Origin of the sequence: Crossiella sp. S99.2 (assembly GCF_023094165.1) — a bacterium.
Classification (GTDB): Bacteria; Actinomycetota; Actinomycetes; order Mycobacteriales; family Pseudonocardiaceae; genus Crossiella.
The window spans coordinates 1-57671 of sequence record NZ_JALMDK010000011.1; the positions used below are offsets into that span (position 1 = coordinate 1).

A 57671-nucleotide genomic window follows, 5' to 3' on the forward strand; every position below is an offset into this window, starting at 1 on the left:
ATGCACACCCTGCTCACCAAGCATCGCTAGCCCACCACGATGCAACCACCACTAGAAACCGCCCAACGGCCAACACGCCGGGAGAAGGACCTCTCCCCGGCGTGTTGGCCGTTGTGGGCGGTGTGTTGGCCGGTGTGGGAGTGGGGGGCGGGGTGGGAGTGGGGTTAGTTGGGGGACTTTAGGCCTGCGCCGGAGAGGGCGAGGGTGAGGTTTGGGGTGGTCAGATGGGGGGTTGCGGTGGTCCAGGAGGGGGTGGTGGGGGCGGTTGCGGTGCGGGCGGCGGTGATGGCGGCCCAGCAGACCGCCGAGGTGGGTTCGACGTAGAAGCCGGCGGCGGCCAGCTCGGCGCGGGCCTTGAGGACCTGGTCGTCGGTGACGCCCAGGATGGTGCCGCCGGTGTCGGCTACCGCGGCCAGGATGGCTTCGCCGCGGGCGGGTTCGGCGATGGCGATGCCCTCGGCCTTGGTGGGGATCGGGGTGATGGTGGCGGGGCCGGGGGTGCCCGCGTCGGCCGCGGTGGCCAGGGGGGCGCAGTTGGCGGATTGGACGCCGATGATGGTGGGGAGCTTGGGGATCAGACCCTGGGCGAGGAGTTCGCGGAAGCCGAGGTAGGCGCCCAGCAGCAGGGTGCCGTGGCCTACCGGGAGGACGACGGTGTCCGGCATTCCTTGTTCCCACAGCTCGAAGGCGAAGGTCTTGGTGCCGTGCAGGAAGTACGGGTGGAACATGTGGCTCGCGTAGCTGGCGTCGGGGGCCTCGGCGGCGAGTTTGGCGGCGCGGGCGGCGTCCTCGCGGTTTCCCTCGATCAGGTGGACATTGGCGCCGTGCGCGCGCATCTGGCCGAGTTTGCCGGGTGAGGTGCTGGCGGGCACGTAGATCTCGCACGGGATGCCGATGCGGGCGGCGTAGGCCGACAACGCGGTGCCCGCGTTGCCGCTGCTGTCGGCGATCAGGCGGCGGACGCCGAGCAGGTGGGCCAGGGTGGCGAGCATGACCGCGCCGCGGTCCTTGAAGGACAGGGTTGGGGACAGGTATTCGAGTTTCACCCGGGCGTCGGGCAGGCCGACGGCGGGGACCACCGGGGTCATGCCCTCGCCCAGGCTCACCTCGGCCAGCTCCGGTACCGGCAGGGACTCGGCATAGCGCCACAGCGTGGCTGGGCGGGTGGCCAGCTCGGCCCGGCTGGGCAGCTTGGCGCCGAAGTCGGCGACGTCCAGGACACCGCCGCACGGGCAGAGCCAGACCAGGCTGTCCACCGGGAACTCGGTGGCACAGCGGGAACAGCGCAGCGGCGGCAACTGGTGGGCCACGGTTTCTCCTCCACACGACTTGATTGGACTGATCGTCTAGAAAACTTGGACAGATTGTCAAGTCCGGTCTAGGCTGAGGTGGTGAGCGACACGATGGACCGCGCCGCCGACGACCTGTTCGACTCGGTGCGACCGCTGGTCGACGGCCTGGCCGCCACCTTCGGCCCCACCGCCGAGATCGTCCTGCACGACTACCGCAGGCCCGAGGCGAGCGTGGTCGCGATCAGCGGCTCGGTGACCGAACGGCACGTCGGTGGCGCGATGAGTGCGATCGGGCTCGGACTGCTCGCCGCGGGCGCCGACGCCGAAGACCGGCTCAACTACCTGACCCGCACCCCGGACGGCCGCCTGCTGCGCTCCTCCACCATGCTGCTTCGCTTGCGCGGCAAGGTGATCGGCGCGTTGTGCGTGAACCTGGACGTCACCGCGCTGCGTCAGGCCGCCGACACCCTCGCCGGGCTCGCCGGACCGCTGGAACCCGCGCCGGTCACCGTGTTCTCCGACGATGTGGACCAGGTGGTGGACGCGGTGATCGCCGAGGAGGGCGGCTGCGACCGCACCGACCGGGCCGACCGCCGCCGGATCATCGCCGCGCTGGACCGGCGCGGGGTGTTCGCGGTGCAGCGCTCGGCCGCCAGGGTCGCCGAGCACCTGGGGGTCTCCCGGGCCACGCTGTACAACGACCTGACCAAGATCCGGGCCCGATGACGTTGCCGCGCAACCGATCCACGTTCCCGGCGCGGTACCGGACCGCCGGGGGTGATTACGCCGAAGGGCGCACCGCGTGCCCGGCGATCGGGCTACCCTGGCAAGATCTGGCCACGGCCTGACCGGTGTGCCAGCCGGCCGGGACGAACACCGATCGGGGAGGCTGCCAGTGACCTGGGAAGACCGTGTGCTGGGCTGCATGCTGGGCGGCGCCATCGGCGATGCGCTGGGCGCGGACGTGGAATTCGAGTCGATCAGCTCGATCCGGCGGCGGCACGGCGCGGACGGTCTGACCGACCTGGTCGCCGCCTACGGCAAGGTCGGCGCGATCACCGACGACACCCAGATGACCCTGTTCACCCTGGAGGGCATGGTCCGGGCGCACGTGCACCAGCGCCAGCACGGGGCCACCGATCCGGTGCCGTTCCTGCTCTCGGCCTACCAGCGCTGGCTGCACACCCAGGGCTACCCGTGGGCCGACGCCCTGGGCGCACTCGCCGAGGCGCATCCGCAACCGGACGGCTGGCTGATCCGCGAGCCCGACCTGTTCGACCGCCGCGCCCCCGGCAAGACCTGCATCCGCGCGCTGGAGGACATCGGCCGCGGCCAGGCGCCGGGCTCGTTCACCAACAAAATCAACAACTCCAAGGGCTGCGGCGGCGTGATGCGCGCGGCCCCGGTTGCCTTGTGGGGCAACGATCCGGCCGAGGTGTTCCGGATCGCCGCGGCCGGCGCCGCGCTCACCCACACCCATCCCAGCGGCTACCTGTCCGCGGGCTGCCTGGCGGTGATGGTGTGGGCGCTCTTCCACGGCGCGCACATCAACGTGGCCGTGGACAAGGCCGAGCAGATCCTGCGCACCTATGACCAGCACGAGGAAACCCTGGAAGCGATCGAGGGCGCGGTGCGGCTGGGCGGGCCGATCGACTCGACCACGCCGGAGCGGATCGAACGCGAGCTGGGCGGCGGCTGGGTCGGCGAGGAGGCCCTGGCGATCGGGCTGTACGCGTTCCTGCACGGCGGCGGCGAGTTCCGGGAGACCATGCGGGTGGCGGTCAACCACACCGGGGACAGCGATTCCACCGGCGCGATCGCCGGGAACCTGTTCGGCGCGGCGCACGGGATGTCCGCGCTGCCCAAGGACTGGCTGGACAAACTGGAACTCCGCGCGGCGACCGAGCTGTTGAGCCGGGACGCCGTCGCGGAGTTCAGCGCGAACCCGCCCACCTCGAGCGGGTTCCTGCACTGCTATCCCACCTGGTGACTCAGCCGGCCACGAGCACCGCGGCCAGGGCCAGCACCGAGGGCACCACCTGGACGTAGAGGATCTTCTTGCTGGCCGTGGCCGCGCCGTAGACCCCGGCGACGAACACGCACACCAGGAAGAAGATCTTCGCCTGGTAGCCGACCGGGTCGGCCGCGATCAGCGACCAGATCAGGCCGGCGGCCAGGAATCCGTTGTACAGCCCCTGGTTCGCGCCCAGGGTCTTGGTCGCCTCGGCGAACTCGGGGGTGAGCCCGAACGCCTTCTGGCCCCGTGGGGTGGTCCACAGGAACATCTCCAGCACCAGGATGTACACGTGGATCAGCGCGACCAACCCGACCAGGATCCCCGCCACGACACCCATCAGACTTGCTCCTTCATCATTCCACTGTGGACAGCCATTGTGCGCTTGGCCCGGGGGTACGTCATCCCGAGTAGACGTCTTCGATGTAACGGTCCCGCGCGATGAGGTCGGCCAGCCAGGCTTCGGCGGCGTTCTGGTCGCCGCCGGTGTGCTTGCGGTGCAGGTCGAGGAAGGCGGCGCGCACGCCGGGGGCCATCCGGGCGCCGTCGCCGCAGACGTAGACCGCGGCGCCGCTGTCCAGAAGCTGCCACACCTGCTCGCCCTCGGCGGCGATGCGGTGCTGCACGAACTGCACGTCCGCCACCGGCGCCTGGGAGAACGCGGGCCGCATCGAGACCACCCCGGCCTGTTCGGCCGCCTCCAGCTCCGCGCGGTGCAGGTAGTCGACCTCCGGGTGGTCGCAGCCGAAGTAGCACAGCGCCGGGCCGGTGTTGCCGACGGCGAGGCGGTCGGCGATGGCGCCGCGGAAGGGCGCCAGGCCGGTGCCCGCGCTGATCATGATCACCGGGCGGTCGGCGGCCGGGTCGAGCCGGAACGCCTCCCGGCAGGGCTGCACCTTGGCCAGCACGGTGTCGCCGGGACGCAGCCCGGTCAGGTAGGCCGAGCCGATGCCGCGGAAGGTGCCGTCGGCGCACCGGGACGGCGCTGCCAGCAGGGACACCATCAGGTCGACCGCGCCCGGCTGGCTCGCGGCCGAGGAGGAGATCGAGTAGTGCCTGGGACGCAGCGGCGGCAGTAGTTCCAGGGCCACGTCGAGAGTCAGCCGGCAGGCCGGGTTGACTTCGAGGAGGTCCAGCACGCTGCGGCCATCCGGTTGCGCGGCAAGGGCTTCCAGGGCCGTGCGCTCGGGCGGGCACGGGTTGTTCGCGGCCAGGGTGGTGAGCTGGGCTGGGGTGGCCGGGTCCTGCAACTCGACGAAGTGGGTGAGCAGGGCGCGGGCGGTGACCGGGCGGTCGATGCCCAGCGCGCCGCGGCCGGGGCGGCGGTCGGCGATTTCGAGGACGTCGTCCAGGTCCAGCCGCAGCAGCCGGGCGGCGCGCTCGACCTGGGCCGGATCGTTGGCGGGCAACACGGTGAGGTGGTCGGCGGTGCGGTAGGTGACGCCCTCGGGCAGCGCGATCCGCAGGAACCGCTTGGACCGGCCCAGCGGGTGGTCCAGCTCGGCCAGGTCGGCGGTGTCGAGGACGGTCATCGGCAGCACCTCGTGCCGGGCGTCGCGGGCCGCGGTGACCGGGCCGGACAGCGTGCGCACCGCGTATCTCGGGCCCTCGCTGATGTCCACTGTGGACACCGCGTCCGGGTCGCCGTACTCGGCCAGCAGCGCGGTCCAGAGCTGCTCGCTCCAGTCGGTGACCGCGCCGGCCAGGTCGCCGGAGGCGTCGGCCTCGCCGCGGTCGAGCAGCCGGGTGGCGCCGAGTTCGGTGAGCCGGGCGTCCAAGGCGGTGGGCACGTGCAGGTAGGTGGCGGCCCAGTTGCGGTCGCCGACGCCGAGCAGCGCGTACCGGACGCCGTCCAGGGAACCGGGTTCGGCTTCGTTGAGCCAGTTCCAGAACTCGGTCGCGTCGTCGGTCGGGCGCCCGTTGTAGGATGCCGCCACGATCACCACTGGGGAGCCGGTCGGCAACGACCGAGTGGCGACGTCCAACGGGTCAACGGAAACGTCGCAGCCGCGCTGCTCCCCTGCCTCGGCGATTTCCTTGGCCAGGGTGCGGCAGGTGCCCAGGTTGGAACCGTGCAACACGGTCAACTTGGTGCCCTGCCGCATCCGGCCCGCCGTCTTCGCGGTGGCGTGCGCGGTCTCGACGACCGCGGGCTGACGCCGGTCCGCGCTGGTGCGCCGGGCCAGGCCCAGGTGCAGGCCCTCGGGCTTGAGGGTCAGCGTTTCCTTGACCTTGAGCTGGTAGTTGTCCTGATCCAGGAAGCGGAAGCGGTGGATCAGCAGGCCCAGCAACAGGGTGGCCTCGTGCAGGGCGAACTGGCGGCCGATGCAGGCCCGCTCGCCGGTGCCGAAGGGCTTGAACGCGTGCACCGGGCGGTCCCGCTCGCGTTCGGGGCTGAAGCGCTCCGGGTCGAAGGACTCCACGTTGTCGCCCCACACCGGATCCCGGTGCAGCATCGGGGTCAGCACCAGCATCGCCTCGCCCTTGGCCACCGGGTACTTGCCGCCGATCTCGGTGTCCCGCAATGCCTGGCGGGCGAAGATGGCCGCGGTCGGCCACAGCCGCAGCGTCTCGTTGAGGATCTGCCGGACGTAGCGCAGCTTGCCGATGTCCTCGAAACTCGGGTCCGGGTCCTCGACATCGCCCCAGAGCGCGTCCACCTCGGCCTGGGCGCGGGCCAGCACGGCCGGGTTCTTGGTCAGGAAGTGCAGCGCGAAGGACAGCGTGCCAGAGGTGGTCTCGTGCCCGGCGATCAGGAAGGTGACCACCTGGTTGCGGATGTTGACCTCGTCCAGAGTCTCCCCCGACTTCGGGTGCGGGGCGTTGAGCATCAGGCCCAGCAGGTCGTCGGTGCTGGTGTCCCCGCTGGCGATGCGCTCCTTGATCACCTCGTCCACCACGCCGTTGAGGAAGGCCACGTCCGCGGCGAACTGCTCGTTGCCCTTGCGGTAGAGGAAGTCCAGGCCCGGGATGTGCCGGTTCTTGGCCTGGGCGAAGGCCAGGCCGCGGACCAGGGCGGTGATGAACGGGTGCGTGGCTTCACTTTCGAAGGAGCCGAAGTCGTAGCCGAAACCGGCCAGGCCGATGGTGTCCAGGGTCAGCTTGGTCATGTCCCCTGAAATGTCCACAGTGGACTTTCCGGCGTGCTGATCCCAGGAGTTGATCAGCTTGCGGGCCACGGTGAGCATGGTCGGGTGGTAGGTGCGCATCGAGGACATGGCGAAGGCGGGCAGCAGGATGTCGTGCGCCTTGGCCCAGTTGGGCTCGTCGTTGAAGGCGGTGAACAGGCCGTCGCCGGTGAGGCCGCGGATGGTCACCAGGGAGTTGCCCACGTGCTTGGCGAAACGGTCCTCATCGGCGAGTTCGGCGACCAGGTCGGCGCCGGAGACGAAGACGACCTCGGTGTCGAAGAACTTGCGGGTGAAGATCGGGCCCAGCGCCCTGGCGTCGTCCATCGCGCTCTGCACCAGGCGGTCCGACGGCGCGCCGAGCACATCGCCGATCACCGGCAGTCGGTTGGCCGGGTGCGGCAGTTCGACCCGGTCGGTTGTGTGTGCGATGCCCATCTCGAATCCCCGATTTCGCTGTGCGCGCTTGTCCTGTCGAGATCAACAGTGCCAGCGCTGATCCACAGCCTCCGACCATCGCACTACACAATCTTGTAGTCCTCGGCTAGGTTTCCTCCTTGTGCGCGAACCACTGTCCCGGATCGGTCTGGCCGAACTGCTGGCCGCCTCGGGCGCGCTGGCCTCGCTGCGCGACCGGACCGGCCGGTTCACCTGGGCCTCGCCGAGTTACCGCGAGCTGATCGGGGCCGGCGAGGCCGAGATCGCGGGCAGCACCCTGGCCGACTGGCTGGGTCCGGAACTGGCCGCGCCGGTGGACGCCGAGGACGCGCGGGTGTGGCGAACCGGACAGCCGGTGCGCTGGCGGCCGAGCGATCCGGTGCCGACCGCGCTGCCGGGACGCTCGGGCAGACAGGTGTGGCTGGCCGGGCACAAACTGCTGCTGCGCCCGGTGGACGGGGAACCGTTGCTGGGCATGGTCGCCGTCGACGTCGGGGACTGGCTGGCCGACCGGGCCGCGCTGGCCGCGGCCGAGCAGCGGCTGGCCCAGTTCGTCGCGCACGTGCCGGTGCTGGCCATGATCACCGACGCGCAGCACCGTTATGTCTGGTTCGGTGACGCCGGGCACCGGCTGCTCGACCGACCGGTCGGCGAGGTGGTCGGGCGGACCGTGCCGGAGGTGCTGCCGCCGGATCTGGCCGAGCAGTCGGTGGAGCAGAACGCGGCGGTGCTGCTGTCCGGGGCGGCCCGGCAGGTGCGGCTGCGCACCGAGCAGGACGGGCGGGAGATCGAGTGGTCCGGGTACCGGTTCCCGCTGCCGCAGCCGCAGGGCCCGCCGCACGTGGGCACCATCCTGTTCGACGTCACCGAGTTCCGCACCGCGCAGCGGGACGCGGCGTTGTGGCGCAACCGGTTCCTGGCGCTGCTGGACCGGATCTCGGTGCCCGCCGCGGTCTGCCTGCCCGACGGCACGCTGAGCATGCTCAACCCGGAGTTCGCCGCCCTGCTGGGCAGCAGTCCCGGCCGGTTGCACGGCACCGTGCTGACCACCCTGATGCAGGCCAGGGACCAGGAGAAACACGATCGGCTGATGCGGGAGTTCGCCTCCGGCGCGCGCGGCCGGCGACGGCTGGCGGTGCGCTGGAAGCCGCGCCGCGGCAGCACCGAACGCACCGGGGAGCTGACCATCCAGCTGGTCAAGGACGTGGAGACCGGGTTGCTGCTGACCCTGGCCGCCGATCCGGAACAGCCGCCGCCCGCGGACACTCCGCCGGAAATCAGTTCCCGGGAGGCGGAGATCATCACTAAGGTCGCCGCCGGGGACACCACCGCGGCCATCGCCGCCGCGCTCGGCCTGACCCCGGACGGGGTGACCTATCACGTCACCCGGCTCTGTCAGCGGTTCGAGGCGGCCAACCGCACCGCGCTGGTGGCCAGGGCATATGCGACCGGGGTGCTGGACGCCTCGGTGTGGCCACCCGCACTGCGGGGGAACGGAGTGGCGAGTGCGTGAGGAACTGCTCGACGACAGCGGCCGGCTGGTCGCTGTCTACGACCGCCGCACCCGGATGGAGCGGCCCTACGCGGCCGAACTGAAGCCGGTGGACATCGAGCCGGCTGCGCTGGTCAAGCTGCTCTTCGCCGAGCGCGCGGGCTGGGTGTTCAGCTCCACCCCGGACATCTGCCACCCGGCCAAGGCCGAGGGCGGCACGATCGTCCGGCACGGGCACGGCTACAGCTACGACCTGCGCACCCAGCCGGTCGACCCGGGCTGGGCGGCCGGGCCGTTGCCTGCCGGACTGCGGTTCAGCGAGTTCACCGCGACCCTGGACGAGATCTACCCCGCCTACCAGCTGGCCTTCCCACCGGGCCACGTCGATCACGTGATGGACGCCGAGACCGAACGGCGGGACTTCGCCCGGCTGCTGGCCGGGGAGGTCCTCGGGCCGGTGCTGCCGTGCAGCAGCCTGGTGTGGGACGGCGAGACGGTGGTCGGGGTCATCGTGGTCAACGACCGCGAGGGCGAACCGCCGATGTTCGGACCGTGGATCTCCCAGGTCTACCGGGACCCCGATCCGCGCTACCGCGGGCTGGGCATGGTGCTGCTGCGGCGGGCCCTTGCCCTGGGCGCGCGGGCCGGGTTGCCGGCGATCGGACTGGCGGTCACGGACGGGAATCCGGCGCGGTCGGTGTACGAAAAGGCGGGCTTCCGGCATACCGACGAGTCCATGACGGTGCTCATCCCGGATTAGGTCGTGTTTGGTGGGTATTGGTCGATGAGCGTCGGAGTCCAGATTGTTCCTGGTCGTGTCGACGTGGTGGCCTCGTACCGGTGTTGTACGTGGCCGCCGCGGCGGCGCGGCTAGGGGCGATCTGGGCCCGGCGATCGCGACCAAGGTCCACCAAACACGACCTCACCCTCTAGACTGGCCGGGTTGGCGTCGAGACCGGGAGGTGGACTGTGCGCGAGCACCGGGTCCAGCCTGGTTCGGCGCTGCTCCGGCTGATCCAGGCCGTGCTGCTCACCGCACTGCTGGTGCTGGTGGCCGCGCCGGTGGCCACGGCCGCGCCGATCACGTTGGCGGACAACGAGGTCGCGGTGTCCACCCATCTCGGCGGGTCCTCTTCGGACCATCGGGACACCCGGCTCAACCACGCCGACCGGGTGGCCATCGCCAACCCGCACGCGCACCAGCACTTCGCCGAACTGCCCGCCGGACTGCCGGTGGCCGCGCCCGCGTTCCCCCGGCCCAGCGTCGACTTCGCCACCGATCAGAACGCCCTCGACGCCGCGGCCGGTGTCGGGCCGCGGCAGGCGCCCACCAGAGGGCCACCGAACACTCCAGGAAGCTGACCCTCACATCGTCCTTTGTGGACGGACCTCACTCCTGGAGGAACCTCACCCATGTCACGCCCTTCGGCGTGGCGGGGACTTCTCGTGCGCGGGCTGCTGTCCCTCGCCGTGCTTGTCACCGCCACCTATCTCGTGCTCAGCACCGCCCCGCGCCTCGGCCTGGACCTGCGCGGCGGCACCCAGATCGTGCTTGAGGCCAAGTCCACCCCGACCGTCACCGCCGACGCCAACGCCACCGACCGCGCCCTGGAGGTGATCCGCCGCCGGGTGGACAGCCTGGGCGTGGCCGAACCGGGGCTGGTGCGCTCCGGCGAGAACCGGATCATCGTCGAACTGCCCGGCGTGCAGGATCCGAAGGAAGCGGTCGCGGTGCTCGGCCGGACCGCCCAGCTGACCATGCACCAGGTGCTCGGCGTGGTGCCGCCGGGCACGCCGCCGGGGCCGGGCGAGAAGGTGCTGCCGGATGAGTCCGGCGCGCCGTTGCGGCTGGCCCCGGCCGCGCTGACCGGGGAGAACGTGTCCGGGGCGAATTCAGGGCCGGTGCCGCAGGGGGTCGGCTGGCAGGTGGGCATCGACTTCTCCGGGGCCGGTGGGGAGAGCTGGCGGAAGCTGACCGGTCAGGCCGCGTGCTCCGCGCCGGGTGATCCCAAGCGCCGGGTGGCGATCGTGCTGGACGACAAGGTGATCTCCTCGCCGCAGGTGGACCCGTCGGTGGGCTGCCAGGCCGGGATGGGCGGCGGCACCACCCGGATCACCGGCAAGTTCACCCAGGCCGAGGCCAACGAGCTGTCGTTGCTGATCAGCGGCGGCGCGCTGCCGGTGCCGGTGGAGGTCCTGGAACAGCGGACCGTGGGCCCGACCCTGGGCGCGCAGGCGATCGAGGCGAGCGCGTGGGCCGCGCTGATCGGCATCGGCATCACCGGGCTGTTCCTCACCTTTGTCTACCGGTTGGTCGGTTTCCTCGCGGTGCTGGCCCTGGCCGGGTACGCGGCGCTGTCCTACTCCTCGCTGCTGGCGATCGGGGCCACGCTGACCTTGCCGGGGCTGGCGGGCCTGGTGCTCGCGGTCGGTATGGCGGTGGACGCGAACGTGCTGGTCTTCGAGCGGGCGCGAGAGGACTTCGCGAGCAGATCCGGGCTGCCGCCACGGCAGCGGTTGAGCCGGGCCATGGAGGGCGGGTTCAAGGGCGCGGTGTCCGCGATCGCGGACTCCAACGTCACCACGTTGCTGGCGGCCGGATTGCTGTTCTTCCTGGCCACCGGGCCGGTGCGCGGGTTCGGCGTGACGCTGTCGGTGGGTGTGCTGGCCTCGCTGTTCAGCGCGCTGGTGCTGACCAGGGTGCTGGTGATCGCGGTGTGCGACAACGAGTTCGTGGCCAAACGGCCGTGGCTGACCGGGCTGGGCAGCCTTGGCCGGGTGCGGACCTGGCTGACCGGCCGGTTCAGCGGGTTGTTCGCCAACCCGAAGCGCTGGCTGCTGGCCACCGGGGCGATCACCCTGCTGATCGCGCTGGGACTGGTGATCCGCGGTCCGGAACTGGGCGTGGAGTTCACCGGCGGCAGACTGATCGAGTACACCACCCAGCAGCAGGTCAACCCGGACGCGGCCCGGGATGCGTTGCAGGCGGCCGGTTTCGACCGGGCCACGGTGTCCACGAGCGGCGAGAAGGAACTGACGATCAAGACCGCGCCACTGGACGAGACCCAGGCGGCCAAGGCCAAGGAGGTCGTGGCCGGGCTCGGCGGCGGCGCGGAACAGGTGCGCAGCGAGCTGATCGGGCCGAGCCTGGGTGACGAGCTGCGCACGAAGGCGTTGCTGGCCCTGGCGATCGCGGTCGCGGCGCAGCTGGCGTACCTGGCGATCCGGTTCGACTGGCGGCTGGGTGTGGCCACGGTCGCGGCGCTGCTGACGGATGTCGTTGTGCTGCTGGGGTTGTTCTCCTGGCTGGGGATCACCATGGACGCGGTGTTCCTGGCGGCGCTGCTGACGGTGATCGGTTATTCGGTGAACGACTCGGTGGTGGTCTTCGACCGGGTCCGCGAGCTACGCGGATTGCGGCCCAAGGAACACTTCCACCAGATCGCGGGCACCGCGGTGCTGCAAACCTTGCCGCGCACGGTGAACACCGGTGTCGGCGTGCTCGCGGTGTTGCTGTGCCTGCTCTTCCTGGGCGATGGGTCGCTGGCCGACTTCGCGCTGGCGGTGCTGGTGGGTGTGGTCGCGGGCACGATCTCCACGGTGACCACGGCTTCGCCGCTGGCGGTGCTGCTGGACCGGAAATCGCCGGGGGCCGGGCGGCAGCGGGCCAAGCCGCGGCCGCAGACCCGGCGGCGGGTGGAATCCGGGGCGGTGGTGTGAGCGGCCAGCGTGGGTTAGTGAGTCAGCGCAGGCCGGTGAGCAGGAAGGGCGCGTTGATGATCCCGTGCACCAGGAGCAGCACGGGGAAGTTGCGGTACCGCGCCCACAGGTAGCCGAGGAACATCCCGCGCACACCGTGTCCCGCCAGCACGGTGAGCACACCGAGGCCGACGCCGTGGTGGGACTGGATTCCGATGTGCCACACCGCCCAGAGCACGGCGGCCAGCGCGATCCCGGGCCACAGTCCCAGCACGGCTTCGAGCCTCGTCTGCAGCCAGCGCCGGAAGAAGAGTTCCTCGATGACGGCGTTGAAGAGGAAGACGACGAGGATGGTCTGGGCGTCCGGGATGAGGCGGGATTCGGGGTAGGCGCCCAGGAGATAGGTGAGGCCGAGGAAGACGGCGGCGGGGGCGAGCGGGGCGATCCAGCGGGTGGGGGTCATGGGGCGCCAGCGTTCGCGCTTGCCGCCGTCGCGGCGCAGGTGCCAGAAGAGGGTGAGCGGGATCGCGATCAGCAGGACTGGTTTGACGATCAGGAACCAGAGCGGGGCGCCCGGTAAGACCATGATGATCGCGAAGAGGGCGGCGAGCGCGGTCAGCCAGGCTGCTTCGACGCGGGTACGGGCCGGGTCGACGCGGAAGGGGTTCTCCCACTTGACGGTGGGTGGGATGAAGCGGGTCGCGACGATGGCCAGCAGGGCGGGGACGGTGAGCAGCCACAGCGGGAGGGTGCCGTCGTGGTCGGCGGTGTAGTGGACGCTGAAATGGCCGGTGAGCAGGAGCAGCAGTAAGCAGCCGAAGATGACGGCCAGACAGCCGACCAGGATGAAGCCGCCTAACCGGGCCCAGGTTCGCCGTTCCCCCATGGGGCCAACATATCCGGGATCGGGCCGGGGGCGCCGGGAGGGCAGCGAGAACGTCGAGTTGGCCCAAGTCGTACGCATAGTTGGCCAAACTGGGCGTACCACTTGGGCCAAGTCGGCGGCGGGCGCGGGCTGGGGGTCCCACTTTCCGGGGATACGGGACTGGGTGGTTCTCGATCTAGGGTGGGTCCCATGGAGCTGGTGTACGAGCGTCGCGGAGCCGGTGCGGGGGCGCCGTTGGTGTTGCTGCATGGGGTTGGGCATCACTGGCAGGCTTGGGAACCCGTGCTGGATCTGGTGGCGGAGCGGCGGGACGTGATCGCGCTGGACTTTCCCGGGTTTGGGGCCTCGCCGATGTTCGCGGAGGGGGTTCGGGTTCATCCGGGGTTGCTCGCCGATGTCGTGCAAGAGTTTTGCGCTGAGCTGGGGCTTGTGCGGCCGCATGTCGCGGGGAATTCCATGGGTGGGCTGGTTGCCTTGTTGCTGGGGCAGCGGGGAGTGGTTAGTAGCGTGACCGCGTTGTCTCCCGCTGGGTTGTGGACTGATCGGGAGCGGGCTTGGGCTTTTCGGGTTTTGCGGGCTTGCCGGGGGGCGGCTCGGGTTACGCCGCCGGGGGTGGTGGCCCGGTTGGCTGAGTCCGGGGTGGCTCGGACTTTGTTGACGGGGATGATTTATGGGCGGCCCGCGGCTCGCTCCGCATCGGCTGTGGTGGCTGAGGTGCGGGCTTTGCGGGAGGCCACCGGGTTTGACGTGGCGTTGCGGGTGGGGCGGGAGTTTCGGTTTTCCGGGGTGGTGCCTGCTGACGTGCCGGTGACCGTGGCCTGGGGCGATCGGGATCGGGTGTTGTCCCGGCGGCAGGGATTGCGGGCCCGGGAACTGGCGCCGCAGGCTCGGTTGGTGGAACTGCCTGGGTGCGGGCATGTGCCGATGAGTGACGACCCGGAATTGGTGGCTTCGGTGTTGTTGCGGGGGTCCGCCGGGGAATCGGTCAGTTCTTCCGCACGATGACCAGTTTGAATTTGCCGGTGCCGGGATCGCGTTGCGGTGGGGTGTGGTCCAGGGTGATGTCCACGGTGCCCAGACCTTGTTTGGCGAGATAGGTGCCGAGTTTGTCGCGGAGGTGCGGCCAGGCGTCGTCGTTGGTGGCGTCCAGGCGAATGTGCAGGTGAGCCGGGGCGGTTTGGACTATTTGGAAGCGGCGGACTCCCGGCAGGCCGTCCACGACCGTGGTCACCGCCAAGGGGAGCAGGCGGACTGTGCTGCCGTCGGGGGCTTGTAGTTCCAGGAGGTCGTTGGTGCGGCCCTGGACGCGCAGGGTGGGGAATTGGCGGCCGCAGCCGCAGATGTCCGGGTCGATGGTGATCGAGTCGCCCAGGTTGTAGCGGATGATGGGCTGGACCCGGTTGGCCAGGTTGGTCAGCAGAACCGAGGTGGACGGGATGCCGGGACTGACCGGATGGCCGCGGTCGTCCACCGGTTCCAGGATGGCCCAGTCGTCGTTGACGTGCAGGCGGTCCAGGGCGCAGGCGAAGGTCAGCAGCATGAACTCGGAGCAGCCGTACTGGTTGCGCACCTCGGCGCCGAAGGCCTGGGCCAGCAGGGCGCGGTCGGTGCCGGGGATGGCCTCGCCGCCGGTGGTGATCAGGACCGGCGCGATGCGCAGGCGGCCGGCCAGCTGTTCATGGGCCAGGGCGACCTGGGCGGTGGCGTAGCCGCCGAGCATGGCCGGCTGGTACTCGTTGAGCGCGGCCACGGTTTCCTCGATCGGCGCGTGCACCGAGAACACCCGCAGCCGCTCCGCCCGGGACTTGCGCTGGGCGCGCTGGAACTCGGCCGTGGCCACGCCGCCGAAGTGGCCGTCAGTGGCCACCAGGTTGGCCATCCGGCCGCCCGCGGCGGCGATCTCGCGGACCAGGCCCACGCCCAGCGCGGGCATCGCACGCAGGGCGCCCAGGGTGCCGGCGACCTTGCGCATGGGTTCGTCCTGCAGGATCACCGCGCGGTCGCCGCTGCTGCCCGAACTCGTGGACACCAGGTACCGGTCCCGGAACAGGGTGCCGATGCGGTCCGGGTCGGCCAGGTGCAGGTTCAGTTCAGCCAGCCGGACCTCGGGGTCGGTGACCCACTCGTCGAAGCGGGCCATCAGCTCCGGTTTGCTGGTCGGCGGCAGGTCGGTGAGGCGGAAATCCCTGGTCAGGTCGGCGTAGTGGGCCCGGAAGTAGGGCGAGCGGGCCCGCGCGTGGGCGATGAGTTCGGTGATCCGGGCGCGTTGCCGGGAGAGCACCCTGGTCCGGTCGCCGCGGCGGTCGCGCCATGCCTGCCAGTGCACGCTCATGCCCATCCCCCAGCCGCTGGTCGGGCGACCACGGTATTTCCTCCCGCGTGCCGCCACAACCGAGTGCGGTAGCGTCCGCCGGGAAGAAAACGACCAGTATTCGGCCAGTTCGAGGGAGAGCCTTCCATGTCGTCCAGTGAGCTGCTGCCCGGCACGCGACGAGCGCTGGTGCGGCGGGTGGCCGTTGAACAGGCCGGCAGCCGGCTCCCCTCGCTCACCGCGGGGCTGGTCCGCGACGGCGAACTGATCTGGAGCGGCGCCCGCGGCCAGGTCGACGGGGCCCCGGTCACCCTCGACACCCAGTACCGCATCGGGTCGATCACCAAGACCTTTATCGCGCTGCTGGTCATGCGCCTGCGCGACGCGGGCAAGCTTGACCTGTCCGACCAGCTCGACCAGCACCTGACCGGCACCCCGCTGGGTGACCGGAGCATCGCCCAGCTGCTCTCGCACACCTCCGGCGTCACCGCCGAATCCCCCGGCCCCTGGTGGGAACGCGCCCCGGGCTACCCGGCGAGCGAGCTGATCGAGAACCTCGGCGGCGAGGACGTGCGGCACCGGGCGGGCCGCCGGTTCCACTACTCCAACGTCGGCTACGGCCTGCTCGGCGAACTCGTCGCCCGGCTGCGCGGGCACTCCTGGGAGGACGCGCTGCGCGCCGAACTCCTGGAGCCGCTGGGCATGCAGCGCACCACCACCATGCCCAAGCCGCCGCACGCGCACGGCTGGGCGGTGCACCCGTGGGCCGACGTGCTGCTGGCCGAACCCGCGCACGACGCCGGGTCGATGGCCCCGGCCGGGCAGCTCTGGTCCACCATTCCCGACCTGTCCCGGCTGGCCCGGTTCCTGCTCGGGGACACCGCCGAGGTGCTGCACCCGGACACCGTGGCCGAGATGCGCGAACCGGCCACCGTGGACGACGGCGACGAGTGGCGCGCCGGGTACGGCCTCGGGCTGCAACTGGTGCGGCACAAGGGCAGGCGGCTGGCCGGGCACACCGGGTCGATGCCGGGGTTCGTCTCCACGGTGTGGGTGGACCCGAAGGAGGACACCGCGGTGCTGTACCTGACCAACAGCACCGTCGGCCCCTCCGGACCGGTCGCCACCGATCTGCTGGACCTGCTGCACGAGCTGGAACCGCACATCCCGGCCGAGTGGACGCCACAGCCCTCGGCCGATCCGGCGCTGCTCGCGCTGACCGGCCAGTGGTACTGGGGACCGAGCCCGTACGCGCTGCGGTTGCTGCCGGACGGTCTGCTCGACCTGAACCCGTGGAACGGCCGGGGCCGCGCCTCCCGCTTCCGCGCCAACGAGGACGGCACCTGGACCGGCCTGGATGGCTACTACGCCGGGGAGCTGCTGCGGATCGGGCGCGCCGCCGACGGCACCGCCACCCACCTGGACCTCAACACCTTCATCTTCACCCGCACCCCCTACGATCCGGCCGCGCCGATCCCCGGCGGGGTCAACCCGGACGGCTGGGTGCCGGTGGAACCCGCCTGAATCTCCTACCTACCGGTGTTGGCGGGGCTGGACGGATCGGCCAAGATTCCGTGGCATGCCGTCCAGTCCCCGCCGACGACGTCCCCGGCTGACCGCCACCGCCAGCCGCATCCGCCGCACCCGGGTCCGCCCGCCCGCGCCGGTTCCGGTGGTCCCGCCCAGCTTCTCGCCGAGCGCACCCCCCGTGCTCCCGCCAGGACGACGGCGAGGCTGGGTGTTGCCGGTGGCGGCGCTGGTGGTCGGGGTGGCCGCGCTGGGATCGCTGTGGTTCACCTCGCGCTCGCTGGCCGCCACCGAGGCGCAGCTCGCGCTGAGCGCGCGAACCCAGGTGGCGCAACGGTTCACCGAGGCCGTCGGCCAGCTCGGCTCGGACAAGCTGGATGTCCGGCTGGGCGCGATCTACGGCCTGGACGGGCTGATCCGGGACTCCGCCCAGGACGCGCCGCGCGGGGTTGAGGTGCTGACCGCGTTCGTGCGCACCAGGGCCCCGATCGAGAACTGCGGTGACGGGGCCACCGCCCAGGCCCTGCAACGCCCGGCCGAGGACGTGCAGGCCGCGGTCACCGTGATCGGCCGCCGCGGCAGTCCCGCCGGCGATCGGCTCAACCTCACCCGTGCCTGCCTGGCCGGGGCCGACCTGCACCAGGCCCAGCTGGACCGCGCCGACCTCTCCGGCACCGACCTGAGCCGGGCCAACCTGGCCCGCGCCAAGTTGCGCTCGGCCGACCTGAGCGACGGTGTGCTGGTGCAGACCGATTTCACCGGCGCCGACCTGCGCCGCGAGGACAGCTCCGGCGCCGCCTGGACCACCCGGCTGCGCCAGGCCAACCTGACCGGCGCGAACCTCACCTCGGCCGATCTCTCCGGCGCCGACCTCTCGGGCGCCGAGCTGACCTCGGCTCAGCTGACCGGCGCCAACCTCACCGGCGCCGACCTGCGCGAGGCCACCGGCCTCAGCTGATCCGCGGCAACCGCCCGGCCACCGCTTTGGCCAGCTCGATGAGTGGCTGGCACAGCGTCTCCCCCGGCTGGGCGTCCCGCAGGTGCAGCCGGACCACCTCCAGCATGGGCCGACCCGCCGAATCGCTCATCGGCCGGTGCGGGATCACGACCTGGCAGCTCTCCCTGTCGGGGTCCACCACGCCCTCCACGCCCGCGCCGAGGTCGACCCGGCGGCCGCCCTTCTTCTCCGCCAGCGGTGGCCTGCGGTCGAACTCGACCTTGACCTCGCGCCGGCCGCGCACCCACTCGCAGTCCCAGTCGCCGAAGCCGGGATCGGCCTCGGCCGCGCCGATGAGCGGGGACAGCTCCGCGCGGGTGACCAGCGTGCAGGCTTCCAGGCGTACCAGGGAGTTCTCCGGGGCTTCGGTGGGACGGCGCTTGACCTGCCCCTGGGTGAGCACCTGGAGCACACCGGTGGTCAGGGTCTCGGCCATATCGCACAGTGGGGCGGGCCGGTCGCGGAGGTGTTCGGCCCGGATGCGGATGCGGTAGCCGTCCGGCAGGTGCACGGTGCGTTCACATTCATCGCCCCGTTGCGCGGGACGGTGGATCGGGGCGATCACGGTGGCCGTCGGCGTGGGGGTGTTGGTGCCGGGGAAGCCCTGCAACTGCACCTGGACGCTGACCTCGTCGGCCGGATCGTCCGGTTTCATCCGCACCAGCACCCGGCAGCGGTTGAAGTTGCCGTAGTCCTGGTCCAGCACGGCCTGGCCGAAGCGGCTCAGCGCGCCGACCTCGGTCAGCGCGCACGGGTCGACGGTGCGCGGGTCGCCGAGCAGGCGCAGCCGGTCCTCGGGTAGCGAGTCGGCCCACGGCCAGAACACCGCCGCGGCGGCCGCCACCGCCAGCACGGCGCCCAGCGCGGTGTAGACCGGCCAGCGGCGGCGCGGTGGGGGCGGCGGGACGCGCAGGGTCAGCTTGGCCCCGCTGGCCACCTCGGCGAGCATGGCCTGCGCGTCCTCGGCACTGGGCCGACGCCGGGGATCCTTGTGCAGCAACGCATCCAGCACCTTGCCGAGCGGCCCGCCCTGGCGGTGCGGTTCTCGCTGGCCGGCGCCGGCGCGGGCGAGCATGCTCTGCGGCGGCGCGTCCAGCCTGCCCCACGGCGACCGGCCCTCCACCGCCGCGAACACGGTGGCGCCCAGCGCGAAGACGTCGGCGGCGCTGGTCCCGACCTCGCGGTTGGCGACCTCGGGGGCGACGTAGGCGGGGGTGCAGTCCAGGACGCCCCCGCTGACGTCGGTCTCCTCGGCCCAGCGGGCGATGCCCAGATCGGTCAGCTTGGCCTGCCCGGTCGCGGTGACCAGGACGTTGGCCGGTTTGACGTCCAGGTGCACGATCCCGGCCCGGTGGATGGCCACCAGCGCGGCGGCCACCTGCTCGCCGATCCGGGCCGCGCGCTCCGGGAAGAGCGTGCCGTCCTGCTCGACGACCTTGGCCAGATCGCGGGATTCCAGGTACTCGCTGACCACCCAATGGTCCGCGCCCGCGGTGAACGAGGTGAGCACCATGATCACGTTCGGGTGGGTGAGCGCGGCGCCCTGGACCGCTTCCCTGCGGGTCTGCCGCTGCCCCTGCTCCCGGTCGGCCGCGCTGGAGCGCTTCATGGCCACCACGCGGTTCAGCTCGACATCGCGGGCCCGCCAGACCTCGCCCTGGCCGCCACTGCCCAATTTCGCCAGTAGCTGGTAACGGCCCGCGATCAGCTCGTCACTCCCCATGTGAGCGGAGTGTAGGCACAGCGCTTACCTAGACAGCTGGTGGCCGGTCCTCGTACGGCGTGGAGAGCACCACCGTGGTCCGGGTGGAGACGTTGGCGACCTCGCGGATCCGCCGCAGCAGATCCTCCAGGGCCGTCGCCTTGGCCACCCGGACCAGCAGGATGTAGGACTCGTCGCCGGCGACCGAGTAGCAGGACTGCACCTCGGGCAGGGCGGCGAGCCGTTGCGGGTAGTCATCCGGAGCCGACGGGTCGATCGGGGTGAGCGAGATGAACGCGGTCAGCGGCAGCCCGACCTGTTCGTGGTCGAGCCTTGCCGAGTAACCGCGGAGCACCCCGCGTTGCTCCAGCCTGCGCACCCGTTGGTGCACGGCCGAGACGCTCAGCCCCACCTTCTCCGCGAGATCGGTGAAACTGCAGCGGCCGTCCTCGGACAGCACCCGCAGGATCGCGCGGTCGATCGGCTCAAGATTCGTCACGCGGGTAGTGATACCAGGTCGTGGGGCTGGTTGTTCAGTCGCTCGACACCGGTTTCCGTAACGACCACGATGTCCTCGATCCGCGCGCCCCACCGGCCCGGCAGGTACACCCCCGGTTCGACGCTGAAGGCCATGCCCGGCTCCAGCACCAGGTCGTTGCCCGCGACGATGTAGGGCTCCTCGTGCACTTCCAGGCCGATGCCGTGGCCGGTGCGGTGCACGAAGTACTCGGCGAGCCCGGCCTGCTCCAGCACCTGGCGGCCGGCGGCGTCCACCGATTCCGCGGTGACGCCGGGGCGAACGGCCTGCACGGAGGCTTCCTGGGCGGCGAGCAGGGCGGCGTAGCCGGTGGCCACGTCGGCGTGTGCGGGCGTGCCCAGCACGTAGGTGCGGGTGCAGTCGGAGTTGTAGCCCTCGGCGACCGGGCCGCCGATGTCGACCACCACCACATCCCCGGCCTGGATGACCCGCTCGGACAGCGAGTGGTGCGGGCTGGCGCCGTTGGGGCCGGAGCCGACGATGACGAACTCGGCGCGGGTGTGGCCCTCGGCCTCGATCGCGGCCGCGATGTCCGCGCCCACCTCGGCCTCGGTGCGCCCGACCTGGAGCCATTCGGCCATCCGCGCGTGCACCCGGTCGATGGCCGCGCCCGCCTTGCGCAGTCCGGCGATCTCACTGGCGTCCTTGCGCATCCGCAGTTCGCGCAGCACCGGTCCGGCCAGGACCTGTTCGGCGCCGGGCAGCGCGGCCCGCAGCGGCAGCACGTGCCGGGCGGTCATCGCGTCGGCCACCGCGACCCGCTTCGGCGCGTGGCCGGTGCACTGGAGCAGGTCGGCGACCAGGCGGTACGGGTCCTCGCCGTCGACCCAGGTGAGAAGTTCCACGCCCAGCTGGGCCAGCGGCAGCGCGTCGTAGCCGGGGGCTTCCAGCTTGGGCAGCACCAGCGCGGGCGGCGCGCCGTCCTCGGCGGGCAGCACCAGGCAGGTGAGCCGTTCGAAGGAATCCCCGCCCGCGCCGAGCAGGTAACACAGGTCCGAGCCCCCAGCGACGAGCAGCGCGTCCACCCCGGCGGCGGTCGCGGCGGTCGCCGCCCGGGCCAGCCTGCTGGTGTGCGCCTGCACGTCCACTTCTCCGGTCGTCGTCGACATAGCCGCTACTTTATGCGGTCCATCTGCCGCCACACCCGAAATACCAGCGGGCACAGCGTGGCCGCCAGGTAGAGCCCGCCTGCCAGCCACATGGTGGTGGTCAGCCCGAGGCCATCCACGGACAGTCCGGCGAGCACGGTGCCCACCGGCATGCCGGCCGCGCAGCCCGCCGCGGTCACACCGAAGACGACCGGCCGCTGTTCCTCGGGGATGCGCTCGTACTCGACCACGGACAGGATCGGGTTGATCGCCCCGCACAGCAGGCCGATCAGCGCCATGCCCGCGACCAGCGCGAACAGCCCCGGTTCGGCCAGCAGCAGGAGTTGTTTGGGCGCGCCGACTGCCAGGAAGGCCACGGTGTAGACCGGCCAGCGCGGCAGCCGCGGCCCGAGCCAGCCGTAGAGCAGGGTGCCCAGCAGCGCGGCCCCGCCGAACACGCCGGTGATCACGCCGAGCGCGACGCTGCTGCCCAGCACGTCCTTGGCGTAGCGGGGTAACAGCACCGAGAGGACGGCGGCGTCCATCATGTTGGTGGCCATCAGCATCAGCGTGATCGCGCCGATCAGCCGGTCCCGGCGCAGGTAGCCGATGCCGGCCCGCAGATCGGCCAGGTAGGCCCGCGCGCCGCGGGCAGGCTGGGTGTCGCCGGTGCGGTCGCCGGGCAGGAACAGGCCGATCAGCAGCGCGGAGACGGCGAAGGTGGCCGCGTCCACGAAGAGCACCTCGGCCGCGCCGGTGACCGCGATCAGCACCCCGGCCAGCAGTGGCCCGACCATCTTGGCCGCCCGGGAGGCCCCGTCGGCGGCGCTGGCCGCGCGTTCCAGTGGGGTGCCGCCGAGTGCGGCGAGGTTGGGCACTGCCGAGGCGCGGGCGGTCTCCCCCGGCGCGCGGCTGAGTCCGAGCACCGCGACCAGCAGCACCAGCTGCCACAGCGCCAGTCCGACGGTGAGGTGCAGCACCGGGATGGCCAGCACGGAGAGGGCGGCGAGCAGGTCGGAGAGCACGCTGGCCCCGCGCACGCCGAAGCGGGCCACCATCGGACCGCCGAGTGCTGAGGAGGCCACCACCGCGATCAGTTCGACCGCGGCGACCAGGCCGGTCTGCGCCGAGCTGCCGGTGGTCTCCAGCACGAACCAGGGGATGGCCAGGAAGGTCATCATGGTGCCGCACACCGAGATCCCGTTGGCCGCGAACAACGCGGCGAGGGGCAGGCGGCGGCGTACGGGTGTCAGTTCCTGGACGCTCATGTCTTCTCCCCCTTGGCTTCCCGGCCTTTGCGCGGGAAGGACTGCCACTGGGTGACCACGGAGGTGTCGCCCGCGCGGCGCGGTCGCTCGTAGCGGTCCAGGACCTGTTCCAGCTCGCCGTTGAGCGCGGTGAGTTCGTCGGCGGTCAGCCACAGCAGCCGGTCGGACATGCCGGCCGCGTCGATCCACTCCCGCGGCCAGCCCGCGGCGCCGGTCACGAACTCGGTGGCCTTGCGGTGGTAGATGTCGACGATCTCCTGCAGGAAGGCGCCCATCGCGCCGCGGTGGGCCGGGTCGCTGAGGAAGTCGCCGAACTCGAAGTCGGTGTACTGGTGCCGGGCCCGCCACCAGCGGTCCCGCTTGTTGCCGCGGTCCGGGTCCTCCTCGATGAAGCCGTACTCGGCGAGCTGGCGCAGGTGCCAGCTGGTGGTGCCGGAACTCTCGCCGAGCCGTCCGGCCAGGCCGGAGGCGGTGGCCGGGCCGTCGGCGCGCAGCAGGCCCAGGATCTCCAGGCGCAGCGGGTGCGCCAGGCCGCGCAGGGTGCGCGCGTTCAGCTCGATGGCCCGTTCCTGGGGGCGTTCGTCCTCGCTCACCCGCCGACCGTACAATCGCCAAGGATCCTTTGCAAAGGGTTCTTGGCGATTTCTGTCGGTGGGTCGTGGCAGGCTGTGCGGGGTGAACGCTCCCCTCGTGCTGATCGACGCGGCCAGCCTGTGGTTCCGGGCCTTCTACGCCGTGCCGGAGTCGATGACCGCCCCCGACGGCACCCCGGTCAACGCCGTGCGCGGCTTCACCGACATGGTCGCCCGGCTGATCGGCGACCGTCGGCCCGGCCGGCTGGTGGCCTGCCTGGACGCGGACTGGCGGCCGGCCTTCCGGGTCGAGGCGCTGCCCTCCTACAAGGCGCACCGGGTCGCCGAAGGTTCCGACGGCAGCGAAGAAGAAGTGCCGGACACGCTGTCCCCGCAGGTCCCGGTGATCCTGGACGTGCTGGACGCGGCGGGCATCGCCACCGCGGAGGCCGACGGTTACGAGGCCGACGACGTGATCGGCGCGCTGGCCTTCGCCGAGTCCAAGGACCCGGTCGAGGTGGTCACCGGCGACCGCGACCTGTTCCAGCTGGTGCGCGACGAGCCGGTGCCGGTGCGGGTGGTCTACGTGGGCAAGGGCATCGCCAAGGCGGAGACCTTCGGCCCCCTGGAACTGGCCGCCAAGTACGCGCTGCCGGAGAAAGAAGCGGGCGCGGCCTACGCGGCCATGGCGGTGCTGCGCGGCGACCCCAGCGACGGCCTGCCCGGCGTGGCGGGCATCGGCGAGAAGACCGCGGCCAAGCTGATCACCCAGTTCGGTTCCCTGGACGCGCTGATCGCGGCGGTGGGCGACCCGATGGACCGGGTGCTGACCGCCCGCGCCCGCACCAGCCTGACCGCCGCCGCGGACTATCTGGCGGTGGCGCCCAAGGTGGTCAACGTGGCGGTGGACGCCCCGGTCCGGATGTACCGCGAGGACGCCCTGCCCGCCACCCCCGCCGACCCGGCCCGCTTCGCCGCGCTGGGCCGCCGCTGGGGCATCGACCGCTCCCTGGACCGCCTGCTCAAGGCCCTCAAGGCCAACGCCGCCTGACCCGGTGCCCGCTCGGCCTCACCCGAGCGGGTAACCCAGGGCGGCCACCTCCTCCCGCACCCGCGTCCAGTCCGCCTCGGGCGCCAGCCGCCGGGTCAGCGCCTCGGTGACCGGCGCGCCCAGCCACACCTCGCGCACCGCGCGGTAGTCCAGTTTCCGCTGGTAGTAGTCCTGCGCGAACTCGTGGTACCCATTGGGCCCGTCAGTCGCGACAACCTGGAACAACCAGCGCGCCCCGTCCGGATCGTCCCCCGCCGGGAACACCAGCTCTCCGGTCTGCCAGCGGGTCCCGTTCCACCGCCGCCACACGACGACGGTCGCGGCCAGCACATCGTCCACACTGAACGCCGGCTCCTCGACCAGGTCGTGGAAGTCGGTGGGCAGATCGTCGACCAGGCCCGGCCAGAGTTCGCCGTCGTCGTTGAGGCACGGACTCATCGCGGACTCGTGGTCGAACCCCCGGATGAACACCCCGGCTTCCTGGAACACGATCGAGTACTCATCGCCGGAACCGTTGGCCATCCAGGCGAGTTCCCGTTCCGGGGTCCAGGCGGGGTCGTAGCCGAAGTAGCGGGTGGCGGACTCGTCGTTGAGCACGATCTCCAGGGCGGCCAGGGCCCGGCACCGGGCCCGCAGCACCTCGATGTCGGGCAACTCCCGCACAAGATCCAGAGCAGTCACGGGTCCATGAGAGCACGCGCCCCCGACATCTCGACGGCCACCACGATCTCGCCCGTACGACTTGGCCCAACTCGCACGCCCACTTGTGCCAACCCGGCGTACCAGTTGGGCCAACTCGCCGCCTCAGCGGTACTTGGCTGAGCGCTGGTGGTACTCGTCCAGCACATCCGCCCCCAGATAGGCCCACGGGATCCCGTGCAGCCGGTCCCCCATCCCGGCCAGGTGGATCTTCGCCCGTTCCTTGTCCATGGCCATGCAGAACGCGGCCGCGAACAGGTTGTGCGCCTCGTGGTCGCGCACGTGCGGCTGGGGTCCGGTCTGCCACCGGTCCGCCGCCTCGGCCAGGTCCTCGGCCACCTTCGCGAAGTGCCGGACCTGCAAGGTGGCGATCTTGAGCGGGCTGCGTTCCTCCAGGAGTTTGCGGAAGCGCGGCAGGTAGGTCTCGAAGTGGGCCAGGGGCAGCATCGCGACCAGGGGGTTGCCGGGTGGGGACTTGTCCACGCAGCCGTGTGCGAAGGCGAGCATCTCCTCCTCGGAGCCGCCCCATTTCGCGGCCAGGTACTGCAATCGCTGCCAGTGCGCGGGATACAGCATCGGGGCGCGGTCGATGATCTTGCGCCAGAGGTCGTCGTGTTGTTCGCGGTCGACGTTGAGGCCGCGGGCCACCGGCATCAGGCTGACCCACGGCACGGCGTCCTTGGGCAGGAGTTTGGCGCTGCGGTGCAAGGGTTCCACCGCGCGGCGCAGGGTGCTGTGGAACAGTTTGGCGCGGTCCGCGCCGACGCTGGCGCCGCTGCCGGAACCGCGGATCGCCCACGCCTCCTGGATCCGGGCCTCGCCGACCAGCAGCCACAGGTCGGGATCCTCGGCCTGTTCGGCGATGGCGGTCAGCTCGTCGCTGTGGCCGATCGCGGTTTTGCCCAGCACGGCCGCGCGCAGGGTGCGGGTCTCGGGGTCCTCACGGCATTCGGCCAGCACGGTCAGGCCCGCTTGCAGACTGCCTTCGCTCACCTCGGCCACCGCGGCGTCGAGCACCGGGTCGTCGTAGGTGCGGTGCTGGATCATCACCGGCTTCGGCAGGGCCGCTTCCTTACGGGCGGCCGACCTCTTCCCCCAACCGAACAACCCCATTAGGTCACAGTATCCCGATCACTCCTGTCCCAGCGAGACACCTCAGAAGAACGTGCCCGACCAAGGCGGCCTGCCGGTGCCGAAGAGCCGGTCCGCCTCGGCCAGGGCCAGGGGCGAGGTCACGGTGAGCCGTCCGGCCTCGGCCAGTTCGCCCGGCCGGGTGCCGCCCAGGTACAGCGCGGCGAGCGCGTCGACGTCGAGTTCCAGGTCCGCCGCGGCCTCGGTGCGGCTCGTACCGTCCGGGCCGATCAGGTAGTGGCCGGTGTTGGCAGGCAGGAACCGGTCCCGCACGGACAGCACCACCGGTTCCGCCGCGCCGTAACTCCGCGCCGCCAGGGCCTGCGGCACGTCGACCAGCCGGAGCCAGATCTCGTCCTGCACGGCGGTGGTGCGCACCGCGTCCCGGTCGGTCAGCAGCAGTTCCAGGGGCAGGTCCAGGGGCAGCGGGTCGTCGGTGGTGATGCGGCTGACCAGGTCCACGCCGAGCAGGAAGCGCCACAGCCCGGCCTGCGCGCCCGGGGTGGCCGGGTGCAGGTCGCGGATCTCCAGTGCGCGGCCGTGTTCCTCCCGGACGAAGGTGTAGAGCACGTACCCGTCCGGTCCGGCCGGTCCGGTGTGCACGGCGGCGACCAGGTGTTCGTCCCCGGCGCGATGCCGGGCCAGGGCAAGGGCCCAGTAGTGCGCCGAGCGTTCCTGCCAGCCGGGGCGGGACGGGTCGAGCCGGGCGTAGATCTCCGGCACCACCGTGTCCAGCTCTTCGGGCGCGAGCAATCGCACCTCCCCGGTCACCGGGGCGCCGGGGTGCAGCCGGGCCCGCGCCCGGTCGACCGAGACCAGCCTGCCGCGGCTGGCCACGCCGTAGCCGAAGCGCCCGTAAATGGCGGCCTCGCTGGCGCGCAGGCTGGCCAGCACCTCGCCGCGCTCGGCCAGGTCCCGCAGCTGGGCGCGCATCAGTTCGGTGACCACGCCGCGCCGGGTGTGATCGGCGCGCACGCCGACCCTGGTGACCCCGGCGTGCGGCACCGCGGCCCGGCCGGGCACGGTCAGCGGCGCCGGGAACGAGGTCGTGGTGCCCACCAGCAACCCACCGCTGCGCACCCCGAGTGTGCGGCCCGGCACGTAGGCGCGCCGGGAGTGTGCCCACTGCTCGTCGCCGGCGGGCGGGTGGTGCATGGCGGCGCGGAAGAGGGTGTGCGCGGCGCGCACCTCGGCCTCGTCGAGCACCTGTACCTCGTGATCGGTCACCAGCGCATCGTGCCTGGCCGGGAGCGCTCTGACGAACGGATTAACCGGCAGGAGAAGGCCATTCACTCCCCGGTGCGGCCCCGGCATGATTACCTCGGGGTCCAGTCGACAAGCTTGGGTGGGGAAAGCATGATCGAGTACTGGTTCCGGTCCACGGACGTGGACGAGGCAGACCGGTCCGACTACTGGCACGAGGCGGCCGCCGGATTATGGGGTGCGGCGGACCTCGACACCGCGACCGATGGCGACTTCCACGCGGTCTCACGCACCCTGGAACTCGGCGGCATGGCGGCGAGCGTGAACGATCTGCCCGGCTTCTCGATGCGGCGCACCTCCACCCATGTGCGCCGCGACGATCCCGAGTTCGCGGTGCTGACTCTGCTCGAACGCGGCGATTTCGACTTCGCCCAAGGCGAGCGGCAGACCAGCTTCACCCCGGGTGACCTGTTCTTCTACCACACCTCAGCGCCCCTGGCCGGCGCCTCGAATCCGGCGGCCACTCTCGGCTTCTGGTTCCCCCGCGCCCTGCTGCCCACCGGCGCTGAGGCGTTGGTGATGACCGCGCTGTCCGCCCGGACCGGGCTCGGCGCGCTGGTCGCGGGCAGCCTGCGCGAGCTGGCCTGGCTGGACGCCGACCGCGACGAGGAAGCGGCACTGCTGGCCCCGATCACCCTGGACCTGCTCGCCGCGCTCTGCCACCGCGAACTGGGCACGCTGCGCCCGGCCAACACCACCCCGGCGGTGCTGCTCGGCCAGGTGCGCGCCTTCATCCAGCAGCACCTGGCCGATCCGGCGCTGGACCGGGCGATGATCGCCGCCGCGCACCACATCTCCGTGCGCTATCTGCAGCGGCTCTTCCAGCAGGAGGGCCAGACCGTGGCGGGCTGGATCCGCGACCGGCGACTGGAGAACTGCCGCCGCGACCTGGCCAACCCGGCGCTGCGCGACCGTCCGGTGCACGCGGTGGGCCGCCGCTGGGGCTTCACCGACAGCGCCCACTTCACCCGCGTCTTCCGCGCCGCGTTCAGCCTGCCGCCGGGCGAGTACCGCAAGCTGGCCCAAGTGCCGCGGCAGGGCCAGCGAATCCTGACCTGATCACCACCGGGGGGTGCAGCACGATGATCGAGACCTGGTTCCGGACCACCGACGTGCCGGCAGCCGAACGCTTCGACTACTGGCGGGAGCTGGCCGCGGGCCTGTGCGGCGAGTCCATCATCCAACGGCTGGGCCCCGGCGACTTCCACTCCGAGGTCCGTGCCCTGGACATCGGCTCGGTCGGCGTGGTGCTGGAACACCACTCGCCGTACTCCCTGGTGCGCACCGCCACGCACGTGCGCCGCGAGGACCCGGACCGCTGCTACCTGATCCTGCTTGAGGACGGCGCGGTCGGCTTCGAGCAGGACGGCCGGTCCGGGGTGCGCCGCCCCAGCGACCTGATCGTGCACCACACCAGGAGCCCGTCAGTCACCTTCGGTGGCACCACGCGCCGGTCCATCCTGCTGCACTTCCCGCGCGCCCTGCTGCCGCCGGTGGCCGACGAGCTGCTGGGGGTCGTCCTCTCCGGGCGCGACGGGCTGGGCGGACTGGTCGCGGGCGCCCTGCGCGAACTGGTCCTGCTCGGCGCCGACCGGGACGAGGAAGGATCCCGGCTGACCCGGATCACCCTGGACCTGCTCGGCGCGCTGTGCCACCGGGAACTCGGCACCGAAAGCCCAGCCGCCACCACCCCGGCGGCGCTGCTGCACCAGGTGCGCGCCTTCGCGCGCAAGCACCTCGGCGATCCGGAGCTGGGCCCGGCCACCCTCGCCGCCGCGCACCACATCTCCGTGCGCTACCTGCACCGGCTCTTCCAGCAGCAGAACCAGACCGTGGCAAGCTGGATCCGGGGCCAGCGGCTGGAGCACTGCCGCCGCGACCTGACCGACCCGGCCCTGCGCGAACGGCCGGTGCACGCGGTGGCCCGCCGCTGGGGTTTCACCGACAGCGCGCACTTCACCCGTGTCTTCCGCGCCGCGTTCAGCCTGCCGCCAGGCGAGTACCGCAAGCTGTTCCTGGCACCGCGGCCGGACCAGCGAGTCCTGTGACCTGACCACCACCGAGGGTGCAACGATGATCGAGACCTGGTACCGGACCGCCGACGTGCCGGTGGCGGACCGCTTTGACTACTGGCGCGCGCTGGCCACCGGGCTGTGCGGCCAGGTGACCATCGACAACCTCAGCGCGGGCCCGTTCCACGCCGAGGGCCGGGCCCTGGACCTGGGCGCGACGGGCATCGTGACCGACGCCAAGTCGGGCTTCTCCCTGGTCTGCACCGAGGCCCAGGCGCGTCGCCAGGGCCAGGAGCGCTGCTACCTGACCCTGGTCGAGGACGGTCTGGTCAGCTGCGATCAGGACGGCAGGCAGAGCACGCTGACCGCGGGCGAGCTGATCATCCACCACAGCATGTCGGCCTCCTCCACCTCGGCGGTGACCAGCGGACGCTCCCGCATGCTGCACTTCCCGCGCTCGCTGCTGCCCCCGGTGGCCCTCGGCCTGCTGGCGACCAAGCTGTCCGGCCGCGAGGGCCTGGGCGCGCTGGTCGCGGGCGGGCTGCGTGAGCTGGCCGCGCTGGATGCCGACCGCGATGAGGAGGCGGTCCGGCTGACCGGGATCACCCTGGACCTGCTCGCCGCGCTCTGCCACCGGGAACTGGGCACCGAACGTCCGGCGACCACCACCCCGGCGGCGCTGCTCGGCCAGGTGCGGGCGTTCATCCGGCAGCACCTCGGCGATCCGGACCTGGGCCCGGCGACCGTGGCCGCGGCGCACCACATCTCCGTGCGCTACCTGCACCGGCTTTTCCAGCAGGAGGGCCAGACCGTGGCAGGCTGGATCCGGGACCGCAGGCTGGAGAACTGCCGCCGGGACCTCGGCGATCCGGCCCTGCGCGAACGGCCGGTGCACGCGGTGGCCCGGCGCTGGGGTTTCACCGACAGCGCGCACTTCAACCGCGTCTTCCGCACCGCTTTCGGCCTGCCGCCGGGCGAGTACCGCAAGCTCGCCCACGTGCCGGCCCAGGTCCGGCGGGCGCTGAACTGACAGGGGGTGCCGCACGATGACCGAGACCTGGGTTCGCACCATGGACCTGCCGGCCAAGGACCGGTTCGACTACTGGTACTACCTGGCCACCCTGGGCTGGGGGGAGATCACCGTCGAGGTGCCGGACACCACCGACTTCCGCAGCGTGGGCAGGCTGGTCGACCTCGGCGGCATGCTGATGACCACCGAGGAGCTGCAGCCGGTGCGGGTGGATCGCAGCGCCGCCCAGGTCCGCCGCTCGGACCCGGAACGCTGGCACCTGACGCTGCTCGCCGAGGGCAGCTCCCGGTTCGAGCAGGACGGCCGCCAGGCCGGGCTGAGCGCGGGCGACCTGCTGATCTACCACAGCTCGGCGCCGTTTCGCTGCACCGTGACCTCCTCGAAGACGGAGTTCCTGCAGTTCCCGCGCGAGCTGAACCCCGCGGGGCTGGAGTCGCTGGTGTCGATGCCGTTCTCCGGCCGTGCGGGCATCGGCGCGCTGGTCGCGGGCTGTCTGCGGGAGCTGGCGGCGCTGCCGGGCAACCAGCCGGAGGAGGCGAGCAGGCTCACCGCGGTCACCCTGGACCTGCTCGGCGTGCTCAGCGCGCGGGTGCGCGGCGACTCGGCCGCGCCGGCGGCCACCCCGGCGGCGCTGATCACCACGGTGCGCGCGTTCATCCGCGCCAATCTGGCCGATCCGGAGCTGGACCCGGCCGCGATCGCCGCCGCGCACCACATCTCCGTGCGCTACCTGCACCGGCTCTTCCAGCAGGAAGGCCAGACCGTGGCGGGCTGGATCCGCGAACGGCGACTGGAGAACTGCCGCCGCGACCTGGCCAACCCGGCGCTGCGTGAGCGGCCGGTGCACGCGGTGGCCCGGCGCTGGGGTTTCACCGACAGCGCGCACTTCAGCCGCGCGTTCCGGTCGGCGTTCGGGCTGCCGCCGGGTGAGTACCGCAGGCTCGTCCAGACCGGCGCCCAGCCGTCCTAGATCTTGTGCCCGCACCGTCAATGGCGGTGCGTCCGGAGTCAACGACTCCCCGGCCCGGTTCGGCCAAGATTCTTTCCAGGCGGTCACCGGGTTCCCCGGGGAGGACGGATCCGGACCGCTCGGCCAGCACTGGCGGCGTTCCTGGGGGCCGCCGCCAGGCTGGTCCCTCCAACTCGCCGGCGCGCACTCCCAGTGGTCGCGCACCGGTGGGGCCGGGTCAGGGCTGCCACCTGGCCCGCGCCGACCCCGCACGCCGGGCGGGCTCGGGGTCGGCGCACCGGTCCATCGCTACTTCGGCAGGCTGACCTCGTAGACGGCGTTGCTGTTCTTGACCGTGACGGTGACCGTCTTGTCCTTGCCGTCGATCTTGACCTTGCAGTCGAAGGTCGAGCCCTGGGTCACGGCCTGGCCGGACGGGCAGGTGGCGTTCTCCACCTTCTGCACGTTGTACTTCTCGACCAGGATCTTCTTCACGCCCTCCTGCACGGCGTTCTCGTCGAAGACCTTCTTCAGGAACCAGCCGGGCCAGACGAAGCCGAGCACGGCGACCGCGGCCACCAGCAGCACCGCGAGCCCGCCGAGGATCAGCGGCAGCGCGGACTTCTTCTTCGGCCCACTCGGCGGCTGGCCGTAGCCGGGCTGCTCACCGAAGCCCTGCTGGGGCTGACCGTAGGGGCCGGGCTGGCCGGGGAAACCCTGCGTCGGCTGGCCGTAGGGTCCGGTCGGCTGCTGACCGGGCTGCTGCTGACCCGGCTGCGGCTGGCCGTACTGACCGGGCTGGCCGGGCTGCTGGCCTGGCTGCTGGCCGTACCCCGGCTGCGGCTGGCCGAACTGCCCCGGCTGCTGCTGGGGCTGGCCGTACTGGCCAGGCTGGCCGGGCTGCTGCCCGTAGCCGGGCTGGCCGGGCTGGGGCTGCTGGCCGGGGGGCTGGCCCGCGGCCGGGAAACCACCGGAGGGCGTGCCCTGGCCATAACCCGAGCCGTACGGCTGCTGGCCCCATTGCTGCGGGTTGTTCTCCCCGGGCGGGCCATACGGGCTGGTCATCCTGCGCCTCCGAGTTCGTGGTTGTCGTGCCTGGTCACGCACACGCTGCGAGCGATCAAACCACAGCGCGGCCCGCCGTACCCGGCCGACCGGCCAAGTTGCGGCAAGAGGTGGCTACCCTCGGTCCGGACGCGGCTCACGTGACCATCGCGACCACGCCGCGGCGCAGTGCGGCGGCCGCCTTGATCGCGGTCGCGCCGACCGGATCCTGCCCGCCGAGCACATCTCTGAGCTGCTCCAACAGGTCGACGACCTGGCGGCACCAGCGCACGAAGTCACCGGCGGACAGCTCCTGCCCGTTGGCCTCGGCCGCGCTGAGCACCTTCTCCAGAGACTCCCCGCGGGACCATCGGTAGACCGGCCAGGCGAATCCGGCGTCGGGTTCCCTGGTGCGGTCCAGGCGATGCTTGCCCTCGTCGTCCTCCAGTTCGGCCCAGACGCGCATGGTGTTGTCCAGCGCTTCGGCCACGCCGCCGCCGGGCAGCCGGGGCTGGGTGGGGGCGTCCCGGCGGGACTCGAAGACCAGCGCGGAGACCACCGCGGCCAACTCGGCCGGGTCCAGGTCCCGCCAGGCTTCGGTGCGCAGGCATTCCGCGGCCAGCAGGTCGGATTCGCCGTAGAGCCGGGCCAGCCTGCGCCCGTGCTCGGTGACGATCTCGCCGACCTCGTCCTCGGTTTCCGGTCCACGCAGGTAACCGCGGTCGCGCAGCAGGGCCCGGATCCGGTCGAAGGCGCGGGCCAGGGAGTGCGTGGTGGCCGCGACCTGGCGTTCCAGCTTCTCGGTCTCGGCGAGCAGCCGGTGGTAGCGCTCGCCCCAGCGGGCGTGCTGTTCCCGGTCCTCGCAGGCGTGGCAGGGATGCGCGCGCAACGCCCGGCGCAGCGAGGCGAGTTCGGCGTCCTCGACCGCGCCGCCGGAGGAGCGGCGCCGGTTACGGCCGGGTGGCTGGATGCCGGTGTTGCGCAGGGTGGCGGCCAGGTCCCGGCGGCTGCGCGGGGAGCGGACGTCGACCTGTTTGGGCAGCCGGACCCAGCCCAGCGGCACCACCTCGGACGGGAAGTCGTGCACGGACAGGCGTCCGGCCCACCGGTCCTCGGTGACCACCAGCGGGCGCGGGTCGTCGTTGGGGTCCAGGCCGGGGTCGATGACCAGCGCGAGGCCGCTGCGCCGCCCGGAGGGCACCGCGATGACATCGCCCTTGCGCAGTTTCTCCAACGAGGCCGCGGCTTCCGAGCGCCGCACCGTGCTGCTCTGCCTGGCTAGCGTCTTCTCCCGTTCGGAGATGCGTTTGCGCAGGTTGGCGTAGTCGCTGAAGTCGCCGAGGTGGCAGGTCATGGACTGCTCGTACCCGGCGAGCCCTTCCTTGTTGCGCTCGATCCGCCGGGACAGCCCGACCACCGAGCGGTCGGCCTGGAACTGGGCGAAGGACTGTTCGAGCAGTTCGCGGGCTGCCGCGGCGCCGACCCGGTGCACCAGGTTGACGGCCATGTTGTAGCCGGGCTTGAAGGAGGAGCGCAGCGGGTAGGTGCGGGTGGAGGCCAGGCCGCCGACCGCCCTGGGGTCCATGCCGGGCTGCCACACCACCACGGCGTGGCCCTCGATGTCGATGCCGCGCCGCCCGGCCCGCCCGGTGAGCTGGGTGTACTCGCCGGGGGTGAGGTCGACGTGCGCCTCACCGTTGTACTTGACCAGTTTCTCCAGCACCACGGTGCGCGCGGGCATGTTGATGCCCAGCGCGAGGGTCTCGGTGGCGAAGACGACCCGGACCAGGCCGCGGACGAAGAGTTCCTCCACGGTCTCCTTGAACGCGGGCAGCAGGCCGGCGTGGTGGCTGGCGATGCCGCGTTCCAGGGCCTCCCGCCATTCCCAGTAGCCGAGCACGGCCAAGTCGGGTTCGGGCAGGCCGCCGGTCTTGGCCGCGATGATGGCGCGGATCTCGGCCGTCTCGGCCTCGGTGGTCAGCCGCAGCCCGGAGCGCACGCACTGGTTCATCGCCGCGTCACAGCCGTTGCGGCTGAAGATGAACACGATCGCGGGCAGCAGGCCCTGCGAGTCGAGCTGGCGCACCACGTCGTTGCGCGAGGGCGGCCGGAAGGTGCCTGCTCGCGGTCCGCTGCCGCCGCGCCGGTCCGGCCGGGCCCGGCCCCAGGGCAGGTGCCTGCGTTCCATTTCCTGGGTGGCCCGGCTCAGTTCCGGGTTGATCCGGATGTGCCCTTCCCTGGAGTCCTCGGCGAAGAGGTCCAGCACCCGGCTGCCGACCTGCATGTGCTGCCACAGCGGCACCGGCCGGTGCTCGTCGACCACCACGGTGGTGTCCCCGCGCACCTCGACCAGCCATTCGCCGAACTCCTCGGCGTTGCTGACCGTGGCGGACAGTCCGGCCACCCGCACCTGTTCGGGCAGGTGCAGGATCACTTCCTCCCACACCGCGCCGCGGAAGCGGTCGGCGAGGTAGTGCACCTCGTCCATGACCACGTAGCCGAGGTTGTCCAGCGCCCGGGACCCGGCGTAGATCATGTTGCGCAACACCTCGGTGGTCATGATCACCACCGGCGCGTCCCCGTTGATCGAGGTGTCCCCGGTGAGCAGCCCGACCTGTTTCGGCCCGTACCGGGCGGCGAGGTCGGCGTGCTTCTGGTTGGACAGCGCCTTGATCGGGGTGGTGTAGAAGCACTTCTTGCCCTCGGCGAGGGCCAGGTGCACGGCGAACTCGCCGACGATGGTCTTGCCAGCGCCGGTGGGCGCGCACACGAGCACGCCGTGCCCGTCTTCCAGCGCCTCACAGGAGCGGCGCTGGAAGGGGTCCAGTTCGAAGGACAGTCCCGCGATGAAATCGGTCAACTTCGGATAGGTCGACCGGGTACGGGCTGCGGCGAAGGCCTCCGCTGGAGACCTGCCTGAGTCGGAAGAAGGGCTTGCTGCCACCAGTCAAGGCTTTCACACGTGCCCGACAATCACCGCATGACCTGGTCGATCACCTGGCGGAAGCCGGGACGGCGTGCCAACGGCACCGATCACCGGCCTTAGGCCACCACGGTCAGTGCTCCGGGCACCGCGCGCACCGTCACCGGCAGCCGGGCCTGGCGTTCCCCGTCGGCGTAGGCCACCCAGCCGTTGTCCCCGCCCAGCTGCACCTTGCGGGCCCGGAAGGTGCGGACCACCGGGTGGTCCACGTGCCCGCCGGTGCGCAGCGTGGGCAGGATGCGCAGCAGCAGGCGACGGCTGGCCGCGCCGACCACGGTCACGTCCAGTTCGCCGTCGGTGGGATCGGCCGCCGGGCAGATCGGGATGCCGCCGCCGTAGCTGGTGGTGTTGCCGACCGCGACCAGCGTGGCCTCGACCTCGACCCGGCCGGACACCGTCTCCAGCAGCAGTTGCCGCGGTCGCAGGTTGGCCAGTTCGGCCAGGATGGCCAGGTCGTAGCGGCGGGGTCCGGCCGGCCAGCGCATCCGGTTGGTGCGCTCGTTGACCGCGGAGTCGAACCCGGCGCAGAGCACGGTGGCGAAGTAGCCGCCGCCGGCGATCCGCCCCAGGTCCAGCCGCCGCCGAGCGCCCGCGCGCAAGGCGCTGACCACTGCCGCGGCCGCTTCCCTTGACCCGCCGGGCAGGCCGAGTGCGGTGGCCAGGTCGTTGCCGGTGCCCGCCGGGATGACCGCGAGCGCGGTGGCGCTGCCCGCGCAGGCCTGCACCGCGGCGTGCGCGGCCCCGTCCCCGCCGAGCACGGCGAGCACGTCCGCGCCGTCGGCGACGGCGGCCTTGGCCAGCTGGGCCAGGTGCTCGCCGCTACCGGCGGTCAGCGCCCGCAGTTCGGTGACCGCGGGCCGGAGGGCGGCGGCGACGGATCCGGCGACCCGCGCCGCCGACCAGGCCCCGGAGGCCGGGCTGACCAGCAGCGCGAGCCGGGTCACGTGGCGTCGTCGTCGTAACGGACCCTGGGCTTGTCCACCACCGGCGCCGGGCTGGCCCGCACCGGTTCGACCTCCTCCGCCTGGGTGTCCGGCGCGATCGGCGAGGCGTCGTCGTCGTTCCAGGAGTCCCAGCCCTCGGCGCCCCGCTTGCGCGCGGCCCGCTTGTCCCGGATCCGGGCGATCTGGATGGACAGCTCGTGCAGCAGGGTCAGTGCGAGGGCCAGGGCGAGCATGGAGAACGGGTCGGTGCCGGGGGTGGCGATCGCGGCGAAGACGAACAGCCCGAAGATCGCGCCCCGGCGGCTGCGCCGGAGCTTGTCGTAGCTGAGCACGCCGGCGAAGTTCAGCATGACGACCAGCAGCGGCAGCTCGAAACTGACCCCGAAGATGATCAACAGGGCGAGCACGAAGTTGATGTAGTTGCTACCGGCCAGCGCGGTGGCGAACTCCTCGCCACCGAAGCCGACCAGCGCGATCAACGCCTTGGGGATGATGAAGAAGGCCAGCACCGCGCCGAGCATGAACAGCGCCGAGGCGCAACTCACGAAGGTGCCCGCGTACCGCTTCTCCTTCTGGTACAGCCCCGGCGTGATGAACGACCACAGCTGGTAGAGCCAGACCGGGGCGGCCAGCACCGCGCCGACGGCCAGCGAGACCTTGAGGCGGACCATGAACGCCTCGAATGGTTGGGTCTGCAGCAGCTGGCACTTGCCCGCGTTCAGCGAGACCCGGTCCGGGATGGCGCAGTAGGGATCCAGCACGATCGAACCCAGGGTCGGGATCGGGCCGACCGTGTAGACCCACCACAGGAACGCGATCACGGCACCGGCCACCAGGGCCAGCAACGAGACGGCCAATCGATGCCGCAGCTCGTAAAGGTGCTCGATGAGCGTCATCGTGCCGTCGGGGTTCTTCTCCCGACGGCCGAACAACTTGCCGAGCCCTTTACGGCGGCGGAGCTCTCCGCTCCCCACCGCGTCAGTCTCCTCCGATCCGCGCGTCAGCGGTTGTCAGCGCGGCCCTGGGTCTGCTCCAGCGGCGGCGCGACCTGGGGCGCGGGCGGCTGGACGACCGGCTGGGCCGGCGGCAGCGGCTGCGGTGCGGCGTAAGGCTGCTGGGGCGCGGCGGCGGGCTGCTGCGCGGCGGGCTGCTGGACCGGGACCTGCGGCGCGGCGGCGGGCTGCTCGGCCTCGTCCTCCTGGCGCATGGTCTTGGTCTCGGCCTTGAAGATGCGCATCGACCGGCCCACCGCGCGGGCCATGTCAGGCATCTTCTTCGCGCCGAACAGCAACACGACCACCACAGCGATGATCAGCAGCTCGGGTACTCCGATAGGCACGGCGGTCCTCCTGTCTCCCCCGCTACCCGATGGTACGCGGGGCAGGCATGTCGTCCTTGGTCGAAGCGCGCCGTTCCAAGATCGCCACTCGCAACGCGGCGGAACGGGCACGCAGCAGTCCGGTGCGGTCCCTGACCGTGCCCTGGAACCTGGCCTGGGCCGCCCCGGCACGTTTGACCGCGCGGAGAACCTTCACCAAGACGATCACCAGGACGACCAGTCCGGCGAGGACTGGCAACACGAGGGACAGGTACTGCACCAGCACACCGTAGCTGGCCGCACCGACCGTGACGAGACCCGCCCAGCGGAACCGATCACCTGTTTCCCGAGGGATGAACGGTTCAGAACGATCGTCTTACTCATCCTTGAACACCAGCGAGAATAGCCACGGAAGGTGGCGAAACGTACCCTCTGCGTCACGATGAGCCACAACCAGATGTCCGGCGCGGTGCTCGGTTCCCTGATCCAGGCCAGGGATGTCACGGTGCGGATCCCGCCGCCGGCGCCCCGCGCGCTGGACGGTCTGCCCGCCCGGATCGGCACCTTCACCGGCCGCGCCGAGGACCTGGCCGCGCTCAGCCGGACCCTGGAACCGGGCCAGGGTCCGCGGGCCTGCGTGATCACCGGCCTGCCGGGCGTGGGCAAGACCGAGCTGGCGCTGCAGGCCGCCGAGCACGCCCACCGGCGGGGCTGGTGCTCCGGTGGCGTGCTGTTCATCGACCTGCACGGCTACCACGACCGCACGCTGACCGCCGCCGACGCCCTGGACAGCCTGCTCCACGCGCTGGGCGTGCCGGCCGACCAGATCCCGCCCGAACCCGCGGACCGCACCCGCCGGTACGCCACCCTGCTGGCCACCCAGGCCCGGGCCGGCCACCCAGTGCTGGTCGTGCTGGACAACGCGGGCAGCGCCGAGCAGGTCCGCCCGCTGCTGCCCGCCGACGGCCACACCCCGGTCCTGCTCACCTCCCGGCATCGCCTCAGCGACCTGGACGCCCGCCTGCACGAACTGGCCGTGCTGCCCGCCCCGGCCGGCGCCGAACTGCTCGACCGCATCCTGCGCACCCGCCACCAGCCCGACGACCGCGCCCAGGCCGACCCCGCCGCCGCCACCCGCATCGCCACCCTGTGCGGCGGCCTGCCCCTGGCCATCCAGATCGCCGGCGCCCTGCTGGCCGACAACCGCGCCCGCCCAGCCCGCACCCTGGCCGAGGACCTCGCCGAGGGCCCCATCGAGGAACTGACCCGCGAGGGCCAGGGCGTCCGCCGCGCCTTCGACCTGTCCTACCGCCACCTCGCCACCGACCAGCAACGCGTCTTCCGCCTGCTGACCGCCCACCCCGGCCCCGACCTCAGCACCGACCTCGCCCAACCCCTCCTGGACACCAACCCCCGCCACACCCGCCACTGTCTGGAAGCCCTGGCCCGCGCCCACCTCCTGGAACCGGGCAGCGCCTACGGCCGCTGGCGCATGCACGACCTGGTCCGCGACTACGCCACCGAACACGGCCATGCCCGCGCCGACTCCGACCACCGCGAAACAGCCGTCGACCGCCTCCTGGAACACCTGCACACCAAGGCATCCGCCGCCACCGGCCTGCTGTCCACCACCCGCATGGACCAGACCGTGTTCCCCGGCCGCCCCGAAGCCGCCGACTGGATCGAAGCCGAACGCGACAACCTGGTGGCCTGCACCGAACTCGCGGCGCAGTCCGGCCGTCACCCCAGGGCGATGTTCCTCGCCGCCGAAGTGTCCTACTGCCTGCTGAAAAGCAGCTATCCGTGGGCCTGCTACCGCGCGACCCAGGCCGGCCTGATCTCCGCGAAGGAGATCGGCGACCTGGAGATCCAAGCCGCCCTGCACTCCTACGCCGGTGACGCGCTGCGCCGCACCGGCGAGGTCACCGCGGCCGCCATTTCCCAGATCTGCAGTTTCAGCGCCTTCGGCGAACTGGGCCTGCGCGGCGGACAGGCGCACGCGCTGGACGAACTCGGCGTGTTGTCAGCGCACAACCGGCAGTTCGATCAGGCCATCCACCTGCACACCTCCGCGATCGAGTTGTTCAGGGAACTGGGTGACAAGACACATGAGGGGCTGGCCTGGTGCCATCTGGGCACCGTCCAGCACCAGCTGCGCCAGTGCGACCAGGCGATCGCCACCTACGAACACGCGCTGGAACTCTGCCGGGCCGCGGGCAACCGGCTGGCCGAGAACCAGGTGACCGACACCATGGGCGAGTGCCTGCTCATGAGCGGCCAGCGCGCCAAAGCGCTCGAGATCTACCAACGGTCAGCCAGGCAGCTGGCGGATCAGCACACCCGGGACGAGCACTTCCTGAGCCAAGGCAACCTGGCCTACGCCCTCGCCGAGGCGGGCGAGCCCGAGCAGGCCATCGCCATCCACGAACAGTGTGTCGCGCACTGGACGAACTCCGGCGACCGCGAACGGGAACGCATTGCCCGCCTGGCCCACGGCGTCGCGCTGCACCAGGGCGGCCGCTGGGAGGAGGCTGTCCCAGCACTGCGCGAGGTGGCCGACCAGGCACACCTGGCCGGCGACACCCTGCGTCAGGCCGGAGCCTGGCAAGCCATCGGCAATTCGCTGACCGAGCTGGACCGCCACGAGGACGCCCTGGCCGCGTACACCACCTCCGCCGACCTCCACCAGACCCGCGGCGACCAGTACTACCAGGCCCTCCTGCTGACAAAACAAGCCCACGAACTGGACCACCTCGACCGTCCAGCGGAAAGCCTCACCGCCGCCACCACCGCCCTGGACCTGTTCCGGCGCCACGGCACACCCCACGACCACTGCCGCGCACTCCGGCTGGCCGGCATCGCCCTGCACCAGCTGACCAGGTTCACCGAGGCCCGCGCGCACTTCGAGCAGGAGATCGCGTTGTGCCGCAACGAGAACGACCGCTTCGCCGAAGCATGGGCCCTGGGCAGGCTGGCCTTCACCCTGCGCGCACTGGACCTCCCCGAGGAAGCTGAGCAAGCCCGCGACACCGCCACAGCCCTGTTCCGCGAACTCGGCCGCCCGGACCACGCCCAGGTGCCCCTCGACCCGCCCGGGGCCCCGGATGCCTGACTCAACCGATCCGCAACGCCCAGTCCCGCGCCGCCTCGTACCACTGGACGGCGGTCCGGTGCAGGTTGAGCGAATGCCCCGTCTCCGGCACCGCGAACGCCGTCAGCTCCACCCCGTCCCCGTAGAAAACCCGTTCCGCGGCAAGCAAACTCGCCGAACTGGAGCAGTCGGTGGCGCCTTCCCCGGTGAACAACACATCCCGGTCCCCCAGCACCACCAGCACCGGCACCCGGAGGTTCGGATACTCCTCAGGCCCGGGAAAAACATCGTAATCCGGAATCACATCCGGCTCGGTCAACTCCTCATCCAACTCCACCAGGCGGTCGTCCACCGTCCCCGGATACAGGAACATCCCGGCCCTGGTCCCCACGATGCTGGTCAGGTACCCCGGATCAAGCCCCCGATCCGCGAACCGCGAATCCTGCGCCGCCGGATGGAAATGCGCCGCAATCCCGCTGTACGCCTTCTGATTGGGCTGATTACTGCCCCCGGTGAGAATGACCCCGTCAAGGTCACCGGGAAACCGCAACGCGAGCGCCAGCGCCAGCGCGATGCTGAACGAGTGCGCCACGAAGATCACCCGCCGGTACGGCACCCCGTCCACCTCCCCGGCCCGCAACGCCTGCACCACGTGGTGCATCGAGTCGATGTGCGCACTGCCCCGCAACTCCGCGCTGGGCGGCCGGCTGCTGTCCCCGGCTCCCAGCCGGTCCACCGTGAGCACGGCGTGCCCCGCGCCGACCATGGTGTCGGCGTAGGAGGGCCCATCGGCTCGCACCAGCCAGTAGCCGCGCCCGTAGAAGCCGCCGGGCACCGCGAGGTGGACGGTGTCGGTAGCCGCGACCGGCGTCCGCAACTCCCCCACCACGTGCAGGTCAAGCCCCACCGGAATCCTGACATCCATGCCGCCCCCAAGATTGCTCAAACTTGAGTACCGGTGCGGGAGTATGCCGGATTCCGGTTGTCCGGAGCAAGCGCAGCCAGCGGTCCCCGCGCCCAACCCGCCCGATGACTCTTCGCCCGGCCACTCGGCCGACGAGTCAAGCCCGCCCGGCGGTCGCGCGCACCGGCCCGGTCAGTCCGCCGGCGCCAGGCTCGCCCGGCGCAGGGCCGCCGCCGCCCGGTCCCGGATCTGCCCGGCCAGCCGCTCCGGCCGCTCCACGTGCACATCCCGCCCCAGCCCCAGCATCAGCCGGACCATCCAGGACTCGTCGGTGTAGCGCATCAGCACCCTGGCCCGCCCGTCGCCCAGCTCGGTGACCTCGTCCACCGGGTAGTACTCGGCCACCCAGCGCGCGTCCGTCTCCAGCACCAGCATGGCCACGTGGTGGTCCGGCTCCGGCCGGTACAGCCCCTCGGAGACGTCGGTGGGTTCGGCGTGCGGCGGCGGGGTGGCCGGCTCGTCCAGCAGGGTCACCTCGTCGACGCGGTCCAGCCGGAACAGCCGGACGCCCTCGGCGCGGCGGCACCACGCCTCCAGGTAGCTGCGGCCGTCGACCAGCAGCAGGCGCATCGGGTCGACCACCCGGTCGCTGATCTCGTCGCGGGAGATCGTGTAGTAGCGCAGCCGCACCGCCCGCCGCTCCTGCAACGCCTGCTGCAACGGCTCGCGCACCTCGGCGGTGGCCCGGCTCTCCCGGCCGGCCAGGCCGACCACCACACCCGCGGGCTGGGCCTGGCCCACCGCGGACTCGATCTTGGCCAGGGTCCGGCGCACCGCGTCCGTGTCGGCCACACCCGGGGTGTCGGCCAGCGCGCGCAACGCCACCAGCAGGGCGGTGGCCTCCTCGGCGGTCAGCCGCAGCGGCCGGTTCATGCCCGCGTCGTAGGTGACCGTGACGGTGTCCCCGTCGAAGGACAGGTCGATCAGGTCACCTGGCCCGTACCCGGGCAGCCCGCACATCCACAGCAGCTCCAGGTCCTTGCGCAGCTGCTGGGCGGTGACGCCGAAATCGGCCGCCGCCTCGGAGATCAGCACGCCCGGCCGGGCCAGGAAGTAGGGCACCAGGGACAGCAGCCTGGGCAGCCGCTCGGTGGAGGAGGAGGCGGTCATCGGGCCTCCCCCGCCGCGCCGGCGAGGAGCTGGTGCACGTGCGCGCGCAGTGACTCCGGTTCCAGCACCACGACATCCGGCCCGTACCCGGCGATCCAGCTCGCCGCCGAGTTCGGGTACACCAGATCGATCTCCATCACCTCGCCGGTCTCGCCGTCCAGGTCCATCGTCTCCACCGCCTTGGCCCGCCGCCGCAACCCGTGCGCCCGGTCCAGCGCCACCCAGACCCGGGCCGGCGCCGACTGCGGCGCGGTGTCCTGGTCACCGGCGACGTAGTGCAGCAGGTCCACGCCCTCGGGCCGGCGCACCGCGCCGTCGCGGCCGGTGGCCTTGGGGATGCCGACCACCCTGGACAGCCGGAAGCACCGCGGCGCCGCCCGGTCCCGGTCCTGTCCGACCAGGTACCAGCGCCCGCGCCAGGACACCACGCCCCACGGCTCGACGGTGCGCCGTTCCGGTTCGGGCGCGCTCTGCTTGCGGTAGTCGAAGCCGACCACCCGCCCGGCGTGCACCGCGGCCAGCAGCGGCCCGAACGCGGGCTCGTTGGCCCGCACCTTGGGCTCCACGATCGAGGGCGCCGCCTGGTCCACGTCCACCCCGGCGGCCCGCAGCTTGACCAGAGCGCCGTGCGCGGCCCCGGTCAGCTCCGGCGACTCCCACAGCCGCACGGCCAGGGCCACCGCGGCGGCCTCGTCCGGCTCCAGGTCGATCTCGCCCAGCTCGTAGTCGCGCCGCGCGATCCGGTAGCCCTCCGGGTCGAAGGCCGAGTGCCGCCCGGTCTCCAGCGGCACGCCCAGGTCGCGCAGTTCCGCTTTGTCCCGCTCGAACATGCGGAAGAAAGCTTCCTGGTTGGCCGCGTCGGTGTACCCGGGCACGATCGACCGGATCCGGTCGGCGGTCAGGTACTGCCGGGTCGACAGCAGGCAGAGGACCAGGTTCACCAGGCGTTCGGCGCGGGCAACGGACACCCGAAGCAGCTTACGGGTCCGCGCCAGTGCGCCGCGGCGAATGGGCCTTGTTCCTCCCTCGGGTGTGGTAGGTGCGTGCGCAAGGACCGGGTGGTGACCAGGTCAGCGGGTGCCGACGCCGATCAGCGAGGCCGCGTCCAGGTGGTCGATGCCCGCCGCGGCCAGCCGGTGGGTGAAGTCCGCGCGGACCCCCTCCACCTGCCGCTCGGTCAGGCCGGCCAACCGGGCCCGCATGCCGGTGCCGAGCACGAAGCTCCAGGCGAGCGCCGCGTCGATCGGGATGCTCAGCTCCACCCGCCGCACCTCGACCCCGGTCAGGCCCAGTCCGGCCAGCCAGCCGGTGAGCTTGTCCTCGGTGTTGATGCGCTGGGCGGCCAGGTTGACCGGTGAGTTGATCGGCAGCTCGGGCTTGTACACCCGGACCGCGTCGACCAGCTCGGAGCCGAAGCCCTCGGTGGCCGCGTCCGCCCAGGTGGTGATCACGACCTTGCCGCCGGGCCGGACCAGCGTGGCCAGCCGCCCGACCGCGGTGTCCATCTCGGGCAGGAAGAACACGCCGTAGGCGCATTGCAGCAGGTCGTAGGGCTCACCGTCGGGGGCTTCCCACACGGTCACGTCGGCCTCGAAGAACTCGGCCTGGCGGAGCCCGCGCCGGGCGGCGATCTTGGTGGCGTAGCCGAGCAGTTCGGCCGACAGGTCCAGCCCGTGCACCAGGCCCTGCTCGCCGACCAGTTCGGCGGCGGGCAGCGCGGAGGCGCCAGCCCCGCAGCACACGTCCAGCACCCGGTCGCCGGGTTCGAGCCCGCCCGCCTCCGCTGTCGCCGAGCCCATCGGGCCCCACAGCAGCGGCGACCAGTCCACGAACTCCGCCCGGCCCGCGTCGAACACCGCACCCACATCGGTCATGAACCGATCTTGCCAAAAAAAGTCCGGCCATCGTGTCGAAGTCCGCCATCGCCGATCGACGCCCGGGTAGAACGAGGTCGCCACGATCTCGGCAACCACGACGAAGGAGACGGCAATGCGTTTCATGGTTCTGGTCAAGGCCAGCGAGGACACCGAGGCCGGCGTGATGCCCGCCGAGGCGGACCTGGCCGCGATGGGCCGCTACAACGAGGAACTGGTCAAGGCGGGCGTGCTGCTCGCGGGCGAGGGCCTGCACCCGAGTTCGAACGGCGTCCGGGTCGCCTTCGACGGCGAGCAGCGCACCGTGATCGACGGCCCGTTCGCCGAGACCAAGGAGCTGCTCGCCGGGTTCTGGCTGCTGGAGGTCGGCTCCCGGGAAGAGATCATCGAATGGGTCAAGCGGGCCCCGATGGAGAGCGGCCAGCTGGAGATCCGCCAGGTGTTCACCGAGGAGGACTTCGGCGACGCCTTCACCCCCGAACTGCGGGAGCAGGAGGCGCGGCTGCGCGCGCAGGTGGAGGAGCAGCAGGGCAGCTGATCCCGCCGCTCTGGTTGCCTCGTCATGGCGGGCCTGCTCTGATGACCCGCCATGACGGCAACCCAGGCCCATCGGGCCGTCGAGGCGGTGTGGCGGATCGAGTCCGCGCGAGTGGTGGCCGGGCTCGCGCGGCTGGTCCGGGATGTCGGACTGGCCGAGGAACTCGCCCAGGACGCGCTGGTCGCCGCGCTGGAGCAGTGGCCTGCCGAGGGCGTGCCGCGTAACCCGGGCGCCTGGCTGATGGCCGCCGGGCGCAACCGGGCGATCGACCTGATCCGCCGCAACGAGAACTACCGGCGCAAGCTCGCCGAGGTCGGCCGCGCGCTGGAGACCGGGCAGGAGCCCGACCTCGCCGCCGCGCTGGCGGAGGACATCCAGGACGACCTGCTGCGCCTGCTCTTCACCGCCTGCCACCCGGTGCTGTCCACCGAAGGCCGGGTCGCGCTGACCCTGCGCCTGCTCGGCGGCCTGAGCACCAAGGAGATCGCGCGGGCGTTCCTGGTGGCCGAGCCGACCGTGGCGCAGCGGATCTCGCGGGCGAAGAAGACCCTCAGCACGGCGAAGGTGCCCTTCGAGACACCGCGGGGCGCCGAGCGCGCGGCCCGGCTGTCCTCGGTGCTGGAGGTCATCTACCTGGTGTTCAACGAGGGCTATTCGGCGACCGCGGGCGAGGACTGGCTGCGCCCTGAGCTGTGTGCGGAGGCGCTGCGGCTGGGCCGGGTGCTGGCCGGGCTGGCGCCCGCCGAGGCCGAGGTGCACGGACTGGTGGCGCTGATGGAGATCCAGGCCTCCCGCAACCGGGCCAGGGTCGGTCCGGACGGGTCGCCGGTGCTGCTGCTGGAGCAGGACCGGGCCCGCTGGGACCGGCTGCTGATCGGCCGCGGCCTGGCGGCGCTGGAACGCGCGGAACAGCTCGGCCATCCGCGCGGCCCCTACACCGTGCAGGCCGCGATCGCCGCGTGTCACGCGCGAGCGCGCACCGCCGAGGAGACCGACTGGATCCGCATCGCCGCGCAGTACCAGGCGCTGGCCCTGCTCACCCCGTCGCCGGTGGTGGAGCTGAACCGCGCGGTGGCGCTGGGCATGGCCTTCGGACCGGCGACCGGCCTGGAGCTGGTGGACCAGCTCAGCGAGGTGCCCGCACTGCGGAACTACCACCGGCTGCCGAGCGTAAAAGCCGATCTCCTGGCCAAGCTGGGCCGCCACGACGAAGCGCGGACGGAGTTCCTGCGCGCGGCGGAGCTGACGGAGAACACCAGGGAACGAGCCCTGCTACTCGACCGGGCGAATGCCCTGCCCTCGATTTGACATCCTTCATGAACATCAGGCTATATTACTGCCATGGCAATTACAAGTGGCTCGTTGAATCCGAACCCGGCGCGTCCCGTCCTGCGGTTCGAGCGCCGGCTGCGGCATGCGCCGGAGAAGGTCTGGGCGACGGTGACCGATCCGGCTCACCTGAAGCACTGGTTCCCGGTCGAGGTCCACGCGGAGCAGCGCATCGGCGCGCCCATAACGTTCATCTACCCGGGCGCTGAGGCGCCACCGGGCAGTGGCGAGATCCTGGAGTTCGACCCACCCCGAGTGTTCGCCTTCACCTGGAAAGACGCAAACTCGCAGGACACGGCGGTTTTGCGGTTCGAGCTGGTGCCCGCGGACGAGGGCTGCCTGCTGGTGTTCACCCATGCCCTCGGCGGTCCGGGAGACCTGCTCGCCACCGCCCGCCACGCGGCGGGCTGGGACGGCCAGCTGGACGTCATGGAGGGGGTTTTAGCAGGCCACGCGGTCGAGTCCACCAGGAAGGACTGGTTCCACCGAGCCGAGCACTACGTCGAGGAGTTTGGGATCGCCACTGGCGAGTGCGCGGCAATGGCTGACGGCTTCGAGATCCGGGTCCAGCGCGACCTGATTCACTCGAAAGAGAAGGTGTGGGCGCAACTAACCGAGGACGACCCAGCCGTCCTGGGCGCCACTCCCCCGTTGCGTGCCACCCACGGCTACCAGCCCGCCGGCCTGGTCACCGAGCTGGCCGCCCCGGACACCCTGGCCTACACCTGGCTGCACGAGGACGCGCCGGCCGGCGTGGTCCGCTGGCAGCTGACGCCCCAGGCCTTCGGCTCCCTGCTCACCGTCACCCAGACCATCCCGGCCGGGTTGGCCGACCTGCGCGCGGTCACCCTGGCCGCCTGGCAAACCCACCTGGAACTGTTCTTCGCCGCCCTGTTCGGCGACATCCGCTGCCCCTGGCCCACCGAGCGCACCGAGGAGCTACGCCGGCGCTACGCCACAACCCTGGAGTCCTGACCCAGCCAAATCCCCGACCCTGACGCCGCCAGCCCGCCCCAGCCGGGCGTCGCCCTGACCCACCACCCGGCGCTCAGCCACCCGGCACCCGGTACCAGTGCCCGGAAAGCCGCGCTCCGGATCGCCCGGCTGGCGGCCGGCGGTTCCCCATCCCCGACCCACCGCACCGCCGGGTCACCGCACCTCCGACTCCGGCACCACCCGTCCACCGCACGCGTCCACGAACACCTGCTCCGGCCCGCCCCCGGCCGGGACCAGGCCCAGCGCCCACAGCGGCGTCCACCGCGCACCGACCCGGCGGGCCACCAGTTCGCCCCTGGCGACCTGCCGTCCGGGCCGGGCGGCGGTGGCGGCCGCTTCGGCGCGGGGCTGGTCGACCGTCACCGGGCACAGGTCCGGGGTCGGTGTCCGGGCGGTGCTGAACTGCACCAGTCCGCCGTTCCGATCAAGAAGGAGGTCTGCCCGCAGCGGCAACAACACCCCGTCCTTGCGCTGGCGCCAGCTGGCCGAGAAGTCGCCGCCGGCGACCGGTGCGACCCGGAGTTCCGCGCCGAGGACCCACGGGAAGTAGCTCTGCGCCCGCCGGATCGCGATGTCCTTGGCCGCGGTCGCGTCCACCGGCGCCGTGGCCGGGGTCAGTGGCGGGGTGAACTCGGCCGCGGTGACCTCGCCGGAGGGCCAGTCCAGGTGCACGATGCCGCGGTTGGCGGCGCCGGTGGTCAGGGCGGCGATCAGCAGGGTCTGGCCGTCGGCGCGGCGGATCTCGCGGAGCTGGTGGCCGCCGTCCGGGCCGAGGAACTTCCGCGCGGTCTCGCGCAGCAGGTCCGCCTGCTCCCGGCTGGCATTGGCCTGTTCCGGCAGGGGTTCGTCCACGGCGGGGCGCACCAGCACCACGACGAGGGTGGCCACCGCGACCAGCCCGGCCCCGGCCACCACCCACGGGGTCCGCCGGAACCGCACCCCGGTGTCTCGCCGGAAACCGGTGGCGACCCCGCCCAGCACCGCACCGACCAGCACCCCGAGGAGGTTGGCCAGCAGCAGATCCGAGTCACAGGCCCGGCCCAGCGCGGGTACCAGCGCATGGGTCAGTCCCAGCGCGGCCACCCCGATCGCACCCAGCGCCAGGGTGACCCAGAACCGCCGGAACACCAGCACCGTGGCCAGCCCGATCGGCACGAACAACGCCAGGCCGAGCACGCCCGCGGTGGACAGCGACGCGTCCACCGACGGCACCGCGACCCGGCACGTGCCGAAGGAGCCCGTCCCCGCCCGCACCGGCGTCAGCGTGGTCGCCACCACCAGCGCGCCCGAGACCCCGAGCAGCAACACCGCCCACCACCGCGCCCGCCCGGCCCGGCCCAGCAACCAGCCCAGCACCGCGAACACCACGGCCAGGCCGCCGAACACCGGCAGGGCATAGGGCTGAGCCCACAAGAAGGCGCCGATCACACCCGGCATCCTGCCCTACCTTCGCTCCGCGCAAGCCCGTCCTTCAGGGCGAGGATGGTCGATCCTTGTGTGTCCGGCTCGCGTGGCGGGCCGTCATACCGGACGGCGCTGGTTCTCCACGTACTGCCGGATGATCGACAGCGGCGCGCCGCCACCGGAGGCGGCGAAGTAGGAGGGGGACAGAGGTGGTCGCGGTGGGTGCGGGCCCTGTATCGCTGCCGCAGGCGAGGCGAGGACGGACCCTGGAGGCTGTTCACCAGCCGGGACACCGCGGCTTGGGGCGGGTACTCGACCAGGAGATGTACGTGGTCGTCTTCCCCGTTGCACTCGACCAAGACTGCCCCGAGATCGGCACACACCTTGTCAAAGACCTCGCGCAGGACGTCATGGTGTTCTCCAGTGAGCACGCCACGCCGATACCTGGTCACGAAGACCACTACGTCATACTGATCTTTGTGCAGGCCAGGTATCGCTACCGCATCGAGCCCAACCAGGCTCAGCAAGCGATGCTGGCACGCACGTTCGGGTCTGCCCGGGTGGTGTTCAACGACGCCATCAGGTGCCGTGACGAGGCATACCGGGCCGGGGAGAAGATCACGCCGACCGAGGTGCAGCGGCGGGTGATCACCGAAGCCAAGACCAGCGAGCAGCGTGGCTGGTTGTCCGAGGTCGCCTCGGTGGCACTGGTCCAGTCCGTTCGGGACGCGCATCGGGCGTTTGTGAACTTCTTCGACTCGGTGCAGGGGCGTCGCCGGGGTCGGAAGGTCGGTCGACCGAGGTTCAAGTCCCGCAAGGACAGTCGGCAGTCCTTTCGCCTCACCCGCAACGGTTTCAGTCTTGGCTGCGACGGTCGGCTGTATCTGGCCAAGATCGGGGAGGTGCGGGTGCGGTGGTCCCGCGATCTACCCTCGCAACCGTCGTCGGTCACGATCATCCGCGAGCCGGACGGGCACTGCTACGCCTCCTTCGTGGTCGAGGTCGAGCCCACGCCGCTGCCGCCGGTCGAGCAAGAGGCGGGACTCGACCTCGGTATCGCGCGGCTGGCGACCATCGCCGACACGACCGGTCGCCGCACGGATGTGGCCAACCCGAAGCACCTGGCTCGCAAACAACGCAAGCTGGCCCGCTTGGAGCGGGAGAAGGCCCGCCGCGCCCGGGGTGGCAGGAATCGGGCCAAGACGCGGCGGAAAGTCGCTATACAGCACGGCAAGGTCTCTCGTGCGCGGCGGGACTATCACCACAAGCAGGCCCTCACACTGGTCCGCGAGAACCAAGCGGTCTATGTGGAGGATCTGAACATCGTGGGGATGGTCCGTAACCGGCGGCTGGCGCGAGCGATCCACGACGCTGGATGGGCACAATTCGTCCGGCTGATCCAGGAGACGGCCCAACGCCACGGCCGCACAGTGCACACCGTGGATCGGTGGTATCCCTCCAGCAAGAAATGTTCGGCGTGCGGGCACGTCATGGACGTGATGCCGTTGCAGGTCCGCACGTGGAGTTGTCCGGTGTGTGGCGTGGTCCACGACCGGGACCACAACGCCGCGATCAACATCTTGGCCGCCGGGCGGGCGGACAAGCACAACGCCTGTGGAGCCGGTGTCAGCCCTCCCTGTGGGGAGGCAGTCGGTGCGGAAGCAGGAAGCATCCCGGACGTGGCGTAGCCGCGCGGGAATCCCCGGCCGTCAGACCAGGGAGCACGTCAAACCCGTCGGCGAGCCCGTCAGCACGCCGCGCGGCGACCGGCGCCGCGCGGGGCTCTGCGGGGTGGGCGGGCCGGGTGGCTCGACGGGGTGAGGTGTGCGGCTGCGGGCCGCGTCGCCGGAAAATCAGTGGCCGGGTGGCCGAGAATCACCGGTGTGCGCACGTTCTCCACCCCGCAGGATCGGGCCATCGCCCATGTCGCCGCGTTGTCCCGGGGCGGGCCGATGGGTGGTGAGCTGCGGGTCAGCCTGAACTTCCATCCCGACCGGACGGTCGGTGGACAGCCGATTCTGGCGTTGCTGGGCGCGGCTGGGTGTTACCGGTCGCAGTTCGAGACCGGGAGCAGCAACGGCGGGCTGACCGCGTATGCCGGTGGGGATCGGTGGCGGTGGGAGAGCCGGATTTTCGGGGCTGCCTATGACTCGGCGGCGGCGGTGGAGCGACCCAAGTACGGGGCGTTGAACTTCCGGCGGCGGGTGGTGGGGGCGGCGCCGCGGTTTGGGTCGGCGCACTTCCGGTTGAGCGCGGAATCGTTGCGGCGCACCACGTTCTGCTATCCGGACAGTGTGTTCGAGCCGGAGCGGTTCGGCACCGCGGAGCGGATGTCGTTGATCGAGCTGGCGCTCGCCGACGAGCGGGATGTGCTGGACGACTACGTCGAGGCGCAGGTGCACGGGCCGGTGTCGCTGGCGCGGGATGTGGAGGCGCTGGTGCTGGATGCCTGTTTCCGGGACACCGAGGTCGCGGAGCTGGCGGCGGGGTTGCCGTGTCCGGTGGAGTGGCATCCGGGGTTTCGGTTGCCGGTGCGGCGGCTGCGGGAGAACGCGGGGTATCGGACGCCGGAGGCGGTGGCGCTGGGGGTTGGGCTGGCCGAGGGTGGGTTCGTGGACGCGCGGATGGTGGGGCGGGCGGTGCTGGGCGGGGAGCATGATCCACAGGTGCTGAAGCATCTGTGGCATCACGTTGCCCGGTTCGGCGCGCCGGACTGACGGCACGCCGAACCGGTGGGCGCGGGGCAGCGGGCAGCGGGCAGCGGGCGAGCACTACCAGCGACCGCCTAGTGGGCGCAGCAGGCGGGAGTCTTGCGGGGCAGGCGCCGGCGCAGGGTTTTGGCTACGTGGCAGGCGTCCCAGCCCGCGCCGCCCAGGGCTGCCGAGTACAGGGCTCGTTGGCCCAGCAGGCCCACATAGGCGAGGCCGGGGTGGGTGGTGGACAGGCCGTTGCGGTGGTGCGGGTTGCCGGACCGGTCCAGGGCGCCCAGGGGGCGGAGGTGTTCGAGGCTGGGGCGGAAGCCGGTGGCCAGGATGATGGTGTCCACCTCCTCCTTGGTGCCGTTGGGCCAGTGCAGATGGGTGGCGCTCGCCTGGGTGAACAGGGGGCGGTGGGTGGGTTTTCCCTTGCGCAGTGCGGTTCGGTAGCCGCCGATGTTGTCGATCACCTGTTGGCCGACCAGCAGGCCGCTGCGGGCCAGAGCCGCGCCCAGGGGCAGGTGGCCCAGGTGTTTCATGAAGGTCCAGAAGACCTCCATGCCTTGCAGGTCGGCGATTTTCACCGGTTTCCGGCTGACCAGGGTGACCTTGTCGGCGGTCTCGGCGAGTTCGACCGCGATCTGCACGCCGGAGTTGCCCGCGCCGACCACGACCACCCGCCTACCAGCGAACTCCGCGGGATTGCGGTACTCGCTGGAGTGCAGCACCTGGCCGGCGAACTCGGCCAGGCCCAGCTCGGGGCGGTACGGCGTGCTGAAGTTGCCGGTGGCCGAGACGACCACGGGGGCGTGCCAGGTCTCGCCGGTCTGGGTGGTGACCACAAAACCCTCGCGGTCGCAGAGCACCGAGGTGGCGCGGCGGCCGGTGTGGATCTCGCAGTCCAGGTGCTGGGCGTAGCGGCGGAGGTAGTCGATCACCTGGTCGCGGGTCGGGTAATGGTCCGGTTCGCCGGGGAAAGGCAGGCCGGGCAAGGCGTTCAGGTGCGCTGGGCTGAACAGGACCAGGCTGTCGTAGTACATCGGCCAGGAGCCGCCCGGTTCCGGGCCCGCCTCCAGCAGCACCGGCTGGAATCCGTGGGTGCGCAGGGCGCAGGCCGCGGCCAGACCGGACTGGCCGCCGCCGATGACGATCGCCCGGTCGGTGGTCGGCGTCCGCTGATCCGTGATCATCATGCTGTCAACCGTACGCCCTACGGTTCGCGGGCGGCAACCGGATTATCCGGTGGCTTTCAGGATTCCCTAAGCGCTGTTCCTAGCGTTGTCCCGGCGTGCAGGACAGCGCGGACGACATCACGGCCTTGGGGAGAGCGGACATGCGTGGGACACGACAGCTTGGGACAGGACACCACCTGCGGCGCGGGCTTGGCGCGGTGCTGGGGGCGGCGCTGCTGCTGAGTGCGTTCGGCGGTGCGGCGCAGGCCGGGGCGCAGGACCGGTGGAAGACCGATGTGCCGCCGGGCACCGAGTTACCCGATGAGCCACCGCCGGGTGGATTTGGCAGCTGGCGGGAACTCATCGAGGTCCAGGAGCGGCTCAGCGCGGGCGCCCAGCGATTCAGCGACGCGGTGGAAGGGGCCACCGATTCCGGCGGATACGCCGGCATCGCGATCTCGCCGGAGCACCGCACGCTCCAGGTCTACTGGCAGGGCCCGGTCCCGCCGCGGCCGGACTCCGTGCTCGCGGAGCTGCGGCGGGACTACCGGGTCGAGGTGGCCGACGTCCGGCATTCCCGGGCCGAGCTGTTCGCCAACCGGGACCGCATCGCCACCGAACGCGGCGTGACCGGCGTGGTGCCCGCGGTGGACGGCAGCGGGGTGACGGTCCGGTTCAGCGGCACCGAGGAAGAGGCCCGGAAACTGCCCACCGTGCTGGCGGCGACGGTGCCGGTGACCATCGAGGCCGGGTCGCGGGTGGACGCGCTGGCCTGCACCGGCAGGCAGGACGACTGCTCGCCGTACTGGGGCGGTTCGGTGTACCGCACCGGTGGCGGGTGCAGCACCGGGTTCCCGGTCCGGCACCACACCGCGGCCGGGGTGAGCGCGAAGATGCTCAGCGCCGGGCACTGCGGCGCCAACGGCAACGCGGTCCGGGACGGGGCGAATGAGGGCTGGGGCGTCGTCGAGCACGACCGGAACTCCTGGGACACCCTGCTGATCCGGCCGGTCGCGCCGCAGTCGGTGCAGCTCAAGCGGATCTACGTCGGACCGTGGAACGCGGGCATCCCGAGCAACCGGGTGGTGGCCGCGGCGACCAAGAGCTTCGTCGGGCAGTTCGTGTGCACCTCGGGCGCGTTCAGCGGGCAGCACTGCAACGTCAAGGTCACCGCGGTGAACGTGCCGCTGCCCTCGCTCGGCTTCCTCGACACGGTGGAGGCCAAACAGATCCACAAGACCTGCGCGGCCCGGCCGGGCGACAGCGGCGGACCGGTGTACCTGCCGCTGGCCAACGGGCAGGTCAACGCCAAGGGCACGATCAGCGCCGGGTACCTCGGCGGGGCGGTCTGCCCCGGCCAGGCGGTCGGGGCTGGCGCGTGGCACATCTTCTACGTCGACATCACCGACACCTTCGCCCGCTACAACGCCGACCCGGCGTTCCCGGGCACGCTGACCCTGTAGAGACCACCTGAATGCACTGGGGACGGGATCGCCGTGGCCGGGCACGGCGATCCCGTTGTGCCCGCTCAGGCCGGGAACGGGCGGGGTTCGACCTCGATCTCGGCCATCCGGGCCACATAACTCCGGTACCGCCGCCGCGCCTCGCCGTGACTGCCCGCCGCGACCAGGGCCCGCACCAGGGCCAGGTGCGCGGTTTCGGCGTGCCGGTCGTACTGCAGCATCCGCAGGCAGCAGCGGGCGGCCTGGGTGTGCTCGCCGTCGGCGAAGGCCGCTTCGGCGACCAGGATGGCGACCTGGAGGTAGACCGTGCGGGCCTCGTCGCGCAGTTCGGCGGCGAAGTCGGCGTAGACGTCCTCGTCCAGGAAATCGCCGAGGTAGGCGGCTTCGGCGGTGGTCAGCAGCGGCAGCGCCTCGGCGCGGCGCTGGCGGTGCGCGGTGAGTCCGGCGGCGGCGTCGGCGAGGAAGGCCAGCACGTCCACGGTGACCCGGCTGGTGTCCAGGCGGACCGCGTCGCCCTCGACCAGCAGGCAGCGGCCTGCGCCGAGGCGGCGGTGCGGGTCGAGCACGGTGCGTGCGGTGGACAGGGCCACCGCGAACCGGTTGCCGAGCCGTCCGGGCGGCTCGCCTGGCCAGAGCGCGGCGAGCACCGCGTCCTTGGTGATGGGCTGGCCGCGCCGGGTGACCAGGAGTTTGACCAGGTCGCGGGATTTGCGGGACTGCCAGGCTGCCGAGGGCACCGGGGTGCCGTCGAGCAGCACCCGGAAGCCGCCGAGGGTCTGGATGTGCACGGCGCCGCGGGCCGGGCGCAGGCACTGCTCGGCGATGGCGACCGCGGTGGCGGCCAGGCCGCCGGCGCCGAGGTCGCGGGCGGCGCGTTCGGCGCGCTGGGCGAGCTGGCCGCCGTGCGCGCCGCCGAGCAGGGTGGCGCGGGCGAGCTGGGCGCGCACGCCGCCGATGGGGTCGGCGGCCTCGGCCCAGACGGCGGCGGCCTGGTCGATCAGGGAGCGGGCCTGGGCCTGGTCGGGGGTGGCTTGGGCGTGCAGGACCAGGGCTTCGGCCAGGCCGTTGCGGTCGCGCTGGGCGCGGGCGAGGGTTTCGGCGCGGTGGGCGGCGGTGCGGGCGGTGGCGAGGTGGGCGGCAGCGGCGGCGGGAGGGGCGGTGGTGCGGGCGCTGGGCGGAGCGTCGGTGGGGTGCGGGCTGGTGGGATTCTTGGCGCGGGACAGGGCGAGTTGGCCTTCGGTGACCGCCACCGCGACCGCGCTCAGCCGGGACCCGGCGGCATTGGCCTGGGCGAGCAGCGTTTCGGCCTGGTCGGGGTCTTCGTCGAGGAGCAGGCGGGCCAGGCCGACCTGGGCCCGGACCAGCTGGTTCACCGTGCCTCTGGATCCGGACAGGGTGATGGCCTCGGTGTAGGCGGCTCGGGCCAGGGCCCGGTCGCCGCGCAGGTGGTAGACCTCGCCAAGGTGGCCCAGTGGGGCCGCGGTGAGCACGTGGCCGGTGCGGGCGAAGATGGCTTGGGCGGCCACGAAATCCGCCACCGCCTCGTCCAGGTGGCCCAGCCCGCGGTGGGCCAGGCCGCGGTTGTTCAGGCCCAGGGCCCGGTAGGTGGTGAAGCCGGTGACTTCGGCCAGGTGCAGGGCGGGGGCGGCTTCGGCGAGGGCTTCCCGGTAGCGGCCGTCCTCGACGAAGTGCGAGGTCCGGTTGACCCTGATCCGGATGGTGCCGAGCACATCGCCGGCGGCTTCGGCGTGGGCCAGGGCGGCGAGGTAGTGCTCGGCGTTGGCCTCGCGGTCGCCCGCGGCGGCGGCGACCATGGCCAGAGCGGTGTGGGCCAGGCCGAGGGCGGCCTGGTCACCGCTGGACCGGGCGAGGGTCAGGGCCTGGTGGGCGGCTTGGGCACACGCCGGGTGGTCGCCGCGGGCCCAGTGCGCGGAGGCCTGGCAACTGAGCAGCGCGGACTCGCTGACCGGGTCGGCGCCGGTGGGGCGGTGGCGTTCGCAGACGGCCAGGGCCTGCGCGGGAGCCCCGCTGAAGTAGTGCATCCAGGCCATCCGGCTGGCCAGTTCGGGTTCGGGCAGGCCGTCGGGGCCGGCGGCGCGGCGCAGGCAGTCCAGGGCCTGCGGCCAGTCGCCGGTGACCTGGTGGGCGTCGCCGGCCAGCCGCCAGGTGAGCGGGGTGCGGGCGTGTTCGGGGACTGATTCCACCGCGGTGAGCACGGTGCCGGCGCCGTCGTGCGCGAGCAGGGTGGCGGCGTGTTCGGCGAGCAGGGCCTGGCTGCGCTGGTGTTCCCCGGCGGCTGCTAGGGCGGCCAGGGCGGCTGCGGGTTCGCCCGCTTCCAGGTACCAGTCGGCGGCGCGGCGCTGGGCGGCGCGGGCCAGTACCGGGTCGACCGGGAGTCTGGCCTGGGCGAAGGTCCTGGCCAGTGGGGTCAGGCCGGACCAGCCGGGGCTGGGCCGGCGGGGTTCGGCGAACAGGCCGCGGCGCAGCAGCCCGGACAGGGTGGCCTCGGCTTCGTCCACGCCCAGGGCGGTGAGCAGGCCGGGGGTGAAGCGGTCGAACAGGGCGGCCATCCGGAGCAGGGCGCGCACCGGCGGTGGTTCGCGGTCGACGATCTCCTCGGCCAGGTAGTCGAACAGCGGGTGTTCCCGGGCGGCGGCGGGTTCGGGCAGGTCGGGGGTGGCGCAGGCCAGCCGGACCGCGACCGGCCAGCCGCAGGTCAGTTCCTGGATCCGGTCGGCCTGACCGGGTGCGCCGCCGCCGAGCAGATCGGCCACCTCGGTGCTGGTGAAGGCCAGTTCGGCCCAGGTCACCTCGACCAGTTCGCCGGCGCCGCGCAGGCGGTGCACCGGGAACGGCGGCGGGGTGCGAGACGCCAGGACCAGGTGCAGGCCGGGTGGGGCCTGGCCGCACAGGGTGTGCAGCAGCTGGATCGCGGCGGTGCCGCCGTCGAGCAGGTGCACGTCGTCGACCAGCAGCAACAGGCCGCGGGGCCGGGTCTGGACGGCGTCGGCGACCGCCGCGCACAGCAGCGCGCCGAGCACATCGGCCCAGGGTTCGGCGTCCTCGGACCCGTCCACGCACAGCGGCGGCAGGTCGACGTCGAGGGCGGGCAGCACCGCGCGCAACGCCGCCACCAGGCCCGCGGCGAAACTCAGCGGGGCGCGGTCGGCGGGGCGGCAGGTGTGCCAGGCGTCCTCGGCCGGGTTCGCCCAGGCCGTCAGCAGGGTGGTCTTGCCGTACCCAGCCGGTGCGGTGACCGTGGTGAGCCGGGCCTGGAGCGCGTCCCCGCGCACCAGGTCCAGCCGCGGCCTGCGCAGCCGCGCCACGGTCGGCACCGGCTACAACGAGGCGATGAGCCGCTCCACCCGCTCGTCCACCGCGCGGAACGGGTCCTTGCACAACACGGTGCGCTGCGCCTGGTCGTTGAGCTTGAGGTGCACCCAGTCCACGGTGAAGTCCCGGCCGGCGGCCTGCGCGGCGGCGATGAAGTCACCGCGCAGCTTGGCCCTGGTGGACTGCGGCGGGGTGTCCTTGGCCGCCTCGATCTCGCCGTCGTCGGTGACCCGGTGCACCAGGTCCTTGCGCTGCAACAGGTCGAAGATGCCCCGGCCGCGGCGGATGTCGTGGTAGGCGAGGTCGAGCTGGGCGATCCGCGGGC

Annotated in this window: 48 protein-coding genes and 1 pseudogene (1 of these 49 running past the window's edge); 21 read left to right on the top strand and 28 right to left on the bottom strand. The window is 71.8% G+C overall.

The genetic code is table 11. The features are described from left to right. Positions 1 to 164 precede the first annotated feature (164 nt). Positions 165 to 1310 (bottom strand): threonine synthase, encoded by a 1146-nt coding sequence (locus tag MZC64_RS34070; protein ID WP_247763683.1) that lies wholly within the window; start codon positions 1308 to 1310, stop codon positions 165 to 167. A gap of 81 nt (positions 1311 to 1391) precedes the next feature. Here MZC64_RS34070 and MZC64_RS34075 point away from each other — a divergent pair, with 81 nt between their 5' ends. Continuing rightward, positions 1392 to 2018: a PAS domain-containing protein gene (locus MZC64_RS34075; RefSeq protein ID WP_247763684.1), complete on the top strand. Its 627-nt coding sequence runs from the start codon at positions 1392 to 1394 to the stop codon at positions 2016 to 2018. 169 nt (positions 2019 to 2187) lie between these two features. Continuing rightward, complete coding sequence (locus MZC64_RS34080) at positions 2188 to 3282, top strand: ADP-ribosylglycohydrolase family protein (protein WP_247763685.1); 1095 nt, start codon at positions 2188 to 2190, stop codon at positions 3280 to 3282. Between the two features lies 1 nt (position 3283). Here MZC64_RS34080 and MZC64_RS34085 read toward each other — a convergent pair whose 3' ends face one another. Together MZC64_RS34085 and MZC64_RS34090 are read right to left on the bottom strand one after the other, a co-directional pair. Next, entirely contained in the window at positions 3284 to 3646 is a 363-nt protein-coding gene (locus tag MZC64_RS34085; RefSeq protein WP_247763686.1) for a DUF1304 domain-containing protein, read from the bottom strand. A gap of 61 nt (positions 3647 to 3707) precedes the next feature. After that, positions 3708 to 6872 (bottom strand): bifunctional cytochrome P450/NADPH--P450 reductase, encoded by a 3165-nt coding sequence (locus MZC64_RS34090; protein WP_247763687.1) that lies wholly within the window; start codon positions 6870 to 6872, stop codon positions 3708 to 3710. 121 nt (positions 6873 to 6993) lie between these two features. On the opposite strand from MZC64_RS34090, the gene MZC64_RS34095 reads away from it, so the two are divergent. From MZC64_RS34095 to secD, 4 genes are all read left to right on the top strand, one after another. Further along, a complete protein-coding gene (locus tag MZC64_RS34095) occupies positions 6994 to 8385 on the top strand; it encodes a PAS domain-containing protein (RefSeq protein ID WP_247763688.1) in 1392 nt (463 codons plus the stop codon). Next, positions 8378 to 9124: a GNAT family N-acetyltransferase gene (locus MZC64_RS48930; RefSeq protein ID WP_247763689.1), complete on the top strand. Its 747-nt coding sequence runs from the start codon at positions 8378 to 8380 to the stop codon at positions 9122 to 9124. The genes MZC64_RS34095 and MZC64_RS48930 overlap by 8 nt, the downstream gene beginning before the upstream one ends. 209 nt (positions 9125 to 9333) lie before the next feature. Beyond that, positions 9334 to 9726, top strand: coding sequence for a hypothetical protein (locus MZC64_RS34105; RefSeq protein ID WP_247763690.1), 393 nt, complete (start codon positions 9334 to 9336; stop codon positions 9724 to 9726). Between the two features lie 84 nt (positions 9727 to 9810). Beyond that, positions 9811 to 12084: a protein translocase subunit SecD gene (gene secD, locus MZC64_RS34110; protein ID WP_308301101.1), complete on the top strand. Its 2274-nt coding sequence runs from the start codon at positions 9811 to 9813 to the stop codon at positions 12082 to 12084. Positions 12085 to 12106: 22 nt separating this feature from the next. Here secD and MZC64_RS34115 read toward each other — a convergent pair whose 3' ends face one another. Beyond that, positions 12107 to 12949, bottom strand: a complete 843-nt coding sequence (locus MZC64_RS34115) for a CPBP family intramembrane glutamic endopeptidase (RefSeq protein WP_247763692.1) — start codon at positions 12947 to 12949, stop codon at positions 12107 to 12109. A 189-nt stretch (positions 12950 to 13138) separates the two neighbouring features. On the opposite strand from MZC64_RS34115, the gene MZC64_RS34120 reads away from it, so the two are divergent. Further along, on the top strand, positions 13139 to 13954 hold the full coding sequence (locus tag MZC64_RS34120) for an alpha/beta fold hydrolase (protein ID WP_247763693.1): 816 nt from the start codon (positions 13139 to 13141) through the stop codon (positions 13952 to 13954). Here the strand turns inward: MZC64_RS34120 and MZC64_RS34125 are convergent. Continuing rightward, positions 13935 to 15281, bottom strand: coding sequence for a phenylacetate--CoA ligase family protein (locus MZC64_RS34125; protein ID WP_247763694.1), 1347 nt, complete (start codon positions 15279 to 15281; stop codon positions 13935 to 13937). The genes MZC64_RS34120 and MZC64_RS34125 overlap by 20 nt on opposite strands. Before the next feature lie 126 nt (positions 15282 to 15407). Between MZC64_RS34125 and MZC64_RS34130 the strand changes: the two genes are divergently transcribed. Together MZC64_RS34130 and MZC64_RS34135 are read left to right on the top strand one after the other, a co-directional pair. Beyond that, positions 15408 to 16784: a serine hydrolase gene (locus MZC64_RS34130; RefSeq protein WP_247763695.1), complete on the top strand. Its 1377-nt coding sequence runs from the start codon at positions 15408 to 15410 to the stop codon at positions 16782 to 16784. A 55-nt stretch (positions 16785 to 16839) separates the two neighbouring features. After that, positions 16840 to 17745, top strand: coding sequence for a pentapeptide repeat-containing protein (locus tag MZC64_RS34135; protein WP_247763696.1), 906 nt, complete (start codon positions 16840 to 16842; stop codon positions 17743 to 17745). Here MZC64_RS34135 and MZC64_RS34140 read toward each other — a convergent pair. Genes MZC64_RS34140 through MZC64_RS34160 form a run of 5 tightly spaced genes read right to left on the bottom strand, consistent with a single transcriptional unit; the run spans position 17738 to position 22973 of the window. After that, complete coding sequence (locus MZC64_RS34140) at positions 17738 to 19507, bottom strand: serine/threonine-protein kinase (protein WP_247763697.1); 1770 nt, start codon at positions 19505 to 19507, stop codon at positions 17738 to 17740. The two genes, MZC64_RS34135 and MZC64_RS34140, sit on opposite strands and share 8 nt — an antisense overlap. Before the next feature lie 28 nt (positions 19508 to 19535). Then, on the bottom strand, positions 19536 to 19985 hold the full coding sequence (locus tag MZC64_RS34145) for an Lrp/AsnC family transcriptional regulator (protein ID WP_247763698.1): 450 nt from the start codon (positions 19983 to 19985) through the stop codon (positions 19536 to 19538). Continuing rightward, positions 19982 to 21133 (bottom strand): Xaa-Pro peptidase family protein, encoded by a 1152-nt coding sequence (locus tag MZC64_RS34150; protein WP_247763699.1) that lies wholly within the window; start codon positions 21131 to 21133, stop codon positions 19982 to 19984. The genes MZC64_RS34145 and MZC64_RS34150 overlap by 4 nt, the downstream gene beginning before the upstream one ends. A 5-nt stretch (positions 21134 to 21138) precedes the next feature. Beyond that, positions 21139 to 22380, bottom strand: a complete 1242-nt coding sequence (locus MZC64_RS34155) for an MFS transporter (protein WP_247763700.1) — start codon at positions 22378 to 22380, stop codon at positions 21139 to 21141. After that, positions 22377 to 22973 (bottom strand): helix-turn-helix domain-containing protein, encoded by a 597-nt coding sequence (locus MZC64_RS34160; RefSeq protein ID WP_247763701.1) that lies wholly within the window; start codon positions 22971 to 22973, stop codon positions 22377 to 22379. The genes MZC64_RS34155 and MZC64_RS34160 overlap by 4 nt, the downstream gene beginning before the upstream one ends. Before the next feature lie 82 nt (positions 22974 to 23055). Here MZC64_RS34160 and MZC64_RS34165 point away from each other — a divergent pair, with 82 nt between their 5' ends. Further along, positions 23056 to 24003, top strand: coding sequence for a 5'-3' exonuclease (locus MZC64_RS34165; RefSeq protein WP_247763702.1), 948 nt, complete (start codon positions 23056 to 23058; stop codon positions 24001 to 24003). Between the two features lie 18 nt (positions 24004 to 24021). Here MZC64_RS34165 and MZC64_RS34170 read toward each other — a convergent pair whose 3' ends face one another. From MZC64_RS34170 to MZC64_RS34180, 3 genes are all read right to left on the bottom strand, one after another. Next, complete coding sequence (locus MZC64_RS34170; protein WP_247763703.1) at positions 24022 to 24684, bottom strand: hypothetical protein; 663 nt, start codon at positions 24682 to 24684, stop codon at positions 24022 to 24024. 123 nt (positions 24685 to 24807) lie between these two features. Then, complete coding sequence (locus tag MZC64_RS34175) at positions 24808 to 25815, bottom strand: hypothetical protein (RefSeq protein WP_247763704.1); 1008 nt, start codon at positions 25813 to 25815, stop codon at positions 24808 to 24810. Positions 25816 to 25857: 42 nt separating this feature from the next. Beyond that, the gene (locus MZC64_RS34180; protein WP_247763705.1) at positions 25858 to 27060 is read right to left on the bottom strand and encodes a GNAT family N-acetyltransferase; all 1203 of its coding nucleotides are present in this window, start codon (positions 27058 to 27060) and stop codon (positions 25858 to 25860) included. A 129-nt stretch (positions 27061 to 27189) separates the two neighbouring features. Here MZC64_RS34180 and MZC64_RS34185 point away from each other — a divergent pair, with 129 nt between their 5' ends. Genes MZC64_RS34185 through MZC64_RS34200 form a run of 4 tightly spaced genes read left to right on the top strand, consistent with a single transcriptional unit; the run spans position 27190 to position 31108 of the window. Beyond that, positions 27190 to 28155 (top strand): helix-turn-helix domain-containing protein, encoded by a 966-nt coding sequence (locus MZC64_RS34185; RefSeq protein ID WP_247763706.1) that lies wholly within the window; start codon positions 27190 to 27192, stop codon positions 28153 to 28155. A 23-nt stretch (positions 28156 to 28178) separates the two neighbouring features. Beyond that, positions 28179 to 29144, top strand: coding sequence for a helix-turn-helix domain-containing protein (locus MZC64_RS34190; protein WP_247763707.1), 966 nt, complete (start codon positions 28179 to 28181; stop codon positions 29142 to 29144). A gap of 25 nt (positions 29145 to 29169) precedes the next feature. Next, complete coding sequence (locus MZC64_RS34195; RefSeq protein ID WP_247763708.1) at positions 29170 to 30138, top strand: helix-turn-helix domain-containing protein; 969 nt, start codon at positions 29170 to 29172, stop codon at positions 30136 to 30138. Between the two features lie 16 nt (positions 30139 to 30154). Further along, on the top strand, positions 30155 to 31108 hold the full coding sequence (locus MZC64_RS34200) for a helix-turn-helix domain-containing protein (protein WP_247763709.1): 954 nt from the start codon (positions 30155 to 30157) through the stop codon (positions 31106 to 31108). Positions 31109 to 31396: 288 nt separating this feature from the next. Here MZC64_RS34200 and MZC64_RS34205 read toward each other — a convergent pair whose 3' ends face one another. The 6 genes from MZC64_RS34205 to MZC64_RS34230 all read right to left on the bottom strand — a co-directional run bounded on the left by MZC64_RS34205 (position 31397) and on the right by MZC64_RS34230 (position 37656). Further along, entirely contained in the window at positions 31397 to 32152 is a 756-nt protein-coding gene (locus tag MZC64_RS34205; protein ID WP_247763710.1) for a DUF4333 domain-containing protein, read from the bottom strand. A gap of 136 nt (positions 32153 to 32288) precedes the next feature. Next, positions 32289 to 35075, bottom strand: a complete 2787-nt coding sequence (locus tag MZC64_RS34210; RefSeq protein ID WP_247763711.1) for an RNA helicase — start codon at positions 35073 to 35075, stop codon at positions 32289 to 32291. A 98-nt stretch (positions 35076 to 35173) separates the two neighbouring features. Continuing rightward, entirely contained in the window at positions 35174 to 36058 is an 885-nt protein-coding gene (locus tag MZC64_RS34215; protein WP_247763712.1) for a diacylglycerol kinase family protein, read from the bottom strand. Next, complete coding sequence (gene tatC, locus MZC64_RS34220; RefSeq protein WP_374205816.1) at positions 36055 to 37032, bottom strand: twin-arginine translocase subunit TatC; 978 nt, start codon at positions 37030 to 37032, stop codon at positions 36055 to 36057. Before tatC ends, MZC64_RS34215 begins: the two co-directional genes overlap by 4 nt. A 26-nt stretch (positions 37033 to 37058) precedes the next feature. Further along, positions 37059 to 37397: a Sec-independent protein translocase subunit TatA gene (gene tatA, locus MZC64_RS34225; protein WP_247763713.1), complete on the bottom strand. Its 339-nt coding sequence runs from the start codon at positions 37395 to 37397 to the stop codon at positions 37059 to 37061. A 22-nt stretch (positions 37398 to 37419) separates the two neighbouring features. Beyond that, complete coding sequence (locus MZC64_RS34230; protein ID WP_247763714.1) at positions 37420 to 37656, bottom strand: bacteriophage holin; 237 nt, start codon at positions 37654 to 37656, stop codon at positions 37420 to 37422. Positions 37657 to 37791: 135 nt separating this feature from the next. Between MZC64_RS34230 and MZC64_RS48250 the strand changes: the two genes are divergently transcribed. Next, a complete protein-coding gene (locus MZC64_RS48250; RefSeq protein WP_308301102.1) occupies positions 37792 to 40488 on the top strand; it encodes a tetratricopeptide repeat protein in 2697 nt (898 codons plus the stop codon). 1 nt (position 40489) lies between these two features. On the opposite strand, the gene MZC64_RS34250 is transcribed toward MZC64_RS48250, so the two are convergent. The 4 genes from MZC64_RS34250 to MZC64_RS34265 all read right to left on the bottom strand — a co-directional run bounded on the left by MZC64_RS34250 (position 40490) and on the right by MZC64_RS34265 (position 44415). After that, positions 40490 to 41392, bottom strand: a complete 903-nt coding sequence (locus tag MZC64_RS34250; protein ID WP_247763715.1) for an alpha/beta fold hydrolase — start codon at positions 41390 to 41392, stop codon at positions 40490 to 40492. Positions 41393 to 41563: 171 nt separating this feature from the next. Then, a complete protein-coding gene (locus MZC64_RS34255) occupies positions 41564 to 42541 on the bottom strand; it encodes a YafY family protein (protein ID WP_247763716.1) in 978 nt (325 codons plus the stop codon). Next, a complete protein-coding gene (locus MZC64_RS34260) occupies positions 42538 to 43509 on the bottom strand; it encodes a YafY family protein (protein ID WP_185006557.1) in 972 nt (323 codons plus the stop codon). Before MZC64_RS34260 ends, MZC64_RS34255 begins: the two co-directional genes overlap by 4 nt. A gap of 102 nt (positions 43510 to 43611) precedes the next feature. Continuing rightward, entirely contained in the window at positions 43612 to 44415 is an 804-nt protein-coding gene (locus MZC64_RS34265; protein WP_247763718.1) for a class I SAM-dependent methyltransferase, read from the bottom strand. 115 nt (positions 44416 to 44530) lie between these two features. Here MZC64_RS34265 and MZC64_RS34270 point away from each other — a divergent pair, with 115 nt between their 5' ends. The 3 genes from MZC64_RS34270 to MZC64_RS34280 are packed head-to-tail and all read left to right on the top strand — an operon-like array spanning position 44531 to position 47257. Then, a complete protein-coding gene (locus MZC64_RS34270) occupies positions 44531 to 44953 on the top strand; it encodes a YciI family protein (protein WP_247763720.1) in 423 nt (140 codons plus the stop codon). A 51-nt stretch (positions 44954 to 45004) separates the two neighbouring features. Next, entirely contained in the window at positions 45005 to 46261 is a 1257-nt protein-coding gene (locus MZC64_RS34275) for an RNA polymerase sigma factor (protein ID WP_247763722.1), read from the top strand. 33 nt (positions 46262 to 46294) lie between these two features. Further along, positions 46295 to 47257 (top strand): SRPBCC family protein, encoded by a 963-nt coding sequence (locus tag MZC64_RS34280; protein WP_247763724.1) that lies wholly within the window; start codon positions 46295 to 46297, stop codon positions 47255 to 47257. Positions 47258 to 47431: 174 nt separating this feature from the next. Here MZC64_RS34280 and MZC64_RS34285 read toward each other — a convergent pair whose 3' ends face one another. Further along, positions 47432 to 48706, bottom strand: coding sequence for a hypothetical protein (locus tag MZC64_RS34285; protein WP_247763725.1), 1275 nt, complete (start codon positions 48704 to 48706; stop codon positions 47432 to 47434). Between the two features lie 93 nt (positions 48707 to 48799). Continuing rightward, positions 48800 to 49200 (bottom strand): annotated as a pseudogene (gene tnpA / locus MZC64_RS34290) (IS200/IS605 family transposase). On the opposite strand from tnpA, the gene MZC64_RS34295 reads away from it, so the two are divergent. Then, positions 49093 to 50370, top strand: coding sequence for a transposase (locus tag MZC64_RS34295; RefSeq protein WP_282106350.1), 1278 nt, complete (start codon positions 49093 to 49095; stop codon positions 50368 to 50370). The pseudogene tnpA and the gene MZC64_RS34295 overlap by 108 nt on opposite strands. A 195-nt stretch (positions 50371 to 50565) precedes the next feature. Continuing rightward, complete coding sequence (locus tag MZC64_RS34300) at positions 50566 to 51399, top strand: DUF3626 domain-containing protein (protein ID WP_374205817.1); 834 nt, start codon at positions 50566 to 50568, stop codon at positions 51397 to 51399. A gap of 68 nt (positions 51400 to 51467) precedes the next feature. Here the strand turns inward: MZC64_RS34300 and MZC64_RS34305 are convergent, their stop codons facing one another. Further along, complete coding sequence (locus MZC64_RS34305) at positions 51468 to 52571, bottom strand: NAD(P)/FAD-dependent oxidoreductase (RefSeq protein WP_247763729.1); 1104 nt, start codon at positions 52569 to 52571, stop codon at positions 51468 to 51470. A 140-nt stretch (positions 52572 to 52711) separates the two neighbouring features. Here MZC64_RS34305 and MZC64_RS34310 point away from each other — a divergent pair, with 140 nt between their 5' ends. Beyond that, on the top strand, positions 52712 to 54013 hold the full coding sequence (locus MZC64_RS34310; RefSeq protein WP_247763730.1) for a S1 family peptidase: 1302 nt from the start codon (positions 52712 to 52714) through the stop codon (positions 54011 to 54013). 65 nt (positions 54014 to 54078) lie between these two features. Here the strand turns inward: MZC64_RS34310 and MZC64_RS48935 are convergent, their stop codons facing one another. Together MZC64_RS48935 and pafA are read right to left on the bottom strand one after the other, a co-directional pair. Continuing rightward, entirely contained in the window at positions 54079 to 57348 is a 3270-nt protein-coding gene (locus MZC64_RS48935) for a tetratricopeptide repeat protein (RefSeq protein WP_247763732.1), read from the bottom strand. Between the two features lie 3 nt (positions 57349 to 57351). After that, a protein-coding gene (gene pafA / locus MZC64_RS34320; RefSeq protein WP_247763733.1) for a Pup--protein ligase crosses the window boundary here: on the bottom strand, positions 57352 to 57671 show its 3' end. It continues 1039 nt past the right edge of the window; only the last 320 of its 1359 coding nucleotides appear in the window; the start codon falls outside the window, past its right edge — the gene reads right to left on this strand; its stop codon occupies positions 57352 to 57354.

Coding starts and splice junctions, on each gene's coding strand:
- MZC64_RS34280 (WP_247763724.1), top strand. CDS start 46,295: ATGGCAATTACAAGTGGCTCGTTGAATCCGAACCCGGCGCGTCCCGTC.
- MZC64_RS34305 (WP_247763729.1), bottom strand. CDS start 52,571: ATGATGATCACGGATCAGCGGACGCCGACCACCGACCGGGCGATCGTC.
- MZC64_RS34175 (WP_247763704.1), bottom strand. CDS start 25,815: ATGGGGTTGTTCGGTTGGGGGAAGAGGTCGGCCGCCCGTAAGGAAGCG.
- MZC64_RS34275 (WP_247763722.1), top strand. CDS start 45,005: ATGACGGCAACCCAGGCCCATCGGGCCGTCGAGGCGGTGTGGCGGATC.
- MZC64_RS34185 (WP_247763706.1), top strand. CDS start 27,190: ATGATCGAGTACTGGTTCCGGTCCACGGACGTGGACGAGGCAGACCGG.
- MZC64_RS34190 (WP_247763707.1), top strand. CDS start 28,179: ATGATCGAGACCTGGTTCCGGACCACCGACGTGCCGGCAGCCGAACGC.
- MZC64_RS34115 (WP_247763692.1), bottom strand. CDS start 12,949: ATGGGGGAACGGCGAACCTGGGCCCGGTTAGGCGGCTTCATCCTGGTC.
- MZC64_RS34195 (WP_247763708.1), top strand. CDS start 29,170: ATGATCGAGACCTGGTACCGGACCGCCGACGTGCCGGTGGCGGACCGC.
- MZC64_RS34250 (WP_247763715.1), bottom strand. CDS start 41,392: ATGGATGTCAGGATTCCGGTGGGGCTTGACCTGCACGTGGTGGGGGAG.
- MZC64_RS34270 (WP_247763720.1), top strand. CDS start 44,531: ATGCGTTTCATGGTTCTGGTCAAGGCCAGCGAGGACACCGAGGCCGGC.
- MZC64_RS34150 (WP_247763699.1), bottom strand. CDS start 21,133: ATGTCGACGACGACCGGAGAAGTGGACGTGCAGGCGCACACCAGCAGG.
- MZC64_RS34090 (WP_247763687.1), bottom strand. CDS start 6,872: ATGGGCATCGCACACACAACCGACCGGGTCGAACTGCCGCACCCGGCC.
- MZC64_RS34265 (WP_247763718.1), bottom strand. CDS start 44,415: ATGACCGATGTGGGTGCGGTGTTCGACGCGGGCCGGGCGGAGTTCGTG.
- MZC64_RS34135 (WP_247763696.1), top strand. CDS start 16,840: ATGCCGTCCAGTCCCCGCCGACGACGTCCCCGGCTGACCGCCACCGCC.
- MZC64_RS34200 (WP_247763709.1), top strand. CDS start 30,155: ATGACCGAGACCTGGGTTCGCACCATGGACCTGCCGGCCAAGGACCGG.
- MZC64_RS34125 (WP_247763694.1), bottom strand. CDS start 15,281: ATGAGCGTGCACTGGCAGGCATGGCGCGACCGCCGCGGCGACCGGACC.
- MZC64_RS34255 (WP_247763716.1), bottom strand. CDS start 42,541: ATGACCGCCTCCTCCTCCACCGAGCGGCTGCCCAGGCTGCTGTCCCTG.
- MZC64_RS34295 (WP_282106350.1), top strand. CDS start 49,093: ATGGTGTTCTCCAGTGAGCACGCCACGCCGATACCTGGTCACGAAGAC.
- MZC64_RS34205 (WP_247763710.1), bottom strand. CDS start 32,152: ATGACCAGCCCGTATGGCCCGCCCGGGGAGAACAACCCGCAGCAATGG.
- MZC64_RS34120 (WP_247763693.1), top strand. CDS start 13,139: ATGGAGCTGGTGTACGAGCGTCGCGGAGCCGGTGCGGGGGCGCCGTTG.
- MZC64_RS34310 (WP_247763730.1), top strand. CDS start 52,712: ATGCGTGGGACACGACAGCTTGGGACAGGACACCACCTGCGGCGCGGG.
- MZC64_RS34085 (WP_247763686.1), bottom strand. CDS start 3,646: ATGGGTGTCGTGGCGGGGATCCTGGTCGGGTTGGTCGCGCTGATCCAC.
- MZC64_RS34130 (WP_247763695.1), top strand. CDS start 15,408: ATGTCGTCCAGTGAGCTGCTGCCCGGCACGCGACGAGCGCTGGTGCGG.
- MZC64_RS34140 (WP_247763697.1), bottom strand. CDS start 19,507: ATGGGGAGTGACGAGCTGATCGCGGGCCGTTACCAGCTACTGGCGAAA.
- MZC64_RS34155 (WP_247763700.1), bottom strand. CDS start 22,380: ATGAGCGTCCAGGAACTGACACCCGTACGCCGCCGCCTGCCCCTCGCC.